This window comes from Pseudomonas bananamidigenes, assembly GCF_001679645.1.
GTDB lineage: Bacteria > Pseudomonadota > Gammaproteobacteria > Pseudomonadales > Pseudomonadaceae > Aquipseudomonas > Aquipseudomonas bananamidigenes.
Window position 1 is genome coordinate 56102 of record NZ_LRUN01000006.1, and the last position, 52667, is coordinate 108768.

The 52667-nt window shown below is 59.4% G+C and carries 62 protein-coding genes, 2 tRNA genes and 1 pseudogene (1 of these 65 cut by a window edge); 34 read left to right on the forward strand and 31 right to left on the reverse strand.

The features are described 5' to 3' along the window. The 3 genes from BBF94_RS03205 to BBF94_RS03210 form a co-directional block, all read left to right on the forward strand. A protein-coding gene (locus BBF94_RS03205) for a sensor domain-containing protein (protein ID WP_065257610.1) crosses the window boundary here: on the forward strand, positions 1–205 show its end. It extends 1145 nt beyond the left edge of the window; only the last 205 of its 1350 coding nucleotides appear in the window; its start codon lies off the left edge, out of view; it ends in the stop codon at positions 203–205. A 115-nt stretch (positions 206–320) separates the two neighbouring features. Beyond that, positions 321–476: a KGG domain-containing protein gene (locus BBF94_RS26965; RefSeq protein WP_082302357.1), complete on the forward strand. Its 156-nt coding sequence runs from the start codon at positions 321–323 to the stop codon at positions 474–476. 75 nt (positions 477–551) lie between these two features. Next, complete coding sequence (locus BBF94_RS03210) at positions 552–1055, forward strand: DUF4142 domain-containing protein (RefSeq protein ID WP_065257611.1); 504 nt, start codon at positions 552–554, stop codon at positions 1053–1055. 46 nt (positions 1056–1101) lie between these two features. Here BBF94_RS03210 and BBF94_RS03215 read toward each other — a convergent pair whose 3' ends face one another. Next, positions 1102–1512 (reverse strand): low affinity iron permease family protein, encoded by a 411-nt coding sequence (locus tag BBF94_RS03215; protein WP_065257612.1) that lies wholly within the window; start codon positions 1510–1512, stop codon positions 1102–1104. 198 nt (positions 1513–1710) lie between these two features. Here BBF94_RS03215 and tam point away from each other — a divergent pair, with 198 nt between their 5' ends. Then, complete coding sequence (tam, locus tag BBF94_RS03220) at positions 1711–2481, forward strand: trans-aconitate 2-methyltransferase (RefSeq protein ID WP_065257613.1); 771 nt, start codon at positions 1711–1713, stop codon at positions 2479–2481. 113 nt (positions 2482–2594) lie between these two features. Here the strand turns inward: tam and BBF94_RS03225 are convergent, their stop codons facing one another. Continuing rightward, positions 2595–3323: a class I SAM-dependent methyltransferase gene (locus BBF94_RS03225; protein ID WP_065257614.1), complete on the reverse strand. Its 729-nt coding sequence runs from the start codon at positions 3321–3323 to the stop codon at positions 2595–2597. Positions 3324–3850: 527 nt separating this feature from the next. Here BBF94_RS03225 and BBF94_RS03230 point away from each other — a divergent pair. Continuing rightward, positions 3851–4219: a DUF6124 family protein gene (locus BBF94_RS03230; protein WP_065257615.1), complete on the forward strand. Its 369-nt coding sequence runs from the start codon at positions 3851–3853 to the stop codon at positions 4217–4219. An 80-nt stretch (positions 4220–4299) separates the two neighbouring features. Here BBF94_RS03230 and BBF94_RS03235 read toward each other — a convergent pair whose 3' ends face one another. The 11 genes from BBF94_RS03235 to BBF94_RS03280 all read right to left on the reverse strand — a co-directional run bounded on the left by BBF94_RS03235 (position 4300) and on the right by BBF94_RS03280 (position 11265). Continuing rightward, positions 4300–4659, reverse strand: a complete 360-nt coding sequence (locus BBF94_RS03235) for a helix-turn-helix domain-containing protein (protein ID WP_065257616.1) — start codon at positions 4657–4659, stop codon at positions 4300–4302. Then, the gene (locus BBF94_RS03240) at positions 4659–4961 is read right to left on the reverse strand and encodes a type II toxin-antitoxin system HigB family toxin (protein WP_065257617.1); all 303 of its coding nucleotides are present in this window, start codon (positions 4959–4961) and stop codon (positions 4659–4661) included. Before BBF94_RS03240 ends, BBF94_RS03235 begins: the two co-directional genes overlap by 1 nt. A 217-nt stretch (positions 4962–5178) precedes the next feature. Next, positions 5179–5586: a type II toxin-antitoxin system HicB family antitoxin gene (locus BBF94_RS03245; protein WP_065257618.1), complete on the reverse strand. Its 408-nt coding sequence runs from the start codon at positions 5584–5586 to the stop codon at positions 5179–5181. A gap of 34 nt (positions 5587–5620) precedes the next feature. Continuing rightward, entirely contained in the window at positions 5621–5800 is a 180-nt protein-coding gene (locus BBF94_RS03250; RefSeq protein WP_065257619.1) for a type II toxin-antitoxin system HicA family toxin, read from the reverse strand. A 360-nt stretch (positions 5801–6160) separates the two neighbouring features. Beyond that, positions 6161–6328 (reverse strand): hypothetical protein, encoded by a 168-nt coding sequence (locus tag BBF94_RS27875; RefSeq protein ID WP_167443763.1) that lies wholly within the window; start codon positions 6326–6328, stop codon positions 6161–6163. Beyond that, complete coding sequence (locus BBF94_RS03255; protein WP_318656010.1) at positions 6316–7005, reverse strand: zeta toxin family protein; 690 nt, start codon at positions 7003–7005, stop codon at positions 6316–6318. Before BBF94_RS03255 ends, BBF94_RS27875 begins: the two co-directional genes overlap by 13 nt. A 380-nt stretch (positions 7006–7385) precedes the next feature. Next, positions 7386–7459, reverse strand: a tRNA-Gly gene (locus tag BBF94_RS03260). A gap of 169 nt (positions 7460–7628) precedes the next feature. Beyond that, entirely contained in the window at positions 7629–8516 is an 888-nt protein-coding gene (locus BBF94_RS03265; RefSeq protein ID WP_065257621.1) for an alpha/beta fold hydrolase, read from the reverse strand. 311 nt (positions 8517–8827) lie between these two features. Continuing rightward, positions 8828–9520, reverse strand: a complete 693-nt coding sequence (locus BBF94_RS03270; protein ID WP_065257622.1) for a pseudouridine synthase — start codon at positions 9518–9520, stop codon at positions 8828–8830. Between the two features lie 33 nt (positions 9521–9553). Beyond that, positions 9554–9772, reverse strand: coding sequence for a cysteine-rich CWC family protein (locus BBF94_RS03275; protein ID WP_065257623.1), 219 nt, complete (start codon positions 9770–9772; stop codon positions 9554–9556). A gap of 5 nt (positions 9773–9777) precedes the next feature. Next, positions 9778–11265: a sensor domain-containing diguanylate cyclase gene (locus tag BBF94_RS03280; RefSeq protein WP_065257624.1), complete on the reverse strand. Its 1488-nt coding sequence runs from the start codon at positions 11263–11265 to the stop codon at positions 9778–9780. Between the two features lie 207 nt (positions 11266–11472). On the opposite strand from BBF94_RS03280, the gene BBF94_RS03285 reads away from it, so the two are divergent. Continuing rightward, on the forward strand, positions 11473–11739 hold the full coding sequence (locus tag BBF94_RS03285) for a hypothetical protein (protein ID WP_065257625.1): 267 nt from the start codon (positions 11473–11475) through the stop codon (positions 11737–11739). A 178-nt stretch (positions 11740–11917) separates the two neighbouring features. Beyond that, positions 11918–12292 (forward strand): hypothetical protein, encoded by a 375-nt coding sequence (locus tag BBF94_RS03290; RefSeq protein WP_065257626.1) that lies wholly within the window; start codon positions 11918–11920, stop codon positions 12290–12292. A gap of 53 nt (positions 12293–12345) precedes the next feature. On the opposite strand, the gene BBF94_RS03295 is transcribed toward BBF94_RS03290, so the two are convergent. Then, positions 12346–13458, reverse strand: a complete 1113-nt coding sequence (locus BBF94_RS03295; protein WP_065257627.1) for an enoyl-CoA hydratase/isomerase family protein — start codon at positions 13456–13458, stop codon at positions 12346–12348. 132 nt (positions 13459–13590) lie between these two features. On the opposite strand from BBF94_RS03295, the gene ung reads away from it, so the two are divergent. After that, entirely contained in the window at positions 13591–14286 is a 696-nt protein-coding gene (ung, locus tag BBF94_RS03300) for a uracil-DNA glycosylase (protein WP_065257668.1), read from the forward strand. 3 nt (positions 14287–14289) lie between these two features. Here ung and BBF94_RS03305 read toward each other — a convergent pair whose 3' ends face one another. The 5 genes from BBF94_RS03305 to BBF94_RS03325 all read right to left on the reverse strand — a co-directional run bounded on the left by BBF94_RS03305 (position 14290) and on the right by BBF94_RS03325 (position 18767). Beyond that, positions 14290–15318 (reverse strand): AbrB family transcriptional regulator, encoded by a 1029-nt coding sequence (locus BBF94_RS03305; RefSeq protein ID WP_065257628.1) that lies wholly within the window; start codon positions 15316–15318, stop codon positions 14290–14292. Beyond that, a complete protein-coding gene (locus tag BBF94_RS03310; RefSeq protein WP_065257629.1) occupies positions 15311–16825 on the reverse strand; it encodes a tripartite tricarboxylate transporter permease in 1515 nt (504 codons plus the stop codon). Before BBF94_RS03310 ends, BBF94_RS03305 begins: the two co-directional genes overlap by 8 nt. A 1-nt stretch (position 16826) precedes the next feature. After that, positions 16827–17285, reverse strand: a complete 459-nt coding sequence (locus tag BBF94_RS03315; protein WP_065257669.1) for a tripartite tricarboxylate transporter TctB family protein — start codon at positions 17283–17285, stop codon at positions 16827–16829. A 58-nt stretch (positions 17286–17343) separates the two neighbouring features. Further along, entirely contained in the window at positions 17344–18321 is a 978-nt protein-coding gene (locus BBF94_RS03320; RefSeq protein ID WP_065257630.1) for a Bug family tripartite tricarboxylate transporter substrate binding protein, read from the reverse strand. A gap of 62 nt (positions 18322–18383) precedes the next feature. Then, on the reverse strand, positions 18384–18767 hold the full coding sequence (locus BBF94_RS03325) for a hypothetical protein (RefSeq protein ID WP_065257631.1): 384 nt from the start codon (positions 18765–18767) through the stop codon (positions 18384–18386). On the opposite strand from BBF94_RS03325, the gene BBF94_RS03330 reads away from it, so the two are divergent. Together BBF94_RS03330 and BBF94_RS03335 are read left to right on the forward strand one after the other, a co-directional pair. Next, positions 18766–19437 carry a response regulator gene (locus BBF94_RS03330; RefSeq protein WP_065257632.1) on the forward strand — a complete coding sequence of 224 codons (672 nt, stop codon included), beginning with the start codon at positions 18766–18768 and terminating at the stop codon, positions 19435–19437. The two genes, BBF94_RS03325 and BBF94_RS03330, sit on opposite strands and share 2 nt — an antisense overlap. Further along, on the forward strand, positions 19430–20815 hold the full coding sequence (locus tag BBF94_RS03335; RefSeq protein WP_065257633.1) for a sensor histidine kinase: 1386 nt from the start codon (positions 19430–19432) through the stop codon (positions 20813–20815). The genes BBF94_RS03330 and BBF94_RS03335 overlap by 8 nt, the downstream gene beginning before the upstream one ends. Positions 20816–20818: 3 nt before the next feature. Here BBF94_RS03335 and BBF94_RS03340 read toward each other — a convergent pair whose 3' ends face one another. Together BBF94_RS03340 and ygfZ are read right to left on the reverse strand one after the other, a co-directional pair. Beyond that, positions 20819–21640 carry an HDOD domain-containing protein gene (locus BBF94_RS03340; RefSeq protein WP_065257634.1) on the reverse strand — a complete coding sequence of 274 codons (822 nt, stop codon included), beginning with the start codon at positions 21638–21640 and terminating at the stop codon, positions 20819–20821. A 35-nt stretch (positions 21641–21675) separates the two neighbouring features. Continuing rightward, a complete protein-coding gene (ygfZ, locus tag BBF94_RS03345) occupies positions 21676–22617 on the reverse strand; it encodes a CAF17-like 4Fe-4S cluster assembly/insertion protein YgfZ (protein WP_065257635.1) in 942 nt (313 codons plus the stop codon). Positions 22618–22766: 149 nt separating this feature from the next. Here ygfZ and BBF94_RS03350 point away from each other — a divergent pair, with 149 nt between their 5' ends. Both BBF94_RS03350 and BBF94_RS03355 read left to right on the forward strand, forming a co-directional pair. Next, positions 22767–23021, forward strand: coding sequence for an FAD assembly factor SdhE (locus tag BBF94_RS03350; RefSeq protein WP_065257636.1), 255 nt, complete (start codon positions 22767–22769; stop codon positions 23019–23021). Continuing rightward, the gene (locus BBF94_RS03355) at positions 23005–23457 is read left to right on the forward strand and encodes a protein YgfX (RefSeq protein ID WP_065257637.1); all 453 of its coding nucleotides are present in this window, start codon (positions 23005–23007) and stop codon (positions 23455–23457) included. The genes BBF94_RS03350 and BBF94_RS03355 overlap by 17 nt, the downstream gene beginning before the upstream one ends. Here BBF94_RS03355 and nadB read toward each other — a convergent pair. Next, positions 23426–25042 carry an L-aspartate oxidase gene (nadB, locus tag BBF94_RS03360; protein WP_065257638.1) on the reverse strand — a complete coding sequence of 539 codons (1617 nt, stop codon included), beginning with the start codon at positions 25040–25042 and terminating at the stop codon, positions 23426–23428. The two genes, BBF94_RS03355 and nadB, sit on opposite strands and share 32 nt — an antisense overlap. Positions 25043–25601: 559 nt before the next feature. On the opposite strand from nadB, the gene rpoE reads away from it, so the two are divergent. The 4 genes from rpoE to BBF94_RS03380 all read left to right on the forward strand — a co-directional run bounded on the left by rpoE (position 25602) and on the right by BBF94_RS03380 (position 29428). Next, positions 25602–26183, forward strand: coding sequence for an RNA polymerase sigma factor RpoE (gene rpoE / locus BBF94_RS03365; protein ID WP_060753712.1), 582 nt, complete (start codon positions 25602–25604; stop codon positions 26181–26183). A 31-nt stretch (positions 26184–26214) separates the two neighbouring features. Then, positions 26215–26802, forward strand: a complete 588-nt coding sequence (locus BBF94_RS03370; protein WP_065257639.1) for a sigma-E factor negative regulatory protein — start codon at positions 26215–26217, stop codon at positions 26800–26802. A gap of 8 nt (positions 26803–26810) precedes the next feature. Further along, positions 26811–27773 carry a MucB/RseB C-terminal domain-containing protein gene (locus BBF94_RS03375; RefSeq protein WP_065257640.1) on the forward strand — a complete coding sequence of 321 codons (963 nt, stop codon included), beginning with the start codon at positions 26811–26813 and terminating at the stop codon, positions 27771–27773. Between the two features lie 206 nt (positions 27774–27979). After that, complete coding sequence (locus tag BBF94_RS03380; protein ID WP_065257641.1) at positions 27980–29428, forward strand: DegQ family serine endoprotease; 1449 nt, start codon at positions 27980–27982, stop codon at positions 29426–29428. A gap of 65 nt (positions 29429–29493) precedes the next feature. On the opposite strand, the gene BBF94_RS03385 is transcribed toward BBF94_RS03380, so the two are convergent. Next, on the reverse strand, positions 29494–30927 hold the full coding sequence (locus BBF94_RS03385; protein ID WP_065257642.1) for a M48 family metalloprotease: 1434 nt from the start codon (positions 30925–30927) through the stop codon (positions 29494–29496). A gap of 97 nt (positions 30928–31024) precedes the next feature. On the opposite strand from BBF94_RS03385, the gene BBF94_RS03390 reads away from it, so the two are divergent. Both BBF94_RS03390 and BBF94_RS03395 read left to right on the forward strand, forming a co-directional pair. Then, positions 31025–31264, forward strand: coding sequence for a sulfurtransferase TusA family protein (locus tag BBF94_RS03390; protein ID WP_065257643.1), 240 nt, complete (start codon positions 31025–31027; stop codon positions 31262–31264). A 32-nt stretch (positions 31265–31296) separates the two neighbouring features. Next, positions 31297–32366 (forward strand): annotated as a pseudogene (locus tag BBF94_RS03395) (AI-2E family transporter). Positions 32367–32400: 34 nt separating this feature from the next. On the opposite strand, the gene BBF94_RS03400 reads toward BBF94_RS03395, so the two are convergent. Both BBF94_RS03400 and BBF94_RS03405 read right to left on the reverse strand, forming a co-directional pair. Beyond that, positions 32401–32874: a peroxiredoxin gene (locus BBF94_RS03400; protein ID WP_065257644.1), complete on the reverse strand. Its 474-nt coding sequence runs from the start codon at positions 32872–32874 to the stop codon at positions 32401–32403. Positions 32875–32884: 10 nt separating this feature from the next. Continuing rightward, positions 32885–33445 carry a glycine cleavage system protein R gene (locus tag BBF94_RS03405; protein WP_065257645.1) on the reverse strand — a complete coding sequence of 187 codons (561 nt, stop codon included), beginning with the start codon at positions 33443–33445 and terminating at the stop codon, positions 32885–32887. 312 nt (positions 33446–33757) lie between these two features. Between BBF94_RS03405 and dapA the strand changes: the two genes are divergently transcribed. From dapA to BBF94_RS03430, 5 genes are all read left to right on the forward strand, one after another. After that, positions 33758–34636 (forward strand): 4-hydroxy-tetrahydrodipicolinate synthase, encoded by an 879-nt coding sequence (gene dapA / locus BBF94_RS03410; RefSeq protein ID WP_065257646.1) that lies wholly within the window; start codon positions 33758–33760, stop codon positions 34634–34636. 17 nt (positions 34637–34653) lie between these two features. Further along, complete coding sequence (gene bamC / locus BBF94_RS03415) at positions 34654–35769, forward strand: outer membrane protein assembly factor BamC (RefSeq protein ID WP_065257647.1); 1116 nt, start codon at positions 34654–34656, stop codon at positions 35767–35769. 4 nt (positions 35770–35773) lie between these two features. Beyond that, positions 35774–36535, forward strand: coding sequence for an MBL fold metallo-hydrolase (locus BBF94_RS03420; protein ID WP_065257648.1), 762 nt, complete (start codon positions 35774–35776; stop codon positions 36533–36535). Between the two features lie 28 nt (positions 36536–36563). After that, positions 36564–37277, forward strand: coding sequence for a phosphoribosylaminoimidazolesuccinocarboxamide synthase (gene purC / locus BBF94_RS03425; protein WP_007963288.1), 714 nt, complete (start codon positions 36564–36566; stop codon positions 37275–37277). 84 nt (positions 37278–37361) lie between these two features. Continuing rightward, positions 37362–37451: transfer RNA gene (locus BBF94_RS03430), tRNA-Ser, on the forward strand. A gap of 292 nt (positions 37452–37743) precedes the next feature. Here BBF94_RS03430 and BBF94_RS03435 read toward each other — a convergent pair. Next, complete coding sequence (locus BBF94_RS03435; protein WP_065257649.1) at positions 37744–37935, reverse strand: YegP family protein; 192 nt, start codon at positions 37933–37935, stop codon at positions 37744–37746. 279 nt (positions 37936–38214) lie between these two features. Between BBF94_RS03435 and BBF94_RS03440 the strand changes: the two genes are divergently transcribed. From BBF94_RS03440 to BBF94_RS03465, 6 genes are all read left to right on the forward strand, one after another. Continuing rightward, positions 38215–39183 carry a glycosyltransferase family 2 protein gene (locus BBF94_RS03440; RefSeq protein WP_065257650.1) on the forward strand — a complete coding sequence of 323 codons (969 nt, stop codon included), beginning with the start codon at positions 38215–38217 and terminating at the stop codon, positions 39181–39183. A 3-nt stretch (positions 39184–39186) separates the two neighbouring features. Next, complete coding sequence (locus tag BBF94_RS03445) at positions 39187–39897, forward strand: class I SAM-dependent methyltransferase (protein ID WP_065257651.1); 711 nt, start codon at positions 39187–39189, stop codon at positions 39895–39897. Beyond that, positions 39894–40280 (forward strand): GtrA family protein, encoded by a 387-nt coding sequence (locus BBF94_RS03450; protein WP_065257652.1) that lies wholly within the window; start codon positions 39894–39896, stop codon positions 40278–40280. Before BBF94_RS03445 ends, BBF94_RS03450 begins: the two co-directional genes overlap by 4 nt. After that, complete coding sequence (locus BBF94_RS03455) at positions 40277–42373, forward strand: DUF6311 domain-containing protein (protein ID WP_065257653.1); 2097 nt, start codon at positions 40277–40279, stop codon at positions 42371–42373. The genes BBF94_RS03450 and BBF94_RS03455 overlap by 4 nt, the downstream gene beginning before the upstream one ends. 72 nt (positions 42374–42445) lie before the next feature. Beyond that, positions 42446–43372 (forward strand): LysR substrate-binding domain-containing protein, encoded by a 927-nt coding sequence (locus tag BBF94_RS03460; RefSeq protein ID WP_065257654.1) that lies wholly within the window; start codon positions 42446–42448, stop codon positions 43370–43372. Between the two features lie 57 nt (positions 43373–43429). Next, complete coding sequence (locus BBF94_RS03465) at positions 43430–43795, forward strand: 5-carboxymethyl-2-hydroxymuconate Delta-isomerase (protein ID WP_065257655.1); 366 nt, start codon at positions 43430–43432, stop codon at positions 43793–43795. Between the two features lie 3 nt (positions 43796–43798). On the opposite strand, the gene BBF94_RS03470 is transcribed toward BBF94_RS03465, so the two are convergent. Then, positions 43799–44734: a LysR family transcriptional regulator gene (locus BBF94_RS03470; RefSeq protein WP_065257656.1), complete on the reverse strand. Its 936-nt coding sequence runs from the start codon at positions 44732–44734 to the stop codon at positions 43799–43801. A 213-nt stretch (positions 44735–44947) separates the two neighbouring features. Further along, a complete protein-coding gene (locus tag BBF94_RS03475) occupies positions 44948–46132 on the reverse strand; it encodes a cyanate transporter (protein ID WP_065257657.1) in 1185 nt (394 codons plus the stop codon). 295 nt (positions 46133–46427) lie between these two features. Here BBF94_RS03475 and rnd point away from each other — a divergent pair, with 295 nt between their 5' ends. The 3 genes from rnd (at position 46428) to BBF94_RS03490 (ending at position 48889) form a co-directional block, all read left to right on the forward strand. Further along, complete coding sequence (gene rnd, locus BBF94_RS03480) at positions 46428–47561, forward strand: ribonuclease D (protein WP_065257658.1); 1134 nt, start codon at positions 46428–46430, stop codon at positions 47559–47561. Then, complete coding sequence (locus BBF94_RS03485; protein ID WP_065257659.1) at positions 47558–47851, forward strand: YcgL domain-containing protein; 294 nt, start codon at positions 47558–47560, stop codon at positions 47849–47851. Before rnd ends, BBF94_RS03485 begins: the two co-directional genes overlap by 4 nt. A gap of 105 nt (positions 47852–47956) precedes the next feature. Further along, positions 47957–48889, forward strand: a complete 933-nt coding sequence (locus tag BBF94_RS03490; protein ID WP_065257660.1) for a D-2-hydroxyacid dehydrogenase — start codon at positions 47957–47959, stop codon at positions 48887–48889. A 126-nt stretch (positions 48890–49015) separates the two neighbouring features. Here the strand turns inward: BBF94_RS03490 and BBF94_RS03495 are convergent, their stop codons facing one another. After that, the gene (locus BBF94_RS03495; protein WP_065257661.1) at positions 49016–49609 is read right to left on the reverse strand and encodes a nitroreductase family protein; all 594 of its coding nucleotides are present in this window, start codon (positions 49607–49609) and stop codon (positions 49016–49018) included. Between the two features lie 281 nt (positions 49610–49890). Here BBF94_RS03495 and BBF94_RS03500 point away from each other — a divergent pair, with 281 nt between their 5' ends. Together BBF94_RS03500 and BBF94_RS03505 are read left to right on the forward strand one after the other, a co-directional pair. Then, positions 49891–50340: a YcgN family cysteine cluster protein gene (locus tag BBF94_RS03500; RefSeq protein WP_065257662.1), complete on the forward strand. Its 450-nt coding sequence runs from the start codon at positions 49891–49893 to the stop codon at positions 50338–50340. A gap of 20 nt (positions 50341–50360) precedes the next feature. Next, the gene (locus BBF94_RS03505) at positions 50361–51590 is read left to right on the forward strand and encodes a hypothetical protein (protein ID WP_065257663.1); all 1230 of its coding nucleotides are present in this window, start codon (positions 50361–50363) and stop codon (positions 51588–51590) included. A gap of 3 nt (positions 51591–51593) precedes the next feature. On the opposite strand, the gene BBF94_RS03510 is transcribed toward BBF94_RS03505, so the two are convergent. Both BBF94_RS03510 and BBF94_RS03515 read right to left on the reverse strand, forming a co-directional pair. After that, complete coding sequence (locus BBF94_RS03510) at positions 51594–51971, reverse strand: YgaP family membrane protein (protein ID WP_065257664.1); 378 nt, start codon at positions 51969–51971, stop codon at positions 51594–51596. An 81-nt stretch (positions 51972–52052) separates the two neighbouring features. After that, on the reverse strand, positions 52053–52523 hold the full coding sequence (locus BBF94_RS03515; protein WP_007958066.1) for an RNA methyltransferase: 471 nt from the start codon (positions 52521–52523) through the stop codon (positions 52053–52055). Positions 52524–52667 lie beyond the last annotated feature (144 nt).

Here is a 52667-nt window from a genome sequence, read left to right on the forward strand (position 1 = left end):
TGACGATGCCGACAGCGTGGCGCAAAAGATCCGACAGGTGCTGGTGCAACCCATGCGCCTGGACGGGCACAACCTGAACATCGAACCGAGCATCGGGGTTGCGCGCTTTCCCGAACATGGCCTTCACGAGCAGCAGCTGTTTCGCCACGCTGACCAAGCCATGTATGCCGCCAAAAGACAGAATCATCAGGCCCGGGATATCTGACGGCCTGGCCGTTCGTCGCGGCAACGGCAACTTTTATAAACCTTTGAGGGCCGTGTTTTTCTCAACTTAGGCGGGCAACAGCTCGCTTACGATCAATACCAAGAGGTAGAGAATCATGCCTAACTCAAGAAACTCGAACTCGGGAAACTTCGCCAACGATCGAACAAAGGCCTCTGAAGCCGGTCGCAAAGGTGGGAAAACCACCACCACGACTGTCGACAAAGAGCCTAAAACCGAAATGGGCCGCAAGCCCGCTCAGAAATCGAAGTAGTCGGCGAAGGTTGTTTTGATTGAGAGGCGGGGGCGCAAGCTCCCGCTTGAATTTGCCGAGAAGGAGGGCGCGACCATGAGCCGGATGGCCACCCGAGTACGCCGCATCAGTTTTGTCAGCCTGCTGGGCCTGTGTGCCGGCAGCGCATTTGCCCAGTCGCCCGCCGACTTCATCAACGAAGCCTCGGCCAAAGGCATGGCCGACATCGAAGCCAGCCGTCAGGCGCACGGCAAGGCCGAATCCAAAGAGGTCAAGGATTACACCATCGTGGTCATCAACGACCGCACCACGGCCAACCAGCATCTGGCGAAAATCGCCAAAAAACTCGATTTGCCGGTGGCCCCCCGCGAAGAACTCGCCGACAAGGCCAAGACGTTGATTCCGCAGGTGAAGGACGGCGCGTCTTTCGATCAGGCTTACGCCGCCAGCCAGGTCAAAGCCACCGAAGAAGCCATTGACCAGATCCAGCAGGAAGCCCGGACTACCGACGTGCCGGAAATCAAGGCCTTCGCCGACGAGACCCTGCCGAAGCTGCAAAGCCATCTGGAAATGGCCCGAGCGCTGCAAGCCAGTCGCTGAAACCGGGTAAAACAAAAAACGGCGCTCGATGCGCCGTTTTTTCTGCTCAGCAATCATTCAAGTCCTGCTTCGGTTTGCTCTTTTCCCCCAACCCGTCCAGGTTGAAAACTTCGCCTTCGCCCAATGTCCGGTAGTGCTTGCGCAAGGCTTCCAGTTGCTTGAGATCCAGCGCTTCCAGCCCGAGCATTGCGTTCTGTGCCTCTTTGGTCACCAGCAACAGTTCGTCGAGCTTCAAATGCAGAATGTCGGTGTCGCGGTTCTGGGTGTTCTGGATCAGGAACACCATCAGGAACGTGATGATCGTGGTCGAGGTGTTGATGATCAGTTGCCAGGTGTCGTTGAAATGAAAAATCGGCCCGCTCAGTCCCCACAGTCCAATCAGAATCAAAGCCCCCATGAACGTCTTGGGGCTGCCGGCCCAGAGTGCGAGCGTTTGCGAAATCTTTGCGAATTTCATGACCTTGTTCCTTATTGAGGGCCGCTTGAAATTCAGACATCTGAGGTGTGGTGAAAATTCTACTTACAAATCTCGGTGTTCACTGCCAGACCGGCGTTATCGGACGCAGGTAGGGGAAGGCAGGCCTGCAAGTTCGCTGTATCGTGACGGCAGTCGCTTTTCCATGTTTCGCCAACACGTCCAAGACAGGAGAACGCAATGACCTGGTCCGCCAGACAATACGTCGCTTTCGAAGATGAACGCACCCGCCCGGCCCGTGACCTGCTGGCGGCGATTCCTACACAGCGAGCACGCTCCGTGGTCGATATCGGTTGTGGCCCCGGCAACTCGACCGAGCTTCTGGTGGAGCGTTTTCCGGGGGCGAACGTGCAGGGGCTCGACAGCTCAAAGGACATGATCGAGGCCGCACGCAAGCGTCTGCCGCAGTTGCAGTTCAAGGTGGCGGACATTGATACGTGGGCCGATGAAGGGCCATTCGATGTGATCTTCGCCAACGCGGTGTTGCAGTGGGTGCCGGATCACGCGGCGTTGTTGCCGGCACTGGCGGGCAAGCTGGCGCAGGGCGGCACTCTGGCGATACAGATGCCGGACAACCTCAACGAACCATCCCATCGCTTGATGCGCGAAGTGGCTGCCAACGGGCCATGGGCCAGCAAACTGGTCGGCGCGGCAGGGCAGCGGACCGAGATGGCGGATGCCAGCGCTTATTTTTCGATGCTGCGTCCGCATTGTGCGCGGGTCGATGTGTGGCGCACCACCTATCACCATCAGTTGGCGGACGGGGCTTCAGGCGTTGTCGAGTGGTTCAAGGGCAGCGGTCTGATTCCGTTCCTCAGTCCGCTGACGGAAGCGGAGCGTGCGGATTATCTGGCGCACTATCTGGCGGAGGTTGCGAAGGCTTATCCGGCGCTGGCGGATGGTTCGGTGTTGTTGCCGTTTCCGCGGTTGTTCATCGTCGCCACACGCTAGATACCCCGTGGCGAGGGAGCTTGCTCCCGCTCGATTGCAAAGCGTGCGCCGAATTCCGGTCTGCTGTGCAGTCCAGCGGGAGCAAGCTCCCTCGCCACAGATGATCTGAAAATTCAGCGCTGTACGGCGACCAGCATCATTATCGGCCGCTCGCGTTCCTCGGCGAGCGCCGGTTGTGCGGCCACCTCGGCATCGCTCGGCCCCCATTCGTTGACGTGTTGAATCGTGAATCCGGCGCCAATCAATGCGTTGAGCAGTGTCCCGACCGTGCGATGTTGCTTGATCACACCGTCCGCCAGCCAGTTCGTCACCCGTTCGCCTTCCCTTTGATAACTGTCCAGCGGCCAGCGCTTGTTACCCTCGCTGTCGATCAGCCAGCCCGGATTGCGCGGCGCCATGAAGATCGGATGCTCGATGGAAAACACGAAGTGCGCACCGGGTTTCAGCGCCGCATGCAGCTTGGCAAACAGCCCCGAGAGATCTTTGATGTAGTGCAGCGCCAGCGAGCTGTAGGCCAGATCGAAAGTGCACGCAGGCAAGTCGAGGTGTTCCAGGTCGGCACGTTCGTAGCGGATGTTCGCGGCTGAAGTCGTTTCCTTCGCCCGTTGGAGCATTTTCTCCGAGACATCCAGCCCCAGTACGTCGGCTGCACCTTGTTCGCTGGCCCAGCGGCAGAACCAGCCATAGCCGCAGCCCAGATCCACTACCTGCAAACCGTGCAGGATGGGCAGCAAGGCTTTCAGCGCCGGCCATTCCGACGCGGCATCGAGGCCGCCGAGGGAGCGGTTCAACTGGCTGTAGCCCTCGAAAAATTCTGGGTCGTCGTAAATGTTCTGGGTCATGGTCGGGTGCTCGTCTGAATTTGATTCGGGTGGCTCAACGGCCACGATTTGAAGTCCCTCGAAACGTGATGGCGCGTATTCGTCGATGGCCGCGCAGGGGGAGGGTGGTGGGTGATGGGGAAATGCTAGCGGGTCGGGGCGAACGTGAGAACTGACGGAGTGTTGGGGATCTGTAAATGTGGTTTTTCGATTCGGGATGTTTAAAGAGTGGGTCCTGTTTGCTGATCCTTCCCACACGGTTTTCAGGTTGTCCGTCGGAAGTGCGGGCTCTAGCCTGTGAAGGTCGCTGACGAATCGGCGATCGGGATTGGAACCCCGCGGCTTTCCAAAAAAGCAAAAGCAGCTTTCATGACGTATGCTTGCCCGCCTTCATGGTGTGCATTCTGTTATGGCGGCTGTGCGCGAGAGACTTCGAGTCTGTCGGGCTTTTGGCTTTTTTCGCCCGGGTTCCAACTCGTGTACAGCTGCCACCTCTTCGATTGGAACCGAGTAGGTCAGCTCCACCTATCGACTAGAAAGAAGCCATTATGAAGAAGCCGACACCGAATCCCCCAGAAGTCGAAACCGACCCAACGTCCCCCTACACCTCGATCGACTCCAGAAAACTCAACGACGCCGCCAACCGCGCCCTCGATCACTACCTCTGCCCCGGCGCCCATGTCATGGGTACGACCAATCAGCCTGAACCGATGTTCCTCGCCAACCCGGCCTACAACACCGAATCCCTGCTTGCCAACGCCAGCGAATCCCTGGGCTCGGCCAGCGAAATGCTCAGCAATTTCGCCGCCGTGCTCGATCCGTCCCATCGCAAGACGGCACTGGGGATCGCACAGGTCGTGATGCTGGGGGAATTGGCGGTGAATCAGGCGCTGGATCATGTTGAGGTGAAGGGCTGAATTGCAGCTGTTCTGGCAGGCATAAAAAAACCGGTCATTGCGACCGGTTTTTTGGTTTCCGTATCCCTGGATGATTTCTGTCAGGAAACGCCCGAAAGCAAACTTTCATAGGGAATGCGCAATCCATCGTGAAGGCGTTTGATCATCGACAGGCTCAATTTTCGTTTGCGGTTCAGTACTTCTGACACGCGTCCGCTGGTGCCGATGAAAGGCTCCAGGTCACGAGGAGTCAGGCCTTGCTGTTCCATGCGAAATTTAATTGCCTCAATCGGATCAGACGGCGGTATTGGGTAATGTTCTTCTTCGTACTTCTCGATGAGTAGCACGAGGATTTCCAGTTCATCACCTTCAGCCGAGCCGATCTCGGCTCCCCAGAGCTGTTCTACTCGTGTCAACGCCGCAGCCAGATCTTCCTGGCTACGAATTGGCTTGATGTTCATTACACGGTCTCCGCGTTGATCTGGTCATACTGGGCATGGGTGCCGACGAACCGGATGAAGCCAAGCTGCCGCTGGTAATCAATTGCCAGAATCACTCGATATTTGTTTCCACCGATATTGAAGACAACCCTTGCACCCTTGAGGATGCTGGCTGTTCTGAGCTCGGCCTTGATCTCTTGTGGCGTGCGGTAGAGTGCCTTTTCCATTTGGCGATACCATTCAACCAGCGGGGTTTGGGAATCAAGATGAGCCGGATTGCTCTCCCAAAATTCCCGCAAGGTTGCTCTGGCAATTATCCGCATCCATGCCTCCTCCCGTTTTGGGAGATGGTAGTCTTCGCCTAACAGAGATGCAATCTCTGATATCCATTGAGCAAAGCGGGTGAGTCGCTTTGTCGTAAGCGTAGGGGTCCACGTTGAAGCATGTGATCTGAATTATTTATCAAGGAATGACGGCCTGAGGTTTCATCAAAAACGGACATAAAAAACCGGTCAGCAGGACCGGTTTCTCAATTTAGCTTCAACCTTGCTGCAACACCTTGAGCGCCGCTGAGGCCAGGAATCCGGAGCGACTTTTCTCTTCCGGGTGGTGCAACACGTATTCATCGATACGGTTGAGCAGGTAGCCCGGCAATGTGATGTTGAGTTTCTGGGCTTTGCCCAGGTATTTGGTCACATCGATATCCACCACCGCCCACGTGCAGCCGGCGTATTTTGGATTGGCCGCATGCAGCGTGACCTTGTTGGCGGGCGGGATGGACGAGCCGTCCTCGGCCAGAATCTCGAAATGCCCTTCGATGGCTTCCCGGGCCATTGCCATTGCATCGTCCAGATCATCACCAGCGGAGAAGCAGCCCGGAATATCCGGCACCTCCACTCCCCAGGCATGTTCTCCATCACCCACTGAAATCGCGATCGGGTAAAGCATGTGACTTCCTCCACGGCGCCATTGAGCGAACGAGTCAAAGCAGCGCCTGTTGCAAAATACTGATGGCCGTTTTCTTGAGCAGATCCTTCTTCGGGTGAGGCACTGTGACCAAACCAGGTTTGGTCGGATGCTTGAAGTGATGATGACTGCCCCTGATCCGCACCAGATACCAACCGTCTGCGGCGAGCTGGCCAATTAGAAAACGGCTGTTCACAACACCTCCTTGTGGTGTGCTTGGTGGTTACTATACCCACGATTTTTTATTGATCAACACTATAACCACCGAGCGGTCATCGTCCTTTGATGGGGCTGGTGGTCACGAAGGAGTTTAGGTGGGGATACTTCAGCGGGATGGGGAGTGTATTGCAGGCCGTTTCCATGAAATCCAAGGGGCTGAGCTCCTATTTCCTGCAAATTAGAGGCATAAAAACTCGGCCATCAAGACCGTTTTTTTTCATACCGCACTCCTCACCTATCGTCCAAAAGCGTGTACGCCGGAGCACGTAAAGCACGTCAACGGCAGAATGAAAAAGCCCGGCACTTGGCCGGGCAATTTTGGAATCCACTAACGTAATCAGGCTTGCTTTTCACGTGCAGCCAGCATCACTTCATTCTGTTTTTTGGTGGCTTCGGTCAGCACTTCACTGTAAACGCGCTTTTTTTCTTCCGATTTCGCATTACGAATGAAGTCTGCGAATGGACTCGTGGACTCCTTTGGGGATCCGAGTTTCATGGAAAACATGGGGTTACTCCGTTATTTATCCCGAGCATGACCATCAGGTCGTGTTTCGTATGCTTCTCCGGGATATGGTAGTCGATCTTGTCAACACCAGCCTTGTAGAGACGACCAGAATTATCAATGTGCTTCACAAGCAGATCGACATGAAGATCCTTGCCAAACTCTAGCTTAAGCGTGTTAACCACGTCACGTGCTGCAAAATATTGGTCGACGAAATGCTCCGGTCGAATCCTCCGTCCTTCGGCTTCCTCACGAGCCGTGACAAATGACCAAGCAAGCCTGGGGTCTTGATAGACATAGAGAATTTGAACGAATCTCCCCTTGTCCAGGCAACGCCGCACATTGTTCCTCGCGATCTCTATATTCGAAAGCGTCCCATCAAGCAGGAAAGATTGTTTTCGATCCAGGGCAAGATCAATCAGCTTCCCTACCAGAATTGAAACGGCGCCTTGGAAAAGCCAGGCATTGCCCCCTTGGTAGGCTTCAAATTCGTTTCTGAGTTCGTCTGGATCAATTCGCAGGATCGGCGTATCAGAGAAAAGGTTCAGCAGGGCTAATGATGCCTCTGTCTTGCCGGCGCCGGGCGATCCAGCCATAAAGACTGAAACAGGCTCTTTTTCGGGCGGATACCGGGTCTGATCCGTGAGTCGCTTGCCAATAGTCTTCTTGTTTGATCGCATCGTCCCAGATGGCCTGTTCCTCATCCGTCATTCCAAGCCTTTTGTCTTCCTGCACTGGATATGAACCCTCTTCGGTTGAAAGGTCATTTACCGTTTGCGCTCTGGATTTACCGCAGTGTGGTGGCTTCCAATCGGTCAAAGCCTTGATGGGAAAACCGTGCGCATGGATCATTCCTTTGAGCAAACTGTATTTTTGTCGCGGGAGAGAATGAAGAGTAGAGAGGGATACGGTATCTGCAATCAACGGTGTGTTTCGGAATTGTTCTTTGCCGAATGAGCAGCAGACCTCAAACCCCAGACACAAAAAAACCGGCTATCAAGGCCGGTTTTTTCTGTTTGCGCATCCCCCGCCAAACCACGACGCAGGACATGAATTCGATTGGAGCGGGTGAAGGGAATCGAACCCTCGTTATCAGCTTGGGAAGCTGGAGTAATGCCATTATACGACACCCGCTCTGAGCGGCTGACTTTGTACCAGACTCGGCCACGGATTTGAAGTTTTCTTTGCGTGTGGCGAGCGCAAAAGCCTGAATCAGGGCCGGATCGGTCGATCGCGGGCAAGCGCTGCGGGCTGGAGGACGGCTTTATCTCAGACCCGCAGGCTCGCTCGCGACGACGCTGTTTCAAACGGCCAATGCATGGTGATCCTGGACAAACGGGTGACGCGTTCGGCTCATGGGCTGCTGCGCAGGTTTCAGGAAACCGAGCAGGGCGTTCCGGCTGTCCCGGCAAGCGGATTTGTGTTCCATGTCGAGGAAGTGCCCGGTGGCCTGCAGTGTGGTGAAGGTGCTTTGCGCCACGTGGTTGCCGAACAACCGGGCGTCTTCGGCGGCGGTGTACTCGTCCCATTCGCCGTTCATGAACAGCACTGGCACGTTGATCTTTTTCGCCGCATTCAGATAGCACTGGCGATCACTGTTCAGCACGTTGCTGATGTGAAAGTGCATCTGCCCGTATTCGTGCTCGGCGAGGCTGCTGACGTGACGATAGTTGAAACGCTTGAACAGGGATGGCAGATGCTTGCCGATCGTGTTGTTCACCAGATGGCCGACGCGGTTGCGATCCAGGTTGCTCAAATAATTCACGCCCCGTTCGAGGTAGTCGCGCATCGGTTCGTTGATCACTGGCGAGAAGGAGCTGATCACGGCCTTTTCGATACGCCGTGGCTGGTGCGCAAGGGCGACCATGGTCGCGGCGCCGCCCCAGGAAAACGACAGCACATGCTCGGCGGCGAAGTGATCGATCAGTTCCAGGAGAATCTGGGCTTCGATTTCCTTCGTCAGCATTTTCTCGTGACGGTTGTGGACTTTCGACTTGCCCGCGTAGGGCTGGTCGTAGCAGACCACGTTGAATTGCGGGTGCAGATTTTTCACGGTCTGTGCAAACGACGCAGTCGTGGCCATCGAGCCGTTGACCAGAATAATGGTCTTTTCCGCGGCGTCTGCGCGATAGAACTCCGTGTAAACCCGATACTGACCCTGTATATCCAGCACAGCGATTTCTGGCCTCATGTCATAAGACTCCTGGCAAGCGGGTATGCGCGCAAATAGAGATTGCACGAGCTTTGTGACAGGTAGGCATACGCCTGGAATTTGGAGCCCATGTCGATCCGGAACGGCAGGTCGACGGGTATTGTTATTGGCGGGCAATCTGCCGGCTGAGGCGAGGCCCTGGGGGCTCTCTACCGGCAAAAGGTTTCTTGGATGTTGTGTGTGACTCATTGGTCACAATTTGGCCGACGTCCTGATTCAAGCAGGGGGATCCGGATCGCGCAAGTGCCGTTGGCAAATTGTTCGACAACTTCTGCTGAGCGGTCGGCGGCTTAGAACAAATGGATCTCTTCGGTGCGCAGGGCGCGGTATTCGCCCGGTTTTAGCGCGTTATCCAGGTGCAACAGACCCATGGATTCGCGGTGCAAGCGCAGCACTTTGTTGTTGAAGTGACCGAACATGCGCTTCACCTGGTGGTAGCGACCCTCGACGATGCTCAGTCGCGCCGTCCGCGGGCCGAGCAATTCCAGCTGCGCCGGTTGGGTGGTCAGGTCTTCGAAGGCGAAGTAGATCCCTTCGGCGAACTTGATCGCATATTCCGGGCCGATGTCCTGCTCGGTCTCGACGTAATAGACCTTCGGCAGTTTGGTCTGAGGCTGGGTCAGGCGCCGCGACCAGCTGCCATCGTTGGTGATCAGCATCAGGCCGGTGGTGTTGAAATCCAGGCGCCCGGCAATGTGCAGGTCGTCCTTGTCCGGCTCGTGGATCAGGTCGAGCACGGTCGGATGCTCGGGATCGCGTGTGGCGCTGACGCAACCCTGCGGCTTGTGCAGCATGAAGTAGCGCGCCGGTTTCCCCGTTTGCAGCACTTCGTCGTCGACTTCGACACGGCTGAAGTCCAGGACCTCGCTGTGGGGATCGCTGACGATTTTTCCGTCGATACGCACGCGCTTTTCCACCAGCAACAGGCGAACCTGCTTGCGGTTGTAGCGGGGCAGGTTACTGAGGAAGCGGTCGACGCGCATGATCAGGAATTGGCAGGGGGCGGGGCGCGCATCTTACGGGATCGATGGCTTTGCCGCTTGCAGTTGCGCCTCGACCCGGGCGCAACGCGGGCACAGACAGGATTGATTGCGCAGTTCCGGCGGCAGGGCTTCGAGGACCGCCGGGTCAATGGAAACGCCGTAGCACCAGCAGGCACGGTCGGCGGTACGCGGATCAGCCAGGGTGCAGTCGTTGCGGGCGCCGCAGGCCGGGCAGAGGTCAGGTTTGTTCATGGTCGTCAGGCATAGGCAGAGTGAGGCATTTCCATGCAGGTGCGGTTGCGGCCGGTCTGTTTGGCCCGGTACATCGCATGATCGGCCCGGGACAGCAGGCTGTGCAAGGTGTCATCCGGTTGCAGGGTGGTGGCGCCGATGCTGACTGTCAGATTCAGGGTGTGATCGTTGTAGGCGTATTCATGCTGTTCGACGTGTCGGCGGATCTTCTCGGCAATCCTCTGACCGGTCTCGCCGTCAGTGTCCTTCAGCAGAACGATAAATTCCTCACCGCCCCAACGGCAGACGATATCGGAATGTCGCAGACAGCTTTGCAGGTCCCGGGCAAAGCCGATCAATACCTGATCGCCGGCCATGTGGCCGCAGGTGTCGTTCAACTCTTTGAAGTGGTCCAGATCCAGCAGCAGTGCCGTGAGTGGTTTCGGCTCGCGATGCGCTTCCTGCAGGGCCTGTGCGGCGAGCAGGTCGAAGCCGCGGCGGTTGGGCAGTTCTGTGAGGCTGTCGAGGGTGGCCTGGGCGTGGATCTTGTCCTGATAGCGTTTGATCAAGCGATTGACCAGCCACAGCACGATCAAGGTCACCAGCAGACAGATCAGCAGATTGAGGTACAGCGACTGACGGATTTCACTCAGCGCGCCGTCTTCACGTTTGTCGACGAACAGATACCAGTTCAGCTCTGGAATGAACCGCACATTGAGGAAATGTCCCTGACCGTGGGCGGAATATTCGTAGCTGCCGCTGTGGGGTTTGGGCAACTGGCTGACCAGGCCTTTCATGCTGTCGAGATCCGTCAGGCTTTTGCCGGCCCGCGCACCTTCCGGCCCGCCCTCGGCGCCGGTCAGCACCAGTCGGCCAAAGGTGTCGACGAAGTAAACGCTGCGTTGATAACGCTGTTGATACTTGTCGATCAGCTTGATGACCGCGTCCACCGTCAGCCCCACACCGGCGGCACCGATGAAGCGATCGTTGTAATCGAACACCTTGTAGTTGATGAAGAAGGTCATGTTGTCTTTGTTGGCCAGGTCCGGGTCGACATTGATCTCGTACGGATCTTTCATGTCGCGCACGCGGAAGTACCAGGCGTCGCGTGGCTCGTCGATCTTCACCTGCTTGAGCACACCCTTGGCGTGGTAGTAGGTGTGACTGCTGTTGGAGACGAAGAATGCGGTGTAGGCGCCGTAGTGGGTCATGACCTCGTCGAGATAACGGGTCATCTGGTCGCTGTCTTTTTCGCCGTTCACCACCCAGTCGCGCATGAAAGTGTCGCGGGACATCATCGAGGAAATCAGGATCGGTCTGACGAGGTCCTTCTGGATTTCCGAGTAAACGGTGTCGGAGGTCAGCGGCAGTTCGGTGTTGACGATGCTGTCGCGGATCGAGGCCCGAGAGGCGTAATAGCTGAGCAGCGAGGTGGTGAAGAAACCTGCGCCGAGGAGGGCGACCAGCGTCAGCACCAGCGAACGTTGGGAGTAAAACACAGATCTGAGCGGCATTGGCAATTCCGTTGACGGTGGCCCGATGGCAGCATTCTAGTGGCAGTGACGGGGAAAAGGTTGCGGCATATCGGCCTGAAATGAGCAGCCTGTTGCACCGCTGATCCGACGGACGATGGAAGCTGGCACTTGGCAGGGGGCAGCCAGTCAAATCTGTTGTCAGCCGGTCTTTTCCGACTGCTGTCACAGGTCTTCCAGGAGGCCGTCATGAGTACTGCAAAATTGCTGCGTCGGGTGCTGCTGGGTGCAGTGCTCGGTCTGGGACTGTCCGGTTGTTATTACTACGCCGGCAGCTACGATGCCTACCCCGCAACCTATTATTACCCCGGCTATTACTCCCCCTATTACTACGGTGGCTATTACGGCCCGCGCTATTACGGTGGCGGGCGCTATTACTACTATGGAGGCCATGGTTATCGCGGAGGGTACGGACGGGGATATCACGGCGGCGGATATCACGGTGACCACCATTAATCAGCGGCTGAATGAATCGATGTTTTCGTGAACAAGGTTTCATCAATCACATGTTTCAACTTGTTACAGAAACGCACCAGATTCGGAAAACGCTGTCAGATATTTCGTCAGTCGCCGAATGAAAGACTGACGCCTGCCAGCGTCGCTGGTGTGGCTACCCGCGGTCCAGGAGGCCGCCATGTATCGCCGAATTCTTCTGCTTGCCGTGATGCTTTTTTCGATTGGCGGTTGTGTCCCTTACTCCTACGGAGATGGCTACTACACCTCAGAGGTCTATACCTCCCAATCTCCGTCGTACTACAACAGCGGTGGCACCTATTACAGCGGTGGCAGCACCTACTATTCAGCCCCGCGTTACTACCAGCCAGCACCACGCTATTACCAACCGGCGCCACGTTATTACTCGGCGCCCCGGTACTACCAACCGGCCCCGCGCTACTACGAGAGCCGCCGCTGGCACGGCGATGATCGTGGACGCTGGGATGGCCACCGTCGTGGTGGCTGGGACGATCACCGCGGTCGTGGCGATCACTGGCGCGGTAACCGCTGGTAACCGCCGACCGCAAAAAAGCGGCGCATTGAGCGCCGCTTTTTTATGCCCGGATTTCAGTAACCGGAAAGATCCGCCAACGGATGCCGTCCCTCCCAGACCTTGTGAAAGTGCGCCTCGACCACCGCTTCCGGCACCCGGGTAATGTCCGGCCAATGCCAGTGCGGTTTGTGATCCTTGTCGATCAGCCGCGCGCGAACCCCTTCGCTGAATTCCGGATGCCGGCAACAATTGAGGCTCAGGGTGTATTCCATCTGAAAGACTTCAGCCAACGACAAGTGGCGGGCGCGCACGATCTGTTCCCAGACAAGATGCGCGGTCAGTGGCGAACCTTCACTCATGGTTTTCGCCGCCCGGGCAATCAGCAGGTCGTTGCTGTCCCGTTGCAGGCTGAGGGCTTTCCAGGCACAGCTCACATCGCTGACATCCAGCAGATCATCGATTGCCTGACGACGCGGCAGCCATTGCGCTTCCGGCATTTGCGCCACGGCCTCCTGCTGCAACGCCTTGAGCAGACTGTTGAGCTGCATGGCGGTCTGTTCCTGCCAGTTCAGTTGCAGCAGGCGGTCGATCAGTTCCTGCTGCTGTTCGTCGAGCAGGAAACGGTCGGCGAGGTCCAGATCGAGTGCATCGCGGCCATTCATCTGCGCGCCGGTCAGGCCGAGGAACAAACCGAGCTTGCCCGGCAGACGTGACAGAAACCAACTGGCACCGACATCCGGGTACAAACCGATGCTGATTTCCGGCATCGCCAGTCGACTGCTCGGTGTGACGATGCGAATGCTCGCACCTTGCAACAGACCCATACCGCCACCGAGCACATAACCATGGCCCCAGCAGATCAACGGTTTAGGGTAGGTGTGCAGGCTGTAGTCCAGGCGGTATTCGGCGTTGAAAAACTGCGCAGCCAGCGGCGGTACTTCGCCGGGATGCATACGACAGGCTTGCACCAGACTGCGCACTTCGCCACCGGCGCAGAAGGCCTTGGCACCGTTGCCACGCAAGAGCACGCAGACAATTTGCGCATCTTTGGCCCAGGCGCTCAGTTTGTCGTTCAGGGCGTGGATCATTGGCAGGGACAGCGCATTGAGCGACTTTTCGGCATCGAGAGTGGCCACGCCGATGCGCGCGCCGTCGGTGCCGGTCAGTTCTTCGAAGTGCAGATTCATCGTGACCTCGATCGGGAATTTGAACGATCAGTATGATCGCTGTGTGGGAAAGTGCCGGATCTGCGTCAGATCAATTGACAAGCGTGGTCGGCTTTCCTAGGGTTCGCCCCATTGTTTTTGCCGGGTATGACCATGACTGCTGACGACCGTATCAAACTCGAACCGAGCTGGAAGGAGGCACTGCGTGCCGAATTCGACCAGCCCTACATGGCAGAGTTGCGCACTTTTCTGCAGCAGGAGCGGGCGGCCGGCAAGGAAATCTATCCGCCGGGCCCGCTGATTTTCAATGCACTGAACTCGACGCCACTGGACAAGGTGAAGGTGGTCATCCTTGGTCAGGATCCGTACCACGGCCCCGGCCAGGCCCACGGCTTGTGCTTCTCGGTGCAACCGGGCGTGCCGGCGCCGCCGTCGCTGGTCAACATCTATAAAGAGTTGAAACGCGATCTGAACATCGACATCCCCAACCATGGCTATCTGCAGAGCTGGGCCGATCAGGGGGTGCTGATGCTCAACACCACCATGACCGTCGAGCGCGCCAATGCCAACGCGCACAAGGACAAGGGCTGGCAGTTTTTCACCGACCGGATCATCGAAGTGGTCAGCCAGCGGCAGCCGCATCTGGTGTTCATGCTCTGGGGCTCCCATGCCCAGAGCAAACAGAAGCTGATCGACGCCACCAAGCATCTGGTACTGACCTCGGTGCATCCATCGCCGCTGTCGGCCTATCGCGGCTTCTTTGGCTGCGGGCACTTCAGCCGTACCAACAAGTTCCTGGAGCAGAACGGCGAAGCGCCGATCGAGTGGCGTTTGCCCGCCGTCGTCTGATCGTCAGGGCTGGCGGTTCCAGTACTTGAACAACGGTTCCGCCAGAAACAACACGAACAGCAGCCGCATCACCTGCATCGCCGTCACCAGAGGCACCGACAGTTGCAGGGTTTCCGCCGTCAGGCTCATCTCGGCGATCCCGCCGGGCATCATGCCCAGGGTCAGCGAACGCAGATCCAGATGGGTCATTGCACTCAGTCCCAGCGCCGCCAGTGTGGCGATCAACATGGTCAGCGCCGTACCGATCAACGTACGCCCCATGAACGACGGTGCGCGGCGAAAGAACTGCCGATTGAAATGACAGCCGAGTCCGCTGCCGATCAGCCACTGGCCGATCTGGCTGCCGCTATTGGGCAGACCGATGTGCAGATCCCAGCCGATGCTCACCGCCGCGCTGACCAGCAACGGCCCGAACAGCCACGGATTGGGCTGGCGCAGACGTTGCCAGAACCAGGCGAGCAGACCGCCCGCCGGAAACAGAAACGCCAGCCAGCGCCAATCGACGCTGCCGGCGTGAGAAATCGGGGCACCATCGCCCAGCAGATATTTGAATGCCGCCGGCACACACAGCACCACCACCAGCACCCGCAAGCTTTGCCCGGCCGCGACGTGGCTGAGCATCGCGCCGTTGCGGGCGCCGAGGTTGACCATCTCACCGGAGCCGCCGGGCATGCTGGAGAAAAACGCCGTGGCGCGATCCTCACCGGTACGGCGCATCAGCCAAACGCCGACCACCGCCGACAGGCTGGTGACCAACGCCCCGAAGAAAATCAGGCCGAAGTGGCTCAGCACCTGTTCCATCACCGGTGGAGTGAAGTGCAGGCCGATGCCGATCCCGACGATCCACTGACCGCACTTGCGGCCGCCAGGGATTTCCGTCAGTTGCCACGGGGTCAGGCAGCGCACGAGGATGATCGCCAGTAACGAGCCGACCATCCACGGCAGCGGCCAGCCGATCTGGCTGGCGATAAAACCGCCAAGCAGACCGACCAGCGGGGTTCCCCACCAGGTTTTGAAGGACCGATCAGACATCGGCGACGACGCGCCGGGCGACCGAACGTTTGCGCCAGATACGCAGCAACGGCATCAGCAACATGATCGCGGTCAGGATCCAGACACCGAAGGTGATCGGGCTCGACCAGAGGATTTCCAGCGCACCGTTGGAGATCGACAGCGCACGGCGCAGGTTCTGCTCCATCAAGCCGCCGAGGATGAATCCCAGCAGCACTGGCGACAGCGGGAAGTCCAGTTTGCGCAGGATGTAACCGAAGATGCCGATGCCGACCATCAGAAACAGGTCGAACGTGGTGGCATGCACCGCGTACACACCGATCCCGGTAATGATCGCGATCACCGGCACGAGGGCCCAGTTCGGCACGGCGAGGATGCGGGTGAAGATGCGGATCATCGGAATGTTCAGGATCACCAGCATGATGTTGGCGATGAACAGTGAAGCGATCAGGCCCCAGACGATGTCCGGTTGTTGCTGGAACAGCAGCGGGCCCGGGGTGATGTTGTACAGCGACAGTGCGCCGATCATCACCGCCGTGGTGCCTGAGCCCGGTACGCCGAGGGTCAGCATCGGCACCAGCGCGCCGCAGGCGGATGCGCCGATGGCGGTTTCCGGGGCGGCGAGGCCGCGTCTGTCACCTTCACCGAATTTGCCGTCGGCACCGGCGATGCGTTTCTCGGTCATGTAGGCCACGGCACTGGCCAGGGTCGCGCCGGCGCCAGGCAATACGCCCATGATGAAACCGAGCAGGCCGCAGCGGATGTTCACCACGAACACCGACGCCGCTTCCTTGAGGTTGAACATCATCCGTCCGGTGGCTTTTACGGCTTCCTGGCCACGGTGGGTTTTCTCCAGCAGCAACAGGATTTCGCTGATCGAGAACAGACCCAGCACCAGCACCACGAACTGAATGCCGTCGGTCAGGTGAATATTGTCGCCGGTGAAGCGGTACACGCCGCTGTTGGCGTCGATGCCGACGCTGGACAGGAACAGACCGATCAGCGCTGCAATAAATGTCTTCAGCGGTCGGTCACCTGCCATGCCGCCCAGGCAGACAATCGCGAACACCATCAGGACGAAATATTCCGCCGGCCCGAAAGCGATGGCCCATTTCGCCAGCAGCGGGGCGAACAGCACCATGCCGCAAGTGGCGATGAGCGCACCGATGAACGAGCTCCATGCCGACAACGACAGCGCCACACCGGCGAATCCCTGACGGGCCATCGGATAGCCGTCGAGGGTGGTCATCACAGTGGAAGCTTCGCCGGGAATGTTCAGCAGGATCGAACTGATCCGGCCCCCGTATTCACAGCCCAGGTACACCGCCGCCAGCAGGATCAGCGCCGACTCCGGCGGCAGACCGAGGGCGAAGGCGATCGGAATCAGCAGTGCCACGCCATTGATCGGGCCCAGGCCCGGCAGCAGGCCGACGACGGTGCCGATCAGCGTACCGGTCAGCGCGGTGACCAGGTTATACGGGCTCAGCGCGACGCCGAAGCCCTGTCCCAAATATCCGAGCGTATCCATATCAGTTCTCCAGAACGTCGAGCAGGCCGAGGGGCAGCGGTACGTCCATCAGACGGTCGAACAGCAGGTACAGACCGATGGCCATCAGCGTGGTCACCACGATGCTCGGCAGCCAGCGGCCACCGTACAGGCGCGCCATCGGGATGCCGATCACGCAACTGCTGAGGATGAAACCCAAGGGCTCGAACAGACCGGCGAACACCAGCAGCAACAGCACGCAGATACCGATCTTGGTCAGGGTTTCACGGTCCAGCGGCGGTTCGTCTTCGCTGTGTTTGATCGGCGCCGGGCGAAACAGCATGTACAGCAGCGCCAGGCTCATCAGGCCGAGCATCAGCAGGGGAAATGCCCGCGGGCCGACCGGTTCGTAGGAAAACGCCGCCTGATAGGGCCAGGCCATCAGTGCCAGGCCGGCACAGGCCAGCAGCAACACCGAAGCAAAAATGCGTTGAATAAGCATGAGGAACTCCTGGGCCACGACCTCGAAACGCGAGGCCATGGCCGCTAGACAGAGACGATCACTGGATCAGGCCGAACTCTTTGGCCAGCACTTTGTAATCCGCGACTTGTTTCTTGACGTAGGTGTCCAGCTCCGGGCCGGTCATGGCGAACGGGAACAGTTCACGCTGATCGCGCAGCTTGGCGAACTCTTCGGACGTCAGCAGCTTGTCGAAGGCCTCTTTCCACCAGGCGTAGTCTTCATCGCTGACTTTCGGCCCGAGGTAGAAGCCGCGAACCACCGGCCAGACGATGTCGTAGCCTTGCTCGCGAGCAGTCGGGATGTCTTTCATTTCCGGCTCGTCCAGGCGTTTCTCGGCGAACACGGCCAGCAGGCGCATGTCACCGCTCTGGATATGCGGCATGGAGTCGGAGATGTCGGTGCTGCCGACCTGGATGTGGCCGCCGAGCAGGGCGGTGGCGATTTCGCCGCCGCCTTCGAGGGCGACATAACGCAGGTCGCGCGGGTTGATCCCGGCAGCCTTGGCGATCAGTGCGGTCTGCATCCAGTCCTGGCTGCCGACGGTACCACCGGAGCCGATGACCACGGCGCTCGGATCTTTCTTCAGTGCCTGAACGAGATCATCAAGGGTCTTGTAGGGTGAATCGCTTTTCACCGCGATGGCGCCATAGCTGGTGCCGACCGCCGCCAGCCAGCGCACATTGGTTTCATCGAAACGGCCGAACTTGCCCTGCGCCAGGTTCAGCAGCGAACCGCTGGACCAGGCCACCAGCGTGCCGGCATCCGCCGGGCGCTGAGCCACGACGGCGTTGTACGCCACCGCGCCGACACCGCCAGGCATGTAGGTCACGCGCATCGGTTTGGTCAGCAGTTTTTCGTTGACCAGCGCGCTTTGCGCCAGTTTGCAGGTCAGGTCGAAACCGCCGCCGGGGGAGGCCGGGGCGATGCATTCCGGGCGTTTCGGTTCAGCCATCAATTGACCGGCGAACAACATGACGCCAGCGGCCAGAGCGACTTTACGCAGTGATAAGTTCATCGATGTCTCCTTGGGAGTTGTTGTTATGGACGTACTGAATTACCAAAGGGCAACGCTATAGCTCACCAGCAGACGCACTTCATCTCGAAGTAATCGGCGTAGCTCATCGGTGCAAAACCGGCGAGGGCGGCGGCGCTGGCAAGGGCGGTATGGCTGAAACGGGAAGGAAGAACAGGCGTAGGAGCCTTGGTCTGCAAGGTCGGCATGCGAGGGGTACTCCGTTTATTGTTCTTATTGGTCGAAAACGCTTCGAGGCGTTTTTCGTATCGCTGTGTGGCAGCAGCGACGGAAGCCGAAACATTCCGTAACCCGACTCTATCGGCCAAACCTTTCGCTAACCTTTCAGCGGCCTTTAACGCGTTTTCGGGCTTCACAGCGGCGGTTGCGGCTGTAAACTCCGCGGCAAAGAATGGCGTCGGCCATCCCTGAATGAGGTAGAGATCCATGCGTGTTCTGCTCGTCGAAGACCATCTGCCACTGGCCGAAAGCGTTGCCCAGGCGCTCAAGAGCACGGGGTTGACCGTGGATGTGTTGCACGATGGCGTGGCCGCCGACCTGGCGCTGGGCAGCGAGGAATACGCAATGGCGATCCTTGATGTCGGCCTGCCGCGCATGGATGGATTCGAGGTGCTGGCACGCCTGCGGGCCCGGGGCAAGAATCTGCCGGTACTGATGCTGACCGCTCGCAGTGACGTCAAGGATCGGGTTCACGGGCTCAATCTCGGGGCTGACGATTATCTGGCCAAGCCGTTTGAATTGACGGAGCTTGAGGCCCGGGTCAAAGCCCTGTTGCGCCGCAGTGTGCTCGGCGGTGAACGCTTGCAGCGCTGTGGTGTGCTGGCCTATGACCTGGAGACCCGGCGCTTTACCCTCGGCGAAGAGTTACTCACGCTGACTTCCCGCGAGCAGGCTGTGCTCGAAGCACTGATCGCCCGTCCCGGGCGGGTGATGAGCAAGGAGCAACTGGCCTCGCAAGTGTTCGGTCTCGACGAGGAAGCCAGCCCCGACGCCATCGAAATCTACGTGCATCGCCTGCGCAAGAAGCTCGACGGCCATGCGGTGGCCATCGTGACCTTCCGGGGCCTGGGGTATCTGCTGGAAAGCCGCGATGCATAAGCCCAGCAGCCTGCGCTGGCGATTGTTGTGGAACCTCGCGCTGCTGCTGGTGGTGTTGATGCTGGCCAGCGGCTTGAGCGCCTACTGGAACGGTCGCGAAGCCGCCGATACCGCTTATGACCGCACGCTGCTGGCGTCGGCCCGCACCATTGCCGCAGGTCTGTCTCAACGTGATGGCAGTCTGAGTGCCGATGTGCCCTACGTGGCGCTGGACACCTTCGCCTACGACAGCGCCGGGCGCATCTATTACCAGGTCAACGACATCCATCAGAAACTGATTTCCGGTTACGAAAACCTGCCCGGCCCGCCGCCCGGAACGCCGCGAACCGACAGTTACCCGGCGCTCGCGCGTTTTTACAACGCCACCTATCAGGGCCAGAACGTGCGCGTGGTCAGCCTGTTGAAAGCGGTGACCGAACCGAACATGAATGGCATGGCGGAAATCCGTGTCGCCGAAACTGATGAAGCACGCGTCAGCATGGCCCGCAGCCTGGCGGCAGACACGTTGCTGCGGCTCGGCATGCTGGCAATCGGTGCGTTGCTGCTGGTGTGGTTTGCCGTCAGTGCGGCACTGCGGCCGATCGAGCGCTTGCGCACGGCGGTGGAAGAGCGACAGCCGGATGATCTGCGGCCCTTGCCGCTGGTGGAAGTGCAGCACGAATTGTGGCCGCTGGTGCGAGCGCTCAATCACTTTACCGAACGCCTGCGCGGGCAGTTCGAGCGGCAGGCGCAATTCATTGCCGATGCGGCCCACGAACTGCGTACACCGCTGGCAGCGCTCAAGGCGCGACTTGAGCTGGGTCTGCGCTCCGGTGAGCCGCAGACCTGGCGCGAGACACTCGAATCATCGGCACAAAGTACCGATCGCCTGACCCATCTGGCCAACCAGTTGTTGTCGCTGGCCCGGGTGGAAAACGGTGCCCGGGCGATTGCCGAGGGTGGCGCACAATTGCTTGATCTGAGCCAACTGGCCCGGGAACTGGGCATGGCCATGGCACCGCTGGCCCATGCGCGGGGCGTCGCTCTGGCACTGGAGGCCGATGAGCCCGTGTGGCTGCGCGGCGAGCCGACGTTGCTCAATGAACTGCTGAGCAACCTGGTGGATAACGCGCTGGCCCATACACCATCGGGGGGCAACGTCATTCTGCGGGTGTTGCCACCGGCGGTGCTTGAGGTCGAGGACGACGGCCCGGGCATTCCGCAGGATGAACGTGACCGGGTGTTCGAGCGCTTCTACCGGCGCAATCAGCAGGTTGCCGGTTCCGGGCTGGGGCTGGCGATTGTCGGGGAAATCTGTCGCGCGCATCTGGCGCAGATCACACTGCATGATGGTGAGCAGGCGGGTTTGAAGGTGCGGGTGAGTTTTATCGCGGGCTGAGACTCAGTAGAACATCGACCGCGACTCTTCCAGATCCGCGCACATCGCCTTGTTGTCGATGTCGATTCCGAGCTTGCGAAAGGCTGGAACGCTGAGCGGGTCGATGCGGGCGAGGGGGTGATCGCTGTCCTTGTGGCAATACAGGCTGGCCACCTGTACCAGATCCACGTAGTCGACCTGCGGCGATTCGCGTTTCAGATCTTGATACAGCCCGGGCAACGCCACGAGTCGCTCGGGGAACTCCCAGACCTGCAGCAATTTGTCGCCGATCAGCGGATGAATGTGATCGATCACGTGGTTGAGGCTGACCGGATCGGACAGCAATTCATAGTGATCTTCGGCGTAGGTCAGGATCGGCAGCACGCCGATCTGGTGCACCAGCCCGCCCAATGCAGCCTGATCAGGCTTGAGTTGGGTATGGCGCCGACACAGGGCATAGCTGACCCCGGCGATTTCCAGACTCTTGCGCCACACCTCGCGCATCTTCTGTTCCACCACCTCGGAGCGGGCGTGGAAGATCTGCTCCATCACCAGACCGATCGCCAGGTTGCTGCTGTAGTTGACGCCCAGCCGGGTAATCGCGGTGTGCAGGTCAGTGACTTCCTGGGTGGCGCGCAGCAACGGGCTGTTGACCACTTTGATCAGCCGCGCGGACAGTGCCGTGTCGCGGCCGATCACTTTGCTCAGGTCGCTGACGCTGATGTCCGGGTCTTCGGCGGCCTTGCGAATCTGCAGGGCCACTTCCGGTAACGTTGGCAGAACCAGGTCATCGTTATCGATGGCCTCAACCAAATCCTGTTGGACCTTATCCGCCAGCTCACTCATGTCATTTCTCTAGGGTGTTGCAACAAATACTGCGATCAACGCTGGATTTCGCGGTCGCGATCCAGTTCGTATGGCAGGTCGAGCAAATGCAGCGCCGGACCTTCGGCCGTGCCCAGACGCAAATCGCCTGCGTCGGCAGCTTCGGCCTGCAGCACCGCCAGCAGTTCAATATTTTGTTCGGCGCGGGCAGCCAGCACCACTTCGCCGATGGAACTGCCATGGCTTGGGGCGAACAGCGGGGTGCCCGGCTCAGGCAACTCGCTGGCGTCCAGTCGCACGCGGTACAGGCGACGCTTGAGCTTGCCCAGGTACTGCATGCGCGCAACGATTTCCTGGCCGGTGTAGCAGCCTTTCTTGAAGCTCACGCCGCCGACCGCTTGCAGATTGAGCATCTGCGGAATGAACAGCTCACGGGTGCCCGGCATGACCTGGCCGATACCGGCGCGGATCTGGCCCAGCAGCCATTGGTTGAGTTGGGCTTCGGTCAGTTGCGCGGACAATTTGCCTTTGATCGCGTCGGCCTGAGCGGCCGGGACCCAGAGTTCGGCACGTTCGGGGGAAACGCGAATCGCGATCAGCCCTTCGTGGCGAACCACACTGTCGGCGTCTGCCGGCAGTTCCAGACCCAGGCTGCTCAGGGCTGCATCCCCGTGATCCAGACCGAAGCGCACCCATGCGGCGCTTTCGTCGGTCAGTTTCGATTTGGAAAACACGGCGTATTTTTTCAGGTCCGCCAGTTGCGGCTCCAGCAGTTCACCGGCCATGGCCATCAGCACGCCATCGCCTTCGAGCACAATGCGGAAACTCGACTGCATCCGGCCTTTCTGCGTGCAACGGGCACCGAGGCTGGCCCGGTCATCGCTCAGGTAATTGATATTGCAGGTCAGCTGGCCTTGCAGGAATTTTCCGGCATCCGCGCCGCGAACCGCGAGAACGCCTTCATGAGAGAGGGTGCAGAAAAAAGCAGAATCGGCCATGGGTCATCGCAGGGTAAATAGACTGGGGCACATCATAAGGGGGTGGTGTTGAAATGGGTAGTTCATAAAGGATCGGTGGTGCCCGACCAAAGCCGACTGTTCGGCCCGTCTCGGGCCTGTATACTTGCGGCCTATTTGAGGAGTGCCCCATGGTCGAACAAGTTGAACTGAATCGCCTCTTTTGGCACAGCCGTCGCGGCATGCTTGAGCTTGACGTGCTGCTGGTGCCGTTCGTGAAAGAGGTCTACTCGAATCTGAACGAGGTGGACCGGGCGCTGTATGTCCGCCTGCTGGAATGCGAGGATCAGGACATGTTCGGCTGGTTCATGGAACGCAGCGAATCGGAAGATCCCGAGCTGCAACGCATGGTTCGCATGATTCTGGACCGTGTCCAGCCCAAGTAACACGTTCGAATGCCGCTGGCAGGCCTCGCGGCAATTGCTGGCGGCGTATCTCCTGGCTCAGGCGTTCGCCCTGTGCGCTTTGTTTCTGCTTGTCCTGCCTTTATGGGGCAGTCTGCTTGGTGCAGTCGCTTGCCTGATCCATGGGGCGTGGGTGCTGCCCCGCCAGATTCTGTTGAGTCATCCCAAGGCTTTCTGCCGATTGCGTTGCGATGCCGATGGCTGGCAATTGTGGAATCGGGCCGATGGCTGGCAGCCGGTTCAGTTGCGACCGGACAGTCTGGCGCTACCCGTGATTGTGGTGCTGCGCTTTCGTTTGCGCGGCGAGTGGCGGGTCAGGTCGATCTGCGTGCCCCGGGATGCGCAGGCGGCGGATCTGCACCGACGCCTGCGGGTACGTCTCAAGTTCAGCCGACGTAGGTGGGCGGCACCAGAATAGTGTCGAGGGCTTCGGGCAGCAGGTCCGGGTAGTCGAGGGTGTAATGCAGGCCTCGGCTCTCTTTGCGCTCCATGGCTGAGCGAATCATCAGTTCCGCCACTTGTGCCAGGTTGCGCAATTCGATCAGGTCGCGGCTGACTTTATAGTTGCTGTAGAACTCGTCGATTTCGTCCAGCAGCAGTCGCACGCGATGTTGTGCCCGTTGCAGACGCTTGTTGGTGCGTACGATGCCGACATAGTCCCACATGAAGCGCCGCAGCTCGTCCCAGTTGTGCGCGATGATCACGTCTTCGTCGGAGTCGGTTACCTGGCTTGCGTCCCAGGCGGGCAAGGCGTGGGGGATGGCGACGTCGGACAGCTGTTCGAGGATGTCCGAGGCGGCAGAACGGGCGTAGACGAAGCATTCCAGCAGCGAGTTGCTGGCCATGCGGTTGGCGCCGTGCAGGCCGGTGAAGCTGGTTTCGCCGATGGCGTAGAGACCGGGTACGTCAGTGCGCCCCTGTTGGTCGACCATCACGCCGCCGCAGGTGTAGTGCGCCGCCGGGACGACCGGGATTGGCTGTCTGGTGATATCGATGCCGAATCCGAGGCAGCGCTCGTATACCGTCGGGAAATGGGTTTTGATGAACGTATCGGGTTTGTGGCTGATGTCGAGATAGACGCAGTCCACACCCAGTCGCTTCATCTCATGGTCGATGGCTCGGGCCACGATGTCCCGGGGCGCGAGCTCGGCGCGCGGGTCGAAACGCTGCATGAAGCTTTCGCCGTTCGGCAATTTCAAATGCGCGCCTTCTCCGCGCAGGGCTTCGGTGATCAGGAAACTCTTGGCCTGCGGGTGATACAGGCAGGTGGGGTGGAACTGATTGAACTCCAGGTTTGCCACGCGGCAACCCGAACGCCAGGCCATGGCGATGCCGTCGCCGCAGGCGCCGTCAGGATTGCTGGTATAGAGGTACACCTTGGCGGCGCCGCCGGAAGCCAGAATCACGAACCGTGCGCCGTAGGTGTCGACTTCGCCGGTCTTGCGATTGAGTACGTAGGCGCCGAGGCAGCGGTCGCCGTCCAGCCCGAGGCGGCGTTCGGTGATCAGGTCCACCGCGACCCGCTGTTCCAGCAGTTCGATGTTCGAGCGTTTTCTGGCCTGGGCCAGCAAGGTCGTGAAGATGGCGGCGCCGGTGGCGTCGGCGGCGTGGATGATGCGGCGATGGCTGTGACCGCCTTCGCGAGTCAGGTGGAATTCGAATCCGCCGTCTTCTGCCCCGGACTGTTCGTCGCGGGTAAAGGGCACGCCTTGGTCGATCAGCCACCGGATCGCCTCTTTGCTGTGCTCGACGGTGAAACGTACCGCATCCTCATGACACAGGCCGCCACCGGCGTTGAGCGTGTCATCGACGTGGGATTCGACGGTGTCGGTATCGTCCAGTACGGCTGCGACTCCCCCTTGGGCCCAATAAGTCGAGCCGTTGGCGAGATCACCTTTGCTCAATACGGCGATGCGCAAGTGACCGGGCAGGGTCAGCGCGAGACTCAAACCGGCAGCACCGCTGCCAATCACCAGGACATCGTGTTGAAACTGTTGGCTCATTTCAGGATTCCGCTCAATGCGACCCGGGTCGGGGTTGGCGCAAGACAGGCGGAGGGGCGAGTCGAGACAGCCACACAGCCCACTAGTATATAGAGGGGTGGGGCGGCACAATAGCCGGGCCGATATGGCATTGTGAAACTATCGTGATGGAAAAATGCGGGCGCCTTTTCAGATGCTTTTTTCTCTGAATCAGGAAAAAAGCGGCTGTATCGCGGATGAAACAGGCTTTTTCCAGCCATGGTTGCCCAATGTCGCTTCTGTCCGGCTATAAATGTTTGGAACTTTTGCCAAAGGCTCAAGATCAATAGACAGTTGCCTGAATCAAGGGACAGTGTCGGCTTCAAGGCGGAATCCGTGGTTGGATTCTCGCCAGTGAGCCGATGAAAAGATTATTCGCGCAGCCGGCTTGTCCCGCGCTGCGTTTTTCGTGCGTGTCAAATCAGAAGCCCGCAGGAAACTTGCTTGGAGGGGGAGAACTTTTGCGAAAAGCCCGAGTCTATGTCTGCAAGTCCGGTCGATTGGTCGTGCAAGCCTCCTCCGAGTTTATCGAGGAGTGTTCATGCTAACCCAGGAAGAGGATCAGCAGCTGGTCGAGCGCGTTCAGCGCGGCGACAAGCGAGCTTTCGATCTGCTCGTGTTGAAGTATCAACACAAAATTCTCGGGTTGATCGTGCGTTTCGTGCACGACACCCATGAAGCCCAGGACGTTGCGCAAGAAGCCTTTATCAAGGCGTACCGAGCGCTTGGAAACTTTCGCGGAGACAGTGCCTTTTATACATGGCTGTACCGCATCGCCATCAACACGGCGAAAAACTATCTGGTTTCACGCGGCCGCCGGCCGCCGGATAGCGATGTCAGCTCGGAAGATGCAGAGTTCTATGACGGCGATCACGGCCTGAAGGATCTTGAATCTCCAGAGCGTTCATTGCTGCGGGATGAGATCGAAGGCACCGTCCATCGAACCATCCAGCAATTGCCAGAGGATTTGCGCACGGCTTTAACTTTGCGTGAATTCGATGGTCTGAGTTACGAGGACATCGCGAGTGTCATGCAATGTCCGGTTGGTACCGTGCGCTCCCGGATTTTTCGCGCTCGGGAGGCCATCGATAAAGCCCTGCAGCCGTTGTTGCAGGAAAACTAAAGACAGCGGCGACAGCCAAGAGAGGAACGCCATGAGTCGGGAAGCCCTGCAGGAATCGCTGTCCGCAGTGATGGATAACGAAGCGGACGAACTGGAATTGCGTCGAGTGCTCAACGCACTGGATGATGTTGAAACCCGCGAAACCTGGGCTCGTTACCAGATCGCTCGGGCAGCCATGCACAAGGATCTGCTGCTGCCACGCCTGGATCTCGCTGCGGCGGTTTCTGCTGCGCTGGAAGATGAAGCCACTCCAGCCAAAGTGTCCCGTGGTCCTTGGCGCAGCCTGGGGCGTCTGGCCGTTGCAGCTTCTGTGACCGTTGCCGTGCTGGCCGGTGTTCGTCTGTACAACCAGGATGAAATCGCCGGTGTTGAACTCGCGCAACAATCCAATCAGCCAGCATTGGCCGTTCCTCAAGTAAAAGGCCCGGCTGTATTGGCCGGCTACAATGAGAGTTCGGAAGCCACCGGCCCTATGGCCAATGGTGTGCTGCAAGGTCAGCCGGGCTGGCACGATCAGCGTCTGCCGGGTTACCTGCGTCAACACGCCCAGCAAGCCGCGCTGAAAGGCACTGAAAGTGCCCTGCCTTATGCACGAGCAGCCAGTCTGGAAAACCGTTAAGGAGGATCATGCGCGCCATACCTCTACTTTCGCTTCTGCTCAGTGGCTGGTTCGTTGTTCCCGCCCATGCCGATGAGGCCCAGGACTGGCTGACCCGTCTGGGCCAGGCGGAGCAGCAGCAAAGCTTTCACGGCACATTCGTCTACGAGCGTAACGGTAGTTTTTCTACCCACAGCATCTGGCATCGTGTCCAGAACGGGCAAGTGCGTGAGCGCTTGCTCCAGCTTGATGGTTCTGCACAGGAAGTCGTGCGCGTTGATGGGCATACTCAATGCGTCAGCGGAACCCTGATTGCGGGGCTGGGAGATTCTCCAAATTCTGCCGCTCGTTCTCTTGACCCCCAGAAACTGAAGAATTGGTATGAGCTTGCCGTAATCGGCAAGTCACGCGTGGCCGGGCGTGAGGCGGTAATCGTATCGTTGACGCCAAGAGATCAATATCGCTACGGTTTCGAGCTGCATCTGGACAAGGAAACCGGGTTGCCACTCAAGTCTCTGTTGCTCAATGACAAGGGACAGCTGCTTGAGCGGTTCCAGTTCACTCGTCTGGATACCTCCGAGGTTCCGTCCGACAAGGAACTTCAGGCCGCCTCCGACTGTAAGCCGGTCAACCTCGAGAGTGACAAGGCTTCAGCCGTCAAGGCCGCTCAAGTCTGGCGATCCGATTGGTTGCCCCCCGGCTTCGAGCTCACCAGCAGTTCCTCGCACAAGGATCCCGACACCAAGACCCAGGTCAACAGTCTGCTATATGACGATGGACTGGCTCGTTTCTCGGTGTTTCTGGAGCCGCTCAATGGTGCAGTCGTCACGGATACCCGGACTCAGTTGGGTCCTACCGTCGCTGTATCCCGCCGTTTGACTACGCCGCAGGGCGAAATGATGGTGACGGTGGTCGGCGAAATTCCGATTGGCACTGCCGAGCGGATTGCCCTGTCGATACGCAATGATGGCGCTGCAACCAGCAAGCAGTGAGCTGATTCCAGCCGTTTCCACTTCGTGTTCGAGATGTGAAATGTTTGCTGAGCATTTTCATTTGCAAATAACCCGAAAATTTTTTATAGGTCAGAGCCTCTCGGCTCTGGCCTTGTTTGTTGTTCCCGGAACAAAAATGCCGGCCTGCGGTTTCCGGTGTTCCTTGCTCCATATCGCTTAACCCTGCTCGTCGTAACGGGAGCTGTATGTCGATACCAAGTTTGAAGTCTTATCTCTCCGTCATCACCGCTGTGCTGGTGCTCGGTCAGGCTGTCCCGGCAGTCAGTGCGGCTGAAGCGGCCAGTCCGGTCAACCTGCCGGATTTCACCCAGTTGGTTGAAAAGGCCTCGCCTGCGGTGGTGAACATCAGTACCACGCAAAAACTGCCGGATCGCAAAGTGAACCAGCAGATGCCTGATCTGGAAGGTTTGCCGCCGATGCTGCGTGAGTTCTTCGAGCGGGGCATGCCACCGCAGCAGCGTTCGCCACGTGGTGACCGTCAGCGTGAAGCGCAATCGCTGGGTTCGGGCTTCATCATTTCGCCGGATGGCTACATCCTGACCAACAACCATGTGATCGCCGATGCCGACGAAATCCTCGTTAGACTGGCGGATCGAAGCGAAATGAAAGCCAAGCTGATCGGCACCGACCCACGCTCCGACGTGGCCCTGCTGAAAATCGAAGGCAAGGATCTGCCGGTGCTGAAGCTCGGCAAATCTCAGGACCTGAAAGCCGGTCAGTGGGTCGTGGCGATCGGTTCGCCGTTCGGCTTCGACCACACGGTGACCCAGGGCATCGTCAGCGCCGTTGGCCGCAGTTTGCCGAACGAAAACTATGTGCCTTTCATTCAGACCGACGTGCCGATCAACCCGGGCAACTCCGGTGGTCCGCTGTTCAATCTGAACGGTGAAGTGGTGGGGATCAACTCGCAGATCTACACCCGCTCCGGTGGCTTCATGGGCGTTTCCTTCGCTATCCCGATCGATGTTGCCATGGATGTCTCCAACCAGCTGAAAAGCGGTGGCAAGGTGAGTCGCGGCTGGTTGGGCGTTGTCATTCAGGAAGTGAACAAGGATCTGGCCGAGTCGTTCGGTCTGGAAAAACCGGCCGGTGCGCTGGTGGCTCAGATCCAGGATGACGGCCCGGCTGCCAAGGGTGGGCTGCAAGTAGGCGACGTGATCCTGAGCATGAACGGTCAACCGATTGTCATGTCCGCTGATCTTCCTCACCTGGTAGGTGCTTTGAAAGCTGGCGCCAAGGCCAATCTGGAAGTGATTCGTGAGGGCAAGCGCAAGAATATCGAGCTGACGGTCGGCGCGATTCCTGACGAAGACAAGGAGCTGGATGCCTTGCCGAAATCCGGCGTCGAGACCAGCAGTAATCGCCTCGGTGTTTCCGTGGCCGAACTGACCGCTGAGCAGAAGAAAACCTACGACCTCAAAGGTGGTGTGGTGATCAAGGAGGTGCAGGACGGTCCTGCCGCACTGATTGGCCTGCAGCCAGGCGACATCATCACCCATCTGAACAACCAGGCCATCGGTTCGGCCAAGGAGTTCGGGGAGATCGCCAAGGCACTGCCGAAGAATCGCTCGGTATCGATGCGGGTTCTGCGTCAGGGACGTGCCAGCTTCATTACCTTCAAGCTGGCTGAATGATCCGATAGCTGTCGCGTAAATGAAAAAACCGCCTCGAATGAGGCGGTTTTTTCATGCCCGCAGTTTTATCCCATCATGTCCTTGATCATGCGTTCCTGCTCCATCAGCTCACGCTGACGAGCGTCGATACGCGACGATAGCGGGAAGTTGTTGCCGGCCTTGCGCTTGGCAAAATCCAGTTGCTGGATGGCCTGGCGATAGTCGCCGACCAGTGCGAAATACTCGGCGCGGGCTTGATGCAGGCCAATGATATTGCCAGACAAACCACGGGTCTCCGCCACCTGATACCAGACGTCCGGATCGTCCGGGCGTGATTTCAGCAAGCCTTCAAGTGCCTTTTCCGCATCGGCCGTACGGTTCTGCTTCAGCAGCAGATCGACACGTACCTGGTTCAGCGGATAGTTACCCGGGTATTGCGTCAGCATGCGGTCGACCCGTGACTGCGCGTCTGCCAGGCGATTGTTGGTGATGTCCAGATCGATCTGGGCGAGGTTGTAGATGATTTCGTTCGGCGACTGCGCCAGCAACTGCGTGAGGTTCGCTCGCGCCTCATTCAGCTGGCCTCCCTTGATCTGGGCGATCGCCAGACCGTAACGGGCCACATTGTTTTTCGGGTTTTCGTCCAGTTGCGCCCGGAAGCGTTTTGCACCCATCCCGGGGGTTTCTTCATAGATCAGCTGTACCCGTGCGCGGATCAACTGATAGCGCATGCTGTCCTCAATGCCGCCGGGCTTGGCCTGCTCTGCGCGGTTGCGGGTGTCGGCGATGCGGGATTCGGTTACCGGGTGAGTCAGCAGGAATTCCGGCGGCTTGGCATCGTAACGGTACTGGCGCATCAGGCGCTCGAACATGGTCGGCATGGAGCGGGGGTCGTAACCGGCCTTTTCCAGATTGAGGATGCCGATGCGGTCAGCCTCTTGCTCGTTCTGGCGCGAGAAGGTGCGCTGCGACTGGATCGCTGCCGCCTGAGTACCGGCGATGGTCGCAATCCCTGCATCGCCGCCACCGGCTGCTGCGATCACGATGCCGGCCAGCAGGGCGGCCATCATCGGTACCTGCATCCGCTGGGAGGCCTCGACGCCGCGAGCGAAGTGGCGTTGTGACAAGTGTGCCAGTTCGTGGGCCAGCACCGAGGCATATTCACCTTCGGTCTGGGCGTTGAGGAAAAGGCCGCCGTTGACCCCGACAATCCCGCCAGGTGCCGCGAAGGCGTTGAGCTGCGGGCTGTTGATCAGTATGAACTCCAGGCGTCGGTCGTTGACCTGGCTGGTTTCCACCAGTTTATAGACGCTGGACTCGACGTAATCCTTGAGCTGGGGATCGTTGAGTTGCGAAACCTGGCTGCGCAGCAATGCCAGCCAGGCACGGCCCAGTTGGTATTCCTGTTGTGGCGAGACGATGGCAGAGCTGGCGTCACCGAGTGACGGCAGGTCGTCGGCAAAGCCCGGTGAGGCGAGCAGGCAAGCGAGCGTCAGCAGGGTAGGGCGCAAAAATGTCATGCACAAAGCCTTAGTCGACAAAGTCCTTACTGTAGCCGGACACCGGGCCTGCGACCAGATATTCTAGGCAGCCTGACCACCTGATCCGGAGTGACGCATGACCGACGCCGTAGCCCACGACTGTGAACTGGACGCCAGCGGCCTGAACTGTCCGTTGCCGTTGCTCAAGGCCAAGATGGAACTGAACAGGTTGCCCAGCGGTGCGGTACTGAAGGTGATCGCCACGGATGCCGGCTCACAGCGCGACTTTCGCACCTTTGCGCGGTTGGCCGGTCATACGCTGCTGCATGAAGAAGACGAGGCAGGCGTCTACCGTTACTGGTTGAAAAAAGCCTGAAATCGACAGCGTAAAAGACCTAAGGATTATTGATGTTCAAAGTGTTACGCGACTGGATTCAGCGCTACTTTTCCGACGAGGAAGCCGTGGTGCTGGCGGTGCTGTTGTTTCTTGCCTTCACCGCCGTACTGACCCTCGGTGGAATGCTTGCGCCGGTTCTGGCCGGGATGGTGCTGGCTTACCTGATGCAGGGTTTGGTGGTGACCCTGGAGCGCCTGCGGATGCCTGGCGGGGCGGCGGTGGGGCTGGTATTTGCGCTGTTCATGGGCGTACTGCTGTTGTTCATCGTCGTGGTGTTGCCGTTGCTTTGGCATCAACTGATCACCTTGTTCAATGAATTGCCGGGCATGCTCGCCAAGTGGCAATCGTTGTTGTTGCTGCTGCCGGAGCGCTATCCGCATCTGGTGTCCGACGAGCAGGTGCTGCAAGCCATCGAGGCGGCACGGGGCGAGATCGGCAAGTTCGGGCAGTGGGCGCTGACGTTTTCGTTGTCCAGTCTGCCGCTTCTGGTAAACATCATGATCTACCTGGTTCTGGTGCCGATCCTGGTGTTCTTCTTCCTGAAAGACCGGGTGATGATCGGCGAATGGGTGCGCGGTTATCTGCCGCGTGAGCGAGCGCTGATCACCCGGGTTGCCGAGGAAATGAACCGGCAGATCGCCAACTACATTCGCGGCAAGGTCATCGAGATCGTGATCTGTGGTGGCGTGACCTATATCGCCTTCGTCGCCTCGGGCTGAACTACGCGGCGCTGCTGGCGTTGCTGGTGGGGGTGTCGGTGGTGGTGCCGTATGTCGGGGCGGTAGTGGTGACGGTACCGGTGATGTTGATCGCGCTGTTCCAGTGGGGCTGGAGCGATCAGTTCATTTATTTGATGGCGGTCTACGGAATTATCCAGACCCTGGACGGCAACGTGCTGGTGCCGCTGCTGTTTTCCGAAGCGGTCAACCTGCACCCGGTGGCGATTATCTGTGCGGTGCTGTTGTTCGGCGGGTTGTGGGGTTTCTGGGGCGTATTCTTCGCGATTCCGCTGGCGACGCTGTTCAAGGCTGTGCTTGATGCCTGGCCACGCAAGGAGCCGGTGGTAGCGCCACTGCTCTGAAACGGATTCGGCGCCCGTCAGGGCGCCGAAAGGATCAAGCCTTGTTCAGCGCCTGAGCGGCGGCCAGCACCGCATCAACGTGGCCCGGCACTTTCACGCCACGCCATTCCTGACGCAGTACGCCATTCTTGTCGATCAGGAAGGTACTGCGATCCACACCCATGTATTCCTTGCCGTAGAGTTTTTTCAGTTTGATCACGTCGAACAGCTGGCAGACGGCTTCGTCCTTGTCGCTGATCAGTTCGAACGGAAACTCCTGCTTGCACTTGAAGTTCTCGTGGGACTTCAGGCTGTCCCGGGAGATGCCGAAGATTTCCGTGTCGGCCGCCTTGAACGCTGCGTATTGATCACGAAACCCCTGGCCTTCGGTGGTGCAACCCGGAGTGCTGTCCTTCGGATAGAAGTAGATCACCACTTGCTTGCCCTTGAGGGCCGAAAGGCGCACGGTCTGTCCGCTGGTCGCGGGTGCTTCGAAGTCGGCAACCGCTTGATCGATGGTTACGGCCATGAAAGCTTCCTTACATTGGGTTCTGTGGGCGCCACGGTTCGATCAGCGCGTCCAGGTTCATGGCATCGGCGAAGTCCAGGAACTGGTCGCGCAGCCAGCTGATCTGGGTGCCGGCCGGCAAGGTCACGGTAAATGTGGCATTGAGCATGGTGCCGCCGGTCTGCGGCGCCTGATAGGTGTCGCAGGTCAGGTTTTCCAGCTCGACGTTGTGATCCATGAAGAACTGGCAGAGTTCATTGATGATGTCGGAGCGATAGGCCGAGGAGACGTAAGCCACGTACGGCAGGGCCTGCGGGCGGTTTTCCAGGGCGGCGCTGCGCACTACGTTCACGGTGAACGAGTGACGTTTGGCCAGGATCGGCAGGCTGCTTTCCAGGCGGGCCAGGGCGTCCCAGCTGCCGGAGACTTCGAGCACCAGCGCGCTGCACTCGCCGTGGCGGGTCAGGCGCGAAGTGACGACCGCGCAGCGGTTTTCATGGCTGGCGCGGCACAGGACGTTGGTCAGCTCCATGGGATTGGCGCCGAGCGCACTGACGACAAGGAATTGTTCGCGAACTGTGGGGGTGGACATGCAGCATTCCTAAAGCGATGAGCGGTCGGTAGGTTAAAGGCATTGATTGCCGGGACATGCCTGTAAGGAAAGCCCGATTTGCATATCGCCACGGCTCCGATAATAAAGAAGCGTAAGGCAGCGACACTGGAATGGGGCCTCGATGGCCGAAACAGGGAGCAGGAACCCGGCGTACAAGCTGATCTGTACCGATCAAAGTCTGAAGGGTAGCGAAAAGCGGCGCTCAGGGGAATGGCGGCACCGTACTTCGCTTGTGCAAGCATGTTGGCGCCAGTACCATTACCGCTCTCTTTTTCCGGCAGGAGCGGTTTCATGATTGCGGGCAGTATGGTGGCACTGGTCACACCCATGGATGCACAAGGGCGTCTTGACTGGGACAGCCTCAGCAAACTCGTGGACTTCCACCTCAAGAACGGCACCCATGCTATTGTCGCGGTCGGTACGACCGGCGAGTCGGCAACCCTTGATGTAGAAGAACACATTGCCGTCATCAAAGCCGTGGTCAAGCAAGTCAACGGTCGAATTCCGGTCATCGCCGGCACCGGCGCCAACTCGACCCGCGAAGCCGTCGAGCTGACCCGCAATGCCAAGGAAGCCGGCGCCGACGCCTGCCTGCTGGTGGTTCCGTACTACAACAAGCCGACCCAGGAAGGCCTGTACCAGCACTTCAAACACATCGCCGAAGCGGTGGACATCCCGCAGATCCTCTACAACGTTCCAGGCCGCACTTCCTGCGACATGCAGGCCGAAACCGTGATCCGTCTGTCCAGCGTGCCGAACATCATCGGCATCAAGGAAGCCACCGGCGACCTGAAGCGCGCCAAGGCGATCCTCGATGGCGTGAGCAAGGATTTCATCGTGCTGTCCGGCGATGATCCGACCGCCGTCGAGCTGATCCTGATGGGTGGCAAAGGCAACATTTCCGTCACTGCCAACGTCGCTCCACGCGAAATGGCCGACCTGTGCGAGGCCGCGCTCAAGGGCGACGCCGAGACCGCACGGGCAATCAACGAAAAACTGATGCCGCTGCACAAGGACCTGTTCATCGAAGCCAACCCGATTCCGGTGAAGTGGGCTTTGGTCGAAATGGGTCTGATGCACGAAGGTATCCGCCTGCCGCTGACCTGGCTGAGCGCTCCTTGTCATGAAACGTTGCGCTCGGCCCTGCGCCAGTGCAGCGTCCTGGTTTAATTGAGGAAGTACAACGCATGAAGCGAATGGCCGGACTTTCCGCACTTGCCTTGATTATCTCCAGCACCAGTGGCTGCGGATGGATCTGGGGCCCGGAAGGTTATTTCCGTGACCGTGGTAGCGACTACCTGGAAGCGAAACAGACTGCACCGATGCAACTTCCGGAAGGTGTCAGCACCTCCAAGCGTCTGGATCCGCTGCTGCCGATCCCGCGCAACGTCGCCGACGATACCGCTACCGGCGAATATGTGGTTCCGCGTCCTCAACCGTTGTCGGCAATCGCCGATGCCAGCGATTACTCGCTGCAGAAAAGCGGTGATTCGCGCTGGGTCATGGGCCAGCATCCGCCGGCCGAAGTCTGGCCAGTGGCTGTGCAGTTCTTCCAGGACAACGGTTTCCGTCTGGATGAACAACGCCCGCAAACCGGTGAGTTCACCACCACCTGGCAGCATGCCGACGAACTGTCCGCCGCCATGGCCAAGCGCCTGAGCGCCGCCGGCGTCGGTGCCGACAGTGAAACCCGCGTGCGGGTGCGCATCGAGCCGGGTGTACAGCGCAATACCAGTGAGATCTATGTGGTCAGCGCCGAGCGTCCTGCCGGCAGCACCGCGAATGTCGATTTCACCAACCGTTCGGTCAACACCGGTCTGGACGCTGCGCTGGTCGACGACTTGCTGGCGAGCATGAGCCGTACTTCCGAAAAGGGCGGGTCGGTGTCGATGCTGGCATCGCGTGATTTCGATACCCCGAGTCGTGTCAGCCTGAGCGAAGACGGCAGCGGCAACCCGGTCCTGAACGTCGGTTCCGATCTGGACCGTGCCTGGTCGAGCGTCGGTCGTGCGCTGGAGCAAGGTCAGTGGCGCGTCGAAGACATCAACCGCAGCCTGGGTCTGTACTACATCAACCTGGCCGAGAAGGCCGAGAAGAAAGACGAGAAGCCCGGTTTCTTCAGCAGCCTGTTCGGCAGTGCGCCGACCAAGGAAGAAGTTGAAGCCCGTGCCGAGCGTTATCAGGTTCGCCTGAGCAAGGTTGGCGAGAACGTTCAGGTGACCGTGGAGAAAAACATCAACACCGTCGCGCCGGCCGAAGTGGCCCGTAAAGTGTTGAGCGTGATTCAGGACAACCTGGGCTGATCCCATGCGTTTTGCCGTTCTCGGCAGCGGTAGCCAAGGGAACGGCACGCTGATCGCCAGTGACGATACGTATGTGCTGGTGGACTGTGGCTTTTCTCTTCGGGAAACCGAAAAACGCCTGTTGCGCCTGGGTGTGAGCCCGGCGCAACTGAGCGCGATACTTGTGACCCACGAACATGCCGACCACGTGCATGGCGTGGGTTTGCTGTCTCGGCGCTACAATCTGCCTGTCTACCTCAGTCGCGGCACGTTGCGCGGGATGCGCAAACCGATTGAATCCGCAGGCTTCGTGGCCGGCGGCGAGCAACTGCAGATCGGTGCTCTGGACATCCGGGTCATTGCCGTGGCCCATGATGCTCAGGAACCGACCCAGTATGTCTTCAGTGATCGGGAACAGCGGCGTTTCGGCCTGCTGACCGATCTGGGTTCATATTGCGAGCGGGTGCTGGATGGCTATCGGGATCTCGATGCGTTGATGATCGAGTCCAACCATTGCCGCGACATGCTGGCCCGTGGTCATTACCCGTACTTTCTCAAGCAGCGGGTGGGCGGCGAGCTGGGACATTTGAACAACCACCAGGCGGCATTCCTGGTGGCCGAGTTGGGCTGGCAAGGCCTGCAACACCTGGTCCTGGCCCATCTGAGCAGCAAGAACAACCTGCCGCAGCTGGCCCGGCAATGTTTTGTCGACACCCTCGGGTGCGACCCGGACTGGCTGCAACTGGCCGATCAAGATTCAGGGCTCGACTGGCGCCACATCGCCTAGCCCATCTACTTAGCAAGCGGAGCCCATCATGGAAAAACGTGAAGAACTCTACCGCGGCAAAGCCAAATCGGTTTACAAGACCGACGACGCTGACCGCTTGATCCTGCTGTTTCGCAACGACACTTCGGCGTTCGACGGCAAGCGCATCGAGCAGCTCGACCGCAAAGGCATGGTGAACAACAAGTTCAACGCCTTCATCATGCAGAAACTCGAAGCGGCCGGCATCCCGACCCAATTCGACAAACTGCTGGGCGACAATGAATGCCTGGTGAAGAAGCTGGACATGATTCCGGTCGAGTGCGTCGTGCGCAACTACGCCGCCGGCAGCCTGGTCAAGCGTCTGGGTGTCGAAGAGGGCATGAAGCTCAACCCATACACCTTCGAACTGTTCCTGAAGGACGACGCCAAGGGCGATCCGTTCATCAACGAATCCCACGTCGTGGCGTTCGGCTGGGGCACCGCCGAGCAACTGGCGCGCATGAAAGAACTGTCGCTCAAGGTCAATGAAGTCCTGAGCAAGCTGTTCGACGACGCAGGCCTCTTGCTGGTGGACTTCAAGCTTGAATTCGGTGTGTTCAGCGACGGCTCCATCGTCCTGGGCGACGAGTTCAGCCCGGACGGCTGCCGTCTGTGGGACAAGGACACCAAGAAGAAGATGGACAAGGACCGCTTCCGTCAGGGCCTCGGTGACGTCATCGAAGCCTACGAAGAAGTCGCCAACCGTCTGGGCGTACCGCTTTAATCGACGCAAGCATCTGATAGCACAGAAAATATTTCGTTCAGGGGTTTCCCATTCAACGAAAGTGTTGTTATGATGCGCGCCGTTGGAGAGATGCCAGAGTGGCCGAATGGGACGGATTCGAAATCCGTTGTACCTTCGCGGGTACCTAGGGTTCGAATCCCTATCTCTCCGCCATACATTGAAAAAGCCCCGTAGCTGAGAAGCTGCGGGGCTTTTTTTATGTGCTGAAAAAAACGCCGCTTGATAATCGATTGACGTCATCAAGCTTAAGAGGAGCCCAACAAGCTCCGAGAGGCAGTTCAAGAGTTCGTAAGCGCTATCTCGAACCCTGTTCCAGGCTCGGAAGTACGCCGCAGTAACACGACTCCCTTCCGGCACATTCCCGAGAAACTCTGTCCGTACTGGAAACGACCCATGGATGAAAATCCATGGGTCGTTTTCGTATCGGCAAGATGATCGGCCCGTCTCAAATTTCCTTCACCGGCGTTTCCCCGTGCACACCTTTGATCAACTCGATCACATGCAGACAGTCCGCCTTGTTCACATACGACTCCCCGCTGGCGACCGTTTCATGGTTTCCCGCCCTTAACCGCCAGCGCCATTGGCCTTTGCCAGTGCTGAGGGTGCCCTTGGATTGCCTGTAAATCTCGAAATACATTGAGTTCGCTCCATGCGATGGGGATATTGCGACAACCTGTTTGACGCATGTTCGCAAGCCTAGCGGAGCCTTCCTGTTTGGCTATCGGGGATTTGTTTCCAATCGTTCGATAATGTTTCTGCGAGAGAGCGCAATGCGTCAGGAACGGCATCCGGATTGGCCGGTACGTCCTTGCGCTACCCTTGCACGATACTTCAGTGGTGCTGCTTAATACGGTGCGGCTCATGGCGTCGAATCCTTTTCGGCGACCGACAGACACGACAAGAAAAGAGCAGTCCATTGACTCAAGCGCACGGAACGCAAAACGCGGGGCCGGTGACGTTGTCGCTGGTGGTTCCCGTCTTCAATGAAGAGGACAGCCTCGACGGCTTTCTTCTGCGCATCCATCAGGTTTTCGACCCAGAAGAGCAGATCCGCCTTGAACTGGTTTTCGTCAATGACGGCAGCAGCGATACGACGCTGGAGCGCCTGCTGATCTGCCAACCAAACGACTCGCGTATCCGCATCGTCGATCTGAGTCGCAACTTCGGCAAGGAGGCTGCGCTTTCCGCCGGTTTGCAGATCTGTACCGGGCAGATCGTGGTGCCGATCGATATCGATTTGCAGGACCCGCCCGAGGTCATTCTGCAGATGATCGAGCGTTGGCGTGAGGGATACGAAGTGGTACTGGGGCATCGCCTCAGCCGTCGCAACGACTCCTGGGCCAAGCAGACTTCCGCCACCTGGTTCTATCGCCTCCACAACAGGATTGCCGAACAGTCGTTGCCGGAGAACGTCGGTGACTTTCGTCTGATGGACCGTTGTGTGGTGGACGCGTTGCTGACGCTGCCGGAATCCCGGCGATTCATGAAAGGCCTGTTTGCCTGGGTCGGGTTTCGCACCACTCAGGTCGAATACGAGCGCCCGGAGCGGGCGGCCGGGCAGAGTAAATTCAATGGCTGGCGGCTGTGGAATTTCGCGCTTGAAGGCATCACCAGTTTCAGCACCGAGCCATTGCGGATCTGGACGTACCTTGGAGCATTGGTGTCTCTGGTGTCATTTGCCTTTGCCATGTTCATCGTGGTGCGTACGCTGATCTACGGCGTCGATCTGCCCGGTTATGCATCGCTGATGGTGGCGGTGACGTTCCTCGGCGGCTTGCAACTGATCGGTATCGGCGTACTTGGCGAATACCTGGGCCGCACCTACATCGAAGCCAAGCGCCGACCGGTTTTTCTGGTGCGCCGCATTTACGAATCCAGAGACTGAAGCATGGACCTCAAGGAAACCGATATCCTCGGCGACAGCATCGGCGAGCATTGGTATTACGCTTCCAAAGCAGCGGCGACCCGCCGGTTGCTGGGCGAGGCACCGATAAAAAGCATCCTCGACGTCGGCGCCGGGTCCGGTTTTTTCTCTCATCATTTATTGGCCCGCACGGGAGCGCATGAGGCCTGGTGCGTGGACATCAGCTACCCCGCCGAATCCAGTGGCAGCACGGGTGGCAAACCGGTGCATTACCGCCGTGCGATCGATACCGTGGACGCCGATCTGGTATTGCTGATGGATGTGCTGGAACATGTCGACGACGATCTGGGTCTGCTCAAGTCCTACGTCGACAAAGTGCCGTCCGGCAGCCGCTTTCTGATGACCGTGCCGGCGTTCCAGTTCATGTGGAGCGGGCACGATGATTTTCTCGAGCATAAACGCCGCTACACCCTGAGACAGTTCGAGTCTCTGACAAAGAACGCCGGATTGACGGTCGAGAAGGGCGCTTATTACTTCGGCGCAGTGTTCCCGATTGCCGTTGCGTCGCGCCTGATTCCCGGTGGTTCAAGTGGTTCGAAACCGCGCTCGCAGCTGAAAAAACATCACCCGCTGGTTAATGCGCTGCTCAAGACCCTGTGCAGCCTGGAGCTACCTTTGATGGGCATGAACCGCCTGGCCGGACTGAGTGTATTCGTGCTGGCGCGCAAACCGTGACGTCTGCCGAGAAAGACGCGCTGATCCGACGCGGCCTGCGCTTTGCCGTGACGGGGCTGTTCGTCACTGCGTTGCATGCGTTGGTGGCAGTGTTGTTCATCAATGGCGTAAGCCCCCAACCGCCGCTGGCCAACGGCGTGGCATTTGCCATCGCGACAGTGGTGTCCTACGTGATCAACACCACCTGGAGTTTTTCGGCCCGCTTGCACGGCAAGACGTTGCTGCGATTCCTGCTGGTTTCGGCGGGAGGATTTTTCCTGGCGATGTTCGTCGCCTGGGCCGCGCAGATGGCAGGGCTGCACTACCTGCTGGGTATCGTGGCGGTTGCGCTGACCATTCCCGCATTCACTTTTGTGCTGCACAACTTCTGGACCTATCGATGAAGGATATACGCGAGCACCCGGCGCTCTCCTTGCTGCCGTTGCTATTGGGGGCGCTGGTGTTTTTCCTGGCGATCGGGCCGCAAGCGCTGAATCCGCAAAACATTGCCTGGCTCGAGCAGGGAGATCCGGCGACGCATTATCTGGGCTGGGAATTCTTCCGACATGCGCCCTGGACTTTTCCGCTCGGGCTCAATCCGTCCTATGGCCTGGAACTGAGCAGTTCGATCATCTTTTCCGATTCCAACCCCTTGTTGGCGTTGTTGTTCAAGCTTTTCAGTGCGTGGCTGCCGGACACCTTCCAGTACTTTGGCCTGTGGCTGCTGGCGTGTTGTGTCCTGCAAGCCTGGTTTGGCTGGAAACTGCTCGGGCTGATCAGTGGCAATCCCGTGATTCGCCTGTTGGGAACGGGCCTGCTGGTGTTCTCGCCCGTCATGCTTCTGCGCATGGGCGCGCATCTTTCTCTGGCGGGGCATTTCCTGATTCTGGCCGCGCTGTATCTGGCGCTGGTGCCGGGTCTGCGTCGACGCCATTGGGTCTGGGGTTCGTTGCTGGCGGTGACGTCATGGGTGCATGCCTACCTGCTGGCCATGGTGGCCCTGATCTGGCTGGCGGATCTGCTGGGCAAGGCATTCAGTCGACAATTGACCCCGCGTCAAGGGCTGATCGAAGGTGGATTGCTGTTTGCGCTGGTGAGTGTGTGCTGCTGGCAGGCCGGCTATTTCTGCATTGCCGATGGTGCGGCCTCGGCCGGTTTCGGCTTGTACCGGATGAATGTGCTGTCGCCGGTCGATCCGGCGGGCTGGTCCCGGGTCCTGCCCGATTTGCCAAAACGCGAAGATGACTTTGAAGGCTTCAATTACATGGGGCTGGGCGTGCTTCTGCTGGTGCCTGTGGCGCTGATTGCCTGGGTGGGCAATCGCCAATCCTTGAAGGGTATGGTGCGCGCCCGTCCATGGCTGTTGCTGGCCTTGTTCGGGCTATGGGTTTTCGCGCTGTCGAATCAGATCGGGATCGGTGCATTGACCGTGGGCTACCCGCTGCCGGAGATGATCCTCAAGTTGGCCAATGTCTTCCGGGCCTCGGGGCGGATGTTCTGGCCGGTGCTGTATGCCCTTGTTCTGGGCGTGCTTTATCTCGTGGTGCGTGGTTACCGGCCACGTGTTGTCATTTTTTTGCTCGCCATGGCACTGGTGGTCCAGGTCGTCGATACCCGCAATGGCTGGCTTGGGTTGAGACAGGGGAAAATGCTTGCGCCATCGGCGGCCTGGGGCAGCCCGATGCACGATTCTTTCTGGGCAAGCGCAGCCGGGCATTACGCGAATGTACGCAGTCTGATGCCGCAGAATCAGGACGATCGATGGCAGGTGATTGCCGGGTTTGCCGTTGCTCACGGCATGAAGACCGATGCCGTCTATCTGGCACGCGTGAGTGCTTCGGCACTGGCGCTTGCACAGCAGAAAGCGCGACGCATGCTCGACTCGGGCCAATACGACGCAGATTCGTTGTACATCCTCAGCGACGACGTCCTGGCGGACGCAGCCAAAAGCGTCAACAGTGAAACCGATCTGTTGACCCGTGTGGATGGCCTCATTGTGCTCGCTCCCGGGTGGAAACGTTGCGCACAGTGTCTGTCCATCAAGGATGAGGGGCAGCGGATATCCATGATTCCCCTCTCGTTGCCTGGGCAAACGCTGACATTCAACTATCGGAATCGACAACTGGCCGACGGCTGGTCGACACCGGAAAGCTGGGGCACATGGACGGACGGGCAACAGGCGAAAATCGAAATGCGCCTGGTGCCGCAGGCGCGTTCAATCGTGCTCGACGCACTGGCCTTCGTCCAGCCACAGCATCCTGCTCAGCGAGTGATCGTGAACCTCAATGGCGAACAGGTATTGAGCACGAGTCTGACACAGCTCCTTAGCAATCGCCTGGAGGTCCCGATCAGTTCCGCGCTCAGTCAGAGCCTTGCGACAGACGACCGGCTCACTATCGAACTGCAATTGCCGGATGCCATCAGTCCCCGGCAGTTGGGTATCAATGATGATTCGCGGGTCATGGGCCTGGGGCTGAAGTCTCTGACGGTGCAATGACGCACCGTTTTGATGGACGCTGCCCCTGCAGCCTTTCTACACTGCCCGCAATCCGGGGACAGGGGGCAATTGATGAACCGCAATGAACTTCGCAAGGCCGACATCAACCTGATGGTGGTGTTCGAAACCTTGATGCTCGAACGCAACGTGACACGGGCGGCGGAAAAGCTCTTTCTCGGCCAGCCGACCATCAGCTCGGCGCTCAATCGCTTGCGCACCATGCTCAACGATCCATTGTTCATTCGCGTCGGTCATCGCATGGAGCCGACAGCCCGCGCCGAAGACATCTATCGCCATCTCAAACCCGCGCTGGACTCGCTGTCCGTGGCGCTGAGCCTGACCCGTGATTTCGATCCCGCCGTCAGCACCATGACCTTTCGCATCGGCCTGTCGGACGATGTCGAATTCGGTCTGCTGCCGCCGCTGTTGCGCGCCTTGCGCCAGGAAGCACCAAACGTGGTGTTTGTGGTGCAGCATGTCGATTACTGGCGGATTCCCGATCTGCTGGCGGCGGGTGACATCACCGTTGGTATCAGCCAGACCCGGGGCCTGCCGGCCAATGCCAAGCGCAAGCTGTTGCGACATATCCAGCCGAGCATCCTGCGTGCCGACAAATCCGACACCCCGTTGACCCTCGATGAATATTGCGCACGTCCGCACGTACTGGTTTCCCACACGGCCAATGTCAGTGGCTATGCCGATGAGTGGCTGGCGGATCTCGGTCGCACCCGTCAGGTGGTGTTGTCGGTGCCGCAATACAGCGCCTTGCCGGCGCTGCTCGCGGGCACTGATCTGATCGCCAGCCTGCCGGACTACACGGCCGAAGCCATGGCCGCATCGGGGCTGCTGTTCAAGGAAGCATTCCCGTTCAAGACGCCGACGCTCGATCTGTCGATGGTCTGGCTCAGCCATGTCGACAGCGACCCGGCCGAGCGCTGGCTGCGCTCACGGCTGGAACAGTTCATGAGCGAGCGGCCGGTGATGCCATCGTTGGCGTGAGTCAGCCGTTGCTGTGGTATATGTACGGCCTTTCTGCCGACCGATTGGAGTCTTTCGATGCCACACCTGCACATGGAATACACCGCCAACCTGCCGCAACTGAACGCCGATGTGGCGTTGATCCGGCTCAATAACACGTTGGTGGCGTCCGGTCAGTTCGCGGCGGAGTTCGATATCAAGAGCCGTGCGGTGAAGGTCGAGACCTTCAAGGTCGGTACCGGCATGGGCGAACGCGCCTTCGTGCATGTGAAGCTGGCGTTGCTCAGTGGCCGCTCGCCGGAAATCAAGAAACAACTTTCGCAGAGCTTGCTGGCGGTGCTGCAGGAGTTGTGCGAATGGCCGGCCGGGGTCGAAGTCCAGCTGTGTGTGGAGTTGCTGGATATCGACCGCGATTCCTACAGCAAAACCGCCATCGGCATGTAGGACTCAGGCCGCTTCCAGCTCTGCGCAGGTCTTGATGACCTGCTCGCGCAGCCACAGATTGGCGCTGTCCTGATCTACGCTGTGGCTCCACTGCATGTCCAGAGTGAAACCCGGCAGGCCGTTGGGCGCCTCGCAGTGATTGAACACCGCATCGTTGGTCAGCAAGCGCTGGATGCGCCGGGGCAGGGTCAGGATGAAATCCGTTCCGGTAATCATCTTCAAGGCGGCGCTGTAGCTGTTGGAGCGGGCGACGATCTGGCGCTTCTGTGCCTGCCGTGCCAGCCAGCCATCGACCATGTTGGTGGTCGAGGTCCAGGGCGTGGGGAACACATGCCGCCGCTCGGTGAACGCTTGCAGGCTGAGACGTGGCTCCAGCGGTGTCGCACGTTTATCGAAAACGCAGACCAGATCATCTTCCAGCAACATCCGGGATTTCAGGTCGGCATGGCTGCGATGGAAGTGCGGACCGAAACAGATCACCAGGTCGAGGCTGCCGTCGCGCAACTCCTGTGCCGGGACATCGGTTTCGAACTTGTGCATGTTGACCATCACCGGCAGATCGTCGAAGTCGAAACGCTTCAACATGCGCGGCAGGATCAGTTGTTCGAAGTATTCCGGTGCACAGATGTTGAAGGTCACCGGCTGTGCCATCGGGTCGAACGCCGGGGCGCCGGCGTGGCACAGGTTGATGCTTTCGAGGATTTTCTGCACGTGGCCATACATGCTGCTGGCCTTGTAGGTCGGGCGCATGCCCGTGCGGGTGTTGACGAACAGTTCGTCTTCAAAACTGGTGCGCAGTTTCTTCAGGCAGTAACTGACGGTGGACTGACTGACAAACAGCGCCTCCGACACATCGGTGACGCTGCTTTGCTCATACACGGCGACAAACACCATGAGATCCTGCATGTCGAGCTTTCTAAGCAAGTTACTGTTCAGCATCCGTTCCGTCTCGCTGTGCTCCTTGCGCCGAATCCGCGCAAACGTGTGCGCATGATCGTAACGGAACGATGGTGCCAGGAGAAAGCCCTGTAGGATTTTTCACGGACAGTTGTGGGACAGAAAGTTTTAGTAATACGACGTGTCAAATCCTTTGTACAAAAGATGGCCAGAAGCCTTTAGCCAGACAGGGGAAGACCCGTGCACAACGCCCGATCAGTGAAAGTGCCGGGCGTAATGTCGAGGGTCGAAACGCAGCACCATCAGCAGCATGACCGCCATCACCGCAGTCAGCGACCACCAGGCCCATTCGAAGCTGCCCAGCCGATCGCGGATCACCCCGGCCAATAGCGGTGAGAGGCCGGCGATCAGATAACCGACACCTTGTACGAAAGCCGTCAGACCACCTGCGTGTTGCGGGTTGTCGAGGTGGTCGAGGGAGACGATCAGGCTCATCGGAAACAACCCGCCAATCCCCAGCCCCAGCAGGCATGGCCACAGCAGGCTCAGGTATTGCGGGCTGAGGATCAGCCCACAGAACCCGGCAATGATCAGCCCCAGCAGGGCGCCCAGGACCAGGCGCCGGTCACGGCTTCGGTTGGCAATCGCCGGAACCACCAGACCTGAAATCACTTCCATGGCCGTCAGAAAACCCAACAGCAGACCGGCATTCTGTTCACTCCAGCCTTTTTCCACGTAATACGGCGCGAGCCAGGCCAGCACACAGGTGTAGGACGCCGTACCGAGACCGAAAAAGAGGGCGAGCAGCCAGGCGCGGGGATGATTGATGAAGGATTTTTTCTTCACTGCCGTGATCGTGCCGGGCGGTGCGTCATCGCGTTGTGACCACCAGAACACCAACGCCAGCAGCGCCAATACCGCCCAGATCGCCAGCCCGGCGCGCCAGCTGCCGGTGTCGAGCATCACCCGTGGCGCGAGCGAGGCGGCCAGTGCAGCACCGCCCATGATCGACGTGACATAGAGCCCCATGCAGAGTGCCACGTTGCCGGGAAACCGCGACTTGATCAGCGCCGGCATCAAGGCCTGGATCAGCGCGATGCCGAACCCGGCCAGGACGGCACTGACGATCAGTTGCGGTGCCGAATCGAGAAACAGCCGGGACAGGGTCGCCACACCGATGATCAGCAACGACAGCACCACTGTGCGTTGTTCGCCGAGGCGCTGGCTGATGCCGACGCCGAAGAACATCGCCAGTCCCATTGCCATCACCGGCAGCATGGTCAGCAACGATGCCACGCTGAAGCTCAGCGCAATATCGCCGCGAATCGCCGACAGCAAAGGCCCGATGGCGGCCATCGACGGGCGCAGGTTGAGGGCGACCAGAATGATGCCGAGCATCAGCCAGACAACGGGGCGGGAAGTGACGCGTGTGTTTTCCATGTTCAGACCTTTGAGCGAACGGCCAGCGATTAAGCGAGCGCAGTGCCGCCGGCGGCAAATCAGAAAATCCCGGGTGGTATTTAAAAAGTCGATAGCCAGTCGATTGGCGGGTTTGACAGGTTCATTGGCGGTTCAGACAGAAGGCAGTCCTGGCCAGGAACCGAGTCTGCGGAATCTTTCTGTAAGACTATTCTTGTTCTCAGGCGGGAGATTTCATCAAAGCACAGACCTTGCGGAGGCGCGGAAAGCACCGATGGCGATATATACTGCGCGCCATTCTTGAAGGGAGAGCCGTGTGGCCATCGATATTCACTGGATTCGCGACAACGATAGCCTCGCGCGGTTTTGCGCCGAGTGGCAGCAGTTGCCTTTCGTTGCCCTCGACACCGAATTCATGCGGGTCGACACCTTCTACCCGATTGCCGGCCTGTTGCAGGTCGGCGACGGCAAACGCGCCTATCTCATCGACCCGCTGACCATTGACGCCTGGCAACCGCTGGCGGCGTTGCTGGAAAACCCGGCGGTGCTCAAGGTGCTGCATGCCTGCAGCGAAGACCTCGAAGTCCTGTTGCGCCTGACCGGCAGCCTGCCGGCGCCGCTGTTCGACACGCAACTGGCGGCTGCCTACCTGAACCTCGGGTTCTCGATGGGCTATTCGCGTCTGGTGCAGGAAGTGCTCGGCATTGAACTGCCGAAGGGTGAAACCCGTTCCGACTGGCTGCAGCGTCCGTTGTCCGACACGCAGATCAGCTATGCCGCCGAAGACGCCGTGCATCTGGCGGAGGTTTTCGTACAACTGCGTCCGAAACTGTCCGACGACAAATTTGCCTGGGTGCTGGAGGACGGCGCCGAACTGGTCGCCAACCTGCGCCGCGAGACCGATCCCTACGAGGTGTATCGCGAGGCGAAGCTGGCGTGGAAACTGTCCCGCGCTCAACTGGCCGTGTTGCGCGAACTCTGCGCCTGGCGTGAGCGCGAGGCCCGTGCCCGCGACCTGCCGCGCAATCGTATTGTCCGTGAGCATTCGCTGTGGCCGCTGGCCCGCACGCAACCGGACAGTCTCAGCGCGCTGGGCAAGATCGAAGACATGCATCCGCGTACCGTGCGTCAGGACGGCGAATTTCTGCTTGATCTGATCAAGCGCTCTGGCAGTGTGGGGCCTGACCAGTGGCCGCCGGCCGTGCCGGAACCGCTGCCGATCGAAGCCGCCGCACTGATCAAACGGTTGCGGGCCCTCGGTCAGGCCGAAGCCGAACGCCTGGGGATCGCGCCGGAACTGATGCTGCGCAAGAAAACCCTCGAAGCGCTGGTCAAAAGCGGCTTCCCCGAGGGGCCTTATCAATTGCCTGATTCGCTGCGTGGCTGGCGCCGCGAATTGATGGGCCAGAAGCTGCTCGACAGCCTGGCCACCGCCGGAGAACAGCCTTGAAACGTATTTGCTCCATTTATCAAAGTTCGAAAAAGAGCGGCATGTACCTCTACGTGCTCAAGAGTGATGCCCTGGAGCGCGTGCCGGAAGGTCTGATGGCGGCTTTCGGCAAGGCGAAGCATTCTTTCGATCTGGTGCTGACCCCCGAGCGCAAGCTGGCCAGCGAAGACATCGCCGTGGTGCTGGAAAACCTCGACAGGCAGGGCTACCACCTGCAGATGCCGCCGGCCGAAGAAGAGTACATCGAGCACTTGCCGGAAGAGTTGCTGCGACGCAACGACCCGGTCTGACCTGCGAGGCCCTGTCCTGGGCCTCTTGTAATCCCTGAAACTGTTTTTACCGAGATGACTGCCCCAGACGGGCGGTCGTTTGCACGGCTTGCGAAAGGTTTGAAGATGCGCGTTCTGATTGCTGAACACGACCACGCGGTATACGCCCGGCTGCTGCGTCAGGCAGCTCCCGAGCTTGAAGTGCTGACCAGCGGCGACTCCGCCGAGCTGGCCCGTCAGGCCGTTGATTGCCCCGTATGGCTGGGGCAGCCCGATCTGCTGGCGACCCTGTTGCGTCAGGGCCATCAGCCACGATGGCTGCAATCGACCTGGGCCGGCATCACGCCGCTGCTGGCCGACGGCTTGCGTCGGGATTACCGCCTGACCCGGGCGGTCGGTATTTTCGGTCAGGTGATGGCCGAGTACGTGCTGACTTACATGCTCGGTCACGAGCGTGAAGTGCTGGCCCGGCTGGTGAGTCAGGTCGAGCGCAAATGGGACAACCGCACCGGCCAGAGTCTGGTGGGGCGCAAGGTGCTGATCGTCGGCACCGGTGACATCGGCCAGAGCGTGGCGCAGTTCCTGCTGCCATTTGGCGTCGTGCTGTATGGCATCGCCAGCAGCGCCCGGGAGCAGGCGCCGTTTGTCGAAGTCGGTTCGATGGCTGACCTGCCACGGCTGGTGGGTGAAGTGGATTACGTGGTCAATCTGCTGCCCAACACCGAGCACACCCATGACATCTACAACGCAGCGCTGTTCAGGCAATTCAAGCCGACCGGGTTGTTCATCAACGCCGGACGCGGTGTGGCGGTGGTCGATGCGGATCTGGTGGAAGCGCTGAAGGAAGGCCATCTGGCCGGTGCGGTGATCGACGTTTGCCGTCAGGAGCCACTGCCACAGCGTCATCCGTTCTGGACCGCATGGGGCTTGCTGTTGACCGGACACAGCTCGGCACCGACATCGCCGCCGATGATGGTGCAGTTGTTTCTGGATAACCTGCGGGCGTACCAAGCGGGCGAGGCGTTGCGCGGGGAAGTCGATTTCGCGCGCGGTTACTGAGTCCGCCGCTATACAAATGTGGGAGCGAGCTTGCTCGCGAAAGCGGTGTAACAGTCACGATCATTATTGACTGACACAACGCCTTCGCGGGCAAGCCCGCTCCCACAGTTCGTTTTGCAGTGTGGCTCAGAGGGTGAAGTCGCCTTCGGCCGCCAGCTCGCTCAAAGGACGACGCGGGCTCGGCACTTCCCGTGCCTGCAGGTAGTCCGCCAGGGTTGCCTTGTCACCCAGCTTGCCGACGGCGACCGCCGCGTGCAGCGCATAACCTTGCGGAATGTTCAGCTCCTTGCGGGTCAGCTCCTGATCGAAGCCGGCCATGCCGTGGGTGTGCCAGCCGCTCAGGCTCGCTTGCAGTGCCAGGTGGCCCCATGCAGAACCGGTGTCGAAGGTGTGCCACAGTGCGGGTGTTTCCTCGGTCGCACCCGGTGCGGTGAAGGTGGTTTTGGAAATCACGATCACCAGCGCCGAAGCATGTTGCGCCCAGGCACGGTTGAATTCATTGAGCAGGCCCAGGTAACGCTCCCAGTTGGGCGTGTCGCGACGGGCGTAGAGAAAACGCCACGGCTGCGAGTTGTACGCCGACGGTGCCCAGCGCGCAGCTTCGAAGAAGCTCAGCAGGGTTTCTTCCGGAATCGCTTCGCCGGTGAAGGCCCGGGGCGACCAGCGATCGGTAAACTGCGGGTGAATGGCGTAATCGGCAACGCGAGGGTTGGCACTCATCGAGAGATTCCTTGCTACGTTTGAGAACAGGTTGGAAGCGAAACCCGGCGGGATCAGTTGGGCTGAACGATGGGGGGCGAGTCTCGAGCCGTGCAGTTCACCGGAGTGCAACGCGGTCGAGCGTCAATGGCCTCCGGCCCGGCTTCTTGAGACTGGCAAAGCTACTTGGCCGCGCAAAAACTGACAAGCCCTGCACAACCGGCAGTCGCCGACGCTTGGCCCACAGGGCCCTGGGCACTAGACTGGCGGCCTTTTCACCACCTGATGTTGATGCTTGAGCCATGGCCGCCAAAGTCGAACCGTTCTGGAAACGCAAAACCCTCGATCAACTGGATCACGAGGAATGGGAATCGCTGTGCGACGGCTGTGGACTGTGCTGCCTGCAGAAGCTCGAGGATGAAGAAGACAACAGCGTCTATTACACACGCATCGCCTGCAAACTGCTGGACCTGAAAACCTGCCAGTGCAGCGATTATCCGAACCGTATCAAGTTTGTTCCGGACTGCATCCAGCTCACCCCGGGCCAGGCCGAAGCATTCAAGTGGCTGCCGCCGACCTGCGGTTATCGGCTGGTCAGCGAAGGCAAGGATCTGCCGTTGTGGCACCACCTGGTCTGCGGTGATCGCGACGCGGTGCACCACGAACGGATTTCCCAGTCCGGACGCATGCTCGCCGAAGGCAGCGTGCCGGAAGAGGACTGGGAAGATCACCTGATTTTCCGCGCAGGTTAATGACTGACCAAGGAGCAGGTATGGCGACGGGATTGCGCCGGGCGTTGATCGTCACGCTGCTGGCGCTGAGCGCGCCGGTGTGGGCGGCGAAGAAGGTCGATCTGGATTATCAGGTACGCCTGCTGCCGCAGAGCGATCAGGCTGAGGTACGCCTGACCCTGGCCAAAGGCGAGGCCGTGCGCAGTCTGGATTTCGACCTCGGCGACGGCAGCCGCTACAGCGACTTCAAGGCCGATGGCCAATGGCAACTGGCACCGGGCCAACACGCCCGCGGCGTATGGCGACCGACGGCGGACAAGGCCAGCCTGACCTACCGCGTACGCATCAGCCACGGCCGCAAGAGCGGCAGTTTCGACACGCGCATGACTCCGACCTGGGCGCTGATGCGCGGCGATGAACTGGTGCCCGCTGCGAAGCTCGATCAGCAGGACGGCATTGAACTGGTCTCGCGCCTGCAATTCGAACTGCCCGACGGCTGGAAAAGCGTCGAAACCGCCTGGCCGCGTATCGGCAAGAACAAATTCCGCATCGACAATCCATCCCGTCTGTTCGACCGGCCCACGGGCTGGATGCTGGCCGGCCACCTTGGCAGCCGCCGTACGCGGTTGGGCGAAACCGAAGTGACGGTGGCCTCGCCGCAAGGGCAGGGCATGCGCCGGATGGATGTGCTGACGCTGCTGACATTTGTCTGGCCGCAGGTGCAAGCGGTGTTTCCACGCCATCCGGGCAAGCTGCTGATCGTCGGCGCCAACGACCCGATGTGGCGCGGCAGCATGGCCGCACACGAGTCCATCTATCTCAATACCCGATTGCCCATGGTCAGCGAAAGCGGCAGCAGCCCTTTGGTTCGCGAGTTGGCGCAAGTGTTCGCACGGATCAACGACGAGCAGCGCAGCGACTGGATCAAGGAAGGGTTCGCCGAGTATTACGCCGTCGAACTGGTGCGTCGTGCGGGTGGCATTAGCGACGAACGTTATCAGGCGTATCAGGTGAAATTGGCGAAAGACAGCCAGAAGGTGACGACCTTGCGCGGTGAACAGATCGGCCCGGCACAGGTATCCAAAGCGGTTTTGCTGCTGCAGGAACTGGATCGTGAAATTCGTCTGAAGACCCGCAACAAACGGTCGCTGGATGATGTGCTGCGCGGGGCCATGCATCTGGGGACGGTGGATACCAAGGCGTTCGGGCAACTCGCCGATAGCGTCATCGGCGAGTCGTCCAAAGTCCTTGATACGGGGTTGCTTCGCTGACTGTCAAACTCCGGCTTCAGGCGACTTCACCGAATCATTGCCGGTCACGGTCGCGGTTCTGGTCGCCGCTTCGGCGTTGGCTTTCAGCTTGCTCAGCTCTTCACCGGCGCGCTCGATCTTCGTGCGCACGTTGTTCATGTCCTGACGGCTTTTTTCCAGCAGGCTTTTCACCGAGCTGTGGCCGGTGATGCCTCGGGCCATGGCCACGCCGCCGATGGCCACCTGGATCAGGCCGAACACGCCGCCACGGCGAAGGCCCTTGCCGACCATGATCACGCCGCCGGCCAGCGAGCCGATGCGCTCCCAGCCTTCGACGTTCTGTTCGGAACGGGTCTGGAACGGGGTGGATTCGATACGCTCGACGCGTTTGAGCTCGGTCATGATCTTTCTCCAGGCAATGAGTGATGGATAAACAAGCTGACTGCACCGGCAGTCAGCTCGTTCCATCGGATGTGCGGCGCTTCAGCGGAATTTCGGCCCGGAACGGGTGTTCAGGCCTTTGGCCATGCGGTCGTAGAGCACGACATTGACCGTGGCGGCGAGGTTCATGCAACCGGTGGTCGGGATGTACACGACGTCTTCGCACCAGTCGCGGATCTCCTGATCCAGCGAGCCGTCTTCGGGGCCGAAGATATACAGGGCGCGATCCGGGTGGGTGTATTCCGGCAGCGGGCGGGCGCCGTCGACCAGTTCCACGGCGACCGGTACGCAATTGAGCGGCAGGATCTTTTTCAGGTCGTCGATGCCGATCAACGGGATGTCGTAGTGCACGCGCTTGGTGTCGGTGACGAAATCGGCGGCGCGTTCATAGCGCTTGCCGGTGTAGAACACGGTCGACACGCCGTAGCAGCCTGCGGCGCGCATCACCGAACCGACGTTTTCCGGTGATTTGGGGTTATACAAGCCAATGCAGCTGTACCGTTTGTCTGCCACGAGCGGAGGGCCTTCGGAAAAAAGAGGGCGATTATACGGGGATTGGGGGAGGGGTGTTCAGTTTGAGATTGGCGGTGTCTGCCAGGCCGCCTTCGCGAGCAGGCTCGCTCCCACAGATCGGTGTCGTACACAAAACCAATGTGG

Coding starts and splice junctions, on each gene's coding strand:
- BBF94_RS03375 (WP_065257640.1), top strand. CDS start 26,811: ATGCGCGCCATACCTCTACTTTCGCTTCTGCTCAGTGGCTGGTTCGTT.
- purC (WP_007963288.1), top strand. CDS start 36,564: ATGGAAAAACGTGAAGAACTCTACCGCGGCAAAGCCAAATCGGTTTAC.
- BBF94_RS03500 (WP_065257662.1), top strand. CDS start 49,891: ATGGCCGCCAAAGTCGAACCGTTCTGGAAACGCAAAACCCTCGATCAA.
- BBF94_RS27875 (WP_167443763.1), bottom strand. CDS start 6,328: ATGTTTTCCATGAAACTCGGATCCCCAAAGGAGTCCACGAGTCCATTC.
- BBF94_RS03390 (WP_065257643.1), top strand. CDS start 31,025: ATGACCGACGCCGTAGCCCACGACTGTGAACTGGACGCCAGCGGCCTG.
- BBF94_RS03380 (WP_065257641.1), top strand. CDS start 27,980: ATGTCGATACCAAGTTTGAAGTCTTATCTCTCCGTCATCACCGCTGTG.
- ygfZ (WP_065257635.1), bottom strand. CDS start 22,617: ATGGCCGATTCTGCTTTTTTCTGCACCCTCTCTCATGAAGGCGTTCTC.
- dapA (WP_065257646.1), top strand. CDS start 33,758: ATGATTGCGGGCAGTATGGTGGCACTGGTCACACCCATGGATGCACAA.
- BBF94_RS03315 (WP_065257669.1), bottom strand. CDS start 17,285: ATGCTTATTCAACGCATTTTTGCTTCGGTGTTGCTGCTGGCCTGTGCC.
- BBF94_RS03325 (WP_065257631.1), bottom strand. CDS start 18,767: ATGGATCTCTACCTCATTCAGGGATGGCCGACGCCATTCTTTGCCGCG.
- BBF94_RS03475 (WP_065257657.1), bottom strand. CDS start 46,132: ATGGAAAACACACGCGTCACTTCCCGCCCCGTTGTCTGGCTGATGCTC.
- BBF94_RS03405 (WP_065257645.1), bottom strand. CDS start 33,445: ATGTCCACCCCCACAGTTCGCGAACAATTCCTTGTCGTCAGTGCGCTC.
- BBF94_RS03330 (WP_065257632.1), top strand. CDS start 18,766: ATGCGTGTTCTGCTCGTCGAAGACCATCTGCCACTGGCCGAAAGCGTT.
- BBF94_RS03285 (WP_065257625.1), top strand. CDS start 11,473: ATGAGTACTGCAAAATTGCTGCGTCGGGTGCTGCTGGGTGCAGTGCTC.
- BBF94_RS03240 (WP_065257617.1), bottom strand. CDS start 4,961: ATGCGGATAATTGCCAGAGCAACCTTGCGGGAATTTTGGGAGAGCAAT.
- BBF94_RS03265 (WP_065257621.1), bottom strand. CDS start 8,516: ATGAGGCCAGAAATCGCTGTGCTGGATATACAGGGTCAGTATCGGGTT.
- rpoE (WP_060753712.1), top strand. CDS start 25,602: ATGCTAACCCAGGAAGAGGATCAGCAGCTGGTCGAGCGCGTTCAGCGC.
- tam (WP_065257613.1), top strand. CDS start 1,711: ATGACCTGGTCCGCCAGACAATACGTCGCTTTCGAAGATGAACGCACC.
- BBF94_RS03210 (WP_065257611.1), top strand. CDS start 552: ATGAGCCGGATGGCCACCCGAGTACGCCGCATCAGTTTTGTCAGCCTG.
- BBF94_RS03305 (WP_065257628.1), bottom strand. CDS start 15,318: ATGTCTGATCGGTCCTTCAAAACCTGGTGGGGAACCCCGCTGGTCGGT.
- BBF94_RS03320 (WP_065257630.1), bottom strand. CDS start 18,321: ATGAACTTATCACTGCGTAAAGTCGCTCTGGCCGCTGGCGTCATGTTG.
- BBF94_RS03270 (WP_065257622.1), bottom strand. CDS start 9,520: ATGCGCGTCGACCGCTTCCTCAGTAACCTGCCCCGCTACAACCGCAAG.
- ung (WP_065257668.1), top strand. CDS start 13,591: ATGACTGCTGACGACCGTATCAAACTCGAACCGAGCTGGAAGGAGGCA.
- BBF94_RS03350 (WP_065257636.1), top strand. CDS start 22,767: ATGGTCGAACAAGTTGAACTGAATCGCCTCTTTTGGCACAGCCGTCGC.
- bamC (WP_065257647.1), top strand. CDS start 34,654: ATGAAGCGAATGGCCGGACTTTCCGCACTTGCCTTGATTATCTCCAGC.
- BBF94_RS03455 (WP_065257653.1), top strand. CDS start 40,277: ATGAAGGATATACGCGAGCACCCGGCGCTCTCCTTGCTGCCGTTGCTA.
- BBF94_RS03445 (WP_065257651.1), top strand. CDS start 39,187: ATGGACCTCAAGGAAACCGATATCCTCGGCGACAGCATCGGCGAGCAT.
- BBF94_RS03400 (WP_065257644.1), bottom strand. CDS start 32,874: ATGGCCGTAACCATCGATCAAGCGGTTGCCGACTTCGAAGCACCCGCG.
- BBF94_RS03225 (WP_065257614.1), bottom strand. CDS start 3,323: ATGACCCAGAACATTTACGACGACCCAGAATTTTTCGAGGGCTACAGC.
- BBF94_RS03420 (WP_065257648.1), top strand. CDS start 35,774: ATGCGTTTTGCCGTTCTCGGCAGCGGTAGCCAAGGGAACGGCACGCTG.
- BBF94_RS03470 (WP_065257656.1), bottom strand. CDS start 44,734: ATGCTGAACAGTAACTTGCTTAGAAAGCTCGACATGCAGGATCTCATG.
- BBF94_RS03235 (WP_065257616.1), bottom strand. CDS start 4,659: ATGAACATCAAGCCAATTCGTAGCCAGGAAGATCTGGCTGCGGCGTTG.
- BBF94_RS03505 (WP_065257663.1), top strand. CDS start 50,361: ATGGCGACGGGATTGCGCCGGGCGTTGATCGTCACGCTGCTGGCGCTG.
- BBF94_RS03295 (WP_065257627.1), bottom strand. CDS start 13,458: ATGAATCTGCACTTCGAAGAACTGACCGGCACCGACGGCGCGCGCATC.
- BBF94_RS03385 (WP_065257642.1), bottom strand. CDS start 30,927: ATGACATTTTTGCGCCCTACCCTGCTGACGCTCGCTTGCCTGCTCGCC.
- BBF94_RS03495 (WP_065257661.1), bottom strand. CDS start 49,609: ATGAGTGCCAACCCTCGCGTTGCCGATTACGCCATTCACCCGCAGTTT.
- BBF94_RS03370 (WP_065257639.1), top strand. CDS start 26,215: ATGAGTCGGGAAGCCCTGCAGGAATCGCTGTCCGCAGTGATGGATAAC.
- BBF94_RS03255 (WP_318656010.1), bottom strand. CDS start 7,005: ATGCGATCAAACAAGAAGACTATTGGCAAGCGACTCACGGATCAGACC.
- BBF94_RS03460 (WP_065257654.1), top strand. CDS start 42,446: ATGAACCGCAATGAACTTCGCAAGGCCGACATCAACCTGATGGTGGTG.
- BBF94_RS03490 (WP_065257660.1), top strand. CDS start 47,957: ATGCGCGTTCTGATTGCTGAACACGACCACGCGGTATACGCCCGGCTG.
- BBF94_RS03510 (WP_065257664.1), bottom strand. CDS start 51,971: ATGACCGAGCTCAAACGCGTCGAGCGTATCGAATCCACCCCGTTCCAG.
- BBF94_RS03290 (WP_065257626.1), top strand. CDS start 11,918: ATGTATCGCCGAATTCTTCTGCTTGCCGTGATGCTTTTTTCGATTGGC.
- BBF94_RS03245 (WP_065257618.1), bottom strand. CDS start 5,586: ATGCTTTACCCGATCGCGATTTCAGTGGGTGATGGAGAACATGCCTGG.
- nadB (WP_065257638.1), bottom strand. CDS start 25,042: ATGAGCCAACAGTTTCAACACGATGTCCTGGTGATTGGCAGCGGTGCT.
- BBF94_RS03335 (WP_065257633.1), top strand. CDS start 19,430: ATGCATAAGCCCAGCAGCCTGCGCTGGCGATTGTTGTGGAACCTCGCG.
- BBF94_RS03435 (WP_065257649.1), bottom strand. CDS start 37,935: ATGTATTTCGAGATTTACAGGCAATCCAAGGGCACCCTCAGCACTGGC.
- BBF94_RS26965 (WP_082302357.1), top strand. CDS start 321: ATGCCTAACTCAAGAAACTCGAACTCGGGAAACTTCGCCAACGATCGA.
- BBF94_RS03465 (WP_065257655.1), top strand. CDS start 43,430: ATGCCACACCTGCACATGGAATACACCGCCAACCTGCCGCAACTGAAC.
- BBF94_RS03280 (WP_065257624.1), bottom strand. CDS start 11,265: ATGCCGCTCAGATCTGTGTTTTACTCCCAACGTTCGCTGGTGCTGACG.
- BBF94_RS03340 (WP_065257634.1), bottom strand. CDS start 21,640: ATGAGTGAGCTGGCGGATAAGGTCCAACAGGATTTGGTTGAGGCCATC.
- BBF94_RS03310 (WP_065257629.1), bottom strand. CDS start 16,825: ATGGATACGCTCGGATATTTGGGACAGGGCTTCGGCGTCGCGCTGAGC.
- BBF94_RS03275 (WP_065257623.1), bottom strand. CDS start 9,772: ATGAACAAACCTGACCTCTGCCCGGCCTGCGGCGCCCGCAACGACTGC.
- BBF94_RS03230 (WP_065257615.1), top strand. CDS start 3,851: ATGAAGAAGCCGACACCGAATCCCCCAGAAGTCGAAACCGACCCAACG.
- BBF94_RS03215 (WP_065257612.1), bottom strand. CDS start 1,512: ATGAAATTCGCAAAGATTTCGCAAACGCTCGCACTCTGGGCCGGCAGC.